We start from the raw sequence: 57,671 nt of genomic DNA, 5'->3' as shown, positions 1-57,671 counted from the left end.
TGCAGACTTGCGCCGAAGCCGATTACCGTGATATTTCCTTCGCCGTGGAACAGACCGCGCCAGTAGATCCTGCGGGGATTGACAACTGATATGAGTACTGCAACCAGTCGCTACGCCCCCTGGCAATTACAGGAAACCCTGTTGCCCTGGTCAGCCTCCAATGAGGAGGATCAACGTTTTATTAAATTTCTGCGCGCCGGACTAATCGCCTTTGCCATCGGCGGATCTGCCATCACTCTGGCACCAGTGCCAGAATTGACCCGTGAACAGGCGGAACGTGTGCCGCCGCAGCTGGCAAAGGTAATCCTGGAAAAAAAGGAGCTACCTAAGCCAAAATCCAAGCCCAAAGCAAAACCCGAGCAAAAAAAAACTAAGACTGAAAAACCCGAGGAAAAGCCTGAGCCAAAAAAGGCTGAGAAAGAAAAACCCAAACCTGAGCCAAAACCAAAACCCAGCAGGGTGGAAACACCTCCAGTAGCCACCATACAAAAAGCAAGGGAAAAAGCGGCGAGCAGTGGTATCAATGCCCTGGCCGACGACCTGCTGGATATGCGTGAGAGCTTTGATACCGAGGAAGTCACACGCGGACAACTCAGTACCGGTAACGCCACTGCCGCACAAACACAGCGCAATATGATCAGCGATAAATCCAAAACTTCGAGTGGTGGTGTCCGGGCAGAAAGTATCAGTACTGACACCGGTGGTGTTTCACTGGCCGGCCGACAAACAACTCAGGTTAAGCAGGCCCAAGCGACAGGTTCCGCCAAACAGACAGCCAGGAGAGTCAGTGGAGAGAAGTTAGCAAGGACCGACAATGCCATTCGCGGCATAATGGAGGCTAACAAAGCGGCGATTAATGCGATCTACGACCGCGCGCTTCGTCGCGATCCCACCCTGCAGGGCAAGATCACTGTACAGTTGGTGATTGCACCGAGCGGCGCGGTATCTTCAATCAAGCTGATTGAGAGCGAACTGAACAACCCCGCCCTCGAGCGCAAGTTGCTGGCAAGAATTCGTATGATCAATTTTGGAGCAGCAGAGGTAAAATCCACCACCCGCAACTACTCGATCGACTTCCTGCCATCCTGATAAAAGTCACGGGGTAACAATTGGTATAGTGGAACAGCATCTTACAGAATTTTCCGCTATACCAGCCCGATGCCATTCAATTCAAATCGGCAGCGTACTTGCGCAACAATTGTAGGGGTATTATCTCCAAAGCTTTTACATGTGTGCGCTGCAGGAATACCCTCGGCGCACTGTCCTGTTTCTGAGCCTCCAACCAGCGTGAAGCGCACAGACACCAGCGGTCTCCAGGGGCCAGCCCCGGAAAACCATACTCCTCGACAGGGGTACTCAGGTCATTGCCACGACTTTGGGAAAACTCCAGAAACTCTGCATTTACCTCCACACAAACCGTATGTGACCCCCTATCTTCCTGGCAAGTGTTACAACAACCATCGCGAAAAAAACCCGTGATTGGCTCCAGGCTGCAGGGAACCAGTAAGTCCCCAAATACATTGACCGAATTATCGACGTCCACAGTTAACCCTCCCGATCCTGATGATCGAGTAATTCGATATCCACCAGCTGCCAATGCAGTCCATTGCGCTGCATAAGCAGGCGTAATTCCGCGTGGTTATGCTCGCCGTAGTCGGCTCTCATGTGGTTGATATCTGTAAAGCGCCAGCCGAGGCGCCGCCAGCCATTACTGGAACTATCTCCCTCTGAATGGACTTTTTCAGGAACGGGGCCGGGCTCCTCCTGCGAACCTTGAGCAAAAATTTCGCGCTCAAAAGATTGCAGATCCTTGCCACCTCGCAGTAACTCCGCGACTCCCTCCGGATTAATAAATTGCTGTAGCAACGGCCCCATAAAGAAATTTGCCCCTGCAGTCATCAACTCATCAAATTCCTGCGGGATCGAATTACCGATTGAAGAGCGCAACTGACTTTGCAGGCGAAGCTTTAAGTTGTCACGTAATACAGGAAAGTCCACATAGCGTTCCAGGGTATCAAGACTTTCTCGCCTTTTTTCGGGCTCTTCCGCCGCGGCCATCTGTGCGGCCCGCTGCAATTGCTCCAACGCATAGAAGGGCAACACCACATAACCTGCCAGCAGCAATGCCAGTACCATAGCGCCAGACCACAGTGTTTTCTTCATTATTACTTTCCTCTCTACCTATAAATGGATTTTATGCTGAGAAAGGTTCATCACCTAATCCATCACTGTACTGGCGTGGCATTGTTCCTAAATCGTGGCTGTGAGATATTCGCGCCCAAGACTCTGCATGCCTACAAACTAAACCTTTAATGAGGACAACAAACGGATGAGTGACATCTATAAGGCTCCCGAAGCGGAGCTGGCCAGCCGGGAAGAAAACACTGATTTTGGCTCTATTGAAAAAGGTATTGCTGGGGATTACACGTTTTCTATCGGAGATGCCATCAATGAAGGCTGGCAACTGAGTAAGGGGAAGAAGCGTACAGTATGGCTGGGCATTCTACTGTATGGGATTGCAATTATTGCCATAAGTGTAGCTGCGGGCCTCGTTACGGGTGCTCTCACGGCCGAAGGCGATACATCAATCACTCAAGAACTCATTTACAACCTGATAACAACGATTGTAGGGCTTCCTCTCGCTGCCGGTTTTACAATGATCGGAATCAAGATTGCTCGTGGGGAAGAGACATCCGGCACCGAAGTATTTGCCTATTTCGATAAGATTGTGTCCTTGATTGCTGTCAATCTTCTTATGTGGATCTTTATTCTCATCGGCTTTTTACTGCTTGTTATTCCAGGCATCTACTTAATGATTGCCTATATGTTTGCCATCCCTCTGGTTGTCGATCAAAACTTGGGCCCCTGGCAAGCTTTGGAAGCCTCTCGCAAAGCTGTTACAAAGAACTGGTTTAGTTTCTTTGGTTTTATGCTCTTAATCCTTTTGATAGTACTTGCTGGTTTCTTTGCAGTATTAATCGGTAGTATTTGGGCCCTGCCGCTTACTTGTATTGCTTTTGGCGTCGCCTACCGCAAAGTCTTTGGCGGCCCCCAAGGGGCATAATCCTCTCAACCTGACAGGAGCGGTGGCTTGCTGGATACCACCTACAATGTCGAAACCCCCGAGGGTATCGACTTGCGCGCGCGGGCCGCTGGGCCTGTTCCGCGTATTCTCGCCTTTGCGGTGGATTTATTTTATCGCACCTTGGTACTAACCGGGCTCGGTATAGTTTTGGCTTTTGCTGATACCGCCGGTATGGGTATCTGGTTGGTTTGCTCCTTCCTGTTGGAGTGGTTCTACCCGGTGTTCTTTGAAGTGCTGCGCGGCGGCCAGACACCGGGGAAAAAAGCCTTCGGCCTGATGGTGGTGAATGACAATCTCACCCCCATTTCCTGGGGTGCCTCCATAGTGCGCAACCTGTTACGCTTTGCTGACTTCCTACCCTTCGCCTACGCCACTGGCATTATCGCCATGACCCTGGGGCGGTATTTCCAGCGTTTGGGCGACCTGGCCGCAGGCACTCTGGTAGTCTACAGGGAGACTGACAAGGCCCCCATTGCACTGCCAGACAGTGCACCACTACCGCCGCCACGCAATCTTAAACAGCCGGACCAGCAAGCCCTGGTCAGCCTGTTGGAGCGTCACAATGACTTGAGTGAGGCGCGCCAGCAGGAACTCGCCAACCTGCTCGAGCCCATTACTCAAAAGAGAGATGGTGCTGCATTGGACTACCTGCGCTCAGTTGGCAGCTGGCTCTTGGGTGGCAGGGGCTAGAATTTATGCGACAGAGAGATTTCGAAAACCGCTATCGCGATAGCTGGACGCAATTAGAAACCTGGCTGAAAGGTGATGGCAAAGATGCGAAAGCGGCAGCACTGGACCTGCCCGCAGCATATCGTGACCTATGCCAACAGTTAGCGATGGCCAAGGAGCGGCAGTATACCGGCCGGCTGATCGACCACCTCAACCAATTGGTGATGGCCGCTCATCACCGGGTCTATCGTCAACAGACCCTGCGCCGCAAGGGCTGGCTACACTACCTGCTCGCCGGCTTTCCGCAGGCGGTGCGAGCCAATGGCCGCACCGTGGCACTGGCCAGCGCTCTGTTCTTACTGCCTGCTCTGGTGATGGGTATTGGTACCTACAACAATGACGCTCTGATTTATGCGGTAATGTCACCGGGAGATGTGCTTTCGCTGGAGTCCATGTATGACCCCGGCAACCGCGTACTGGGCCGTGAGCGCGGCTCGGATACCGATTTGCGTATGTTTGGCTTCTACATCAAGAACAATATCGGTATCGCCTTTCGCACTTTTGCCGGGGGTATACTGTTTGGCCTTGGTTCCATTTTTTTCCTGGTCTTCAACGGTGTCTATCTCGGAGCGGTTTTTGGCCATATTACACGGGTGGGTTTTGTCTCCACTTTTTATCCGTTTGTGATTGGCCACGGCGCATTTGAATTGACCGCTATAGTCCTGGCCGGTGCCGCCGGTCTGTTGCTTGGGCGCTCATTGGTAGACCCTGGGCAACACCGACGCTCGGTGGCCCTGCGCCTGGCCAGTGTCGAGGCAATGAAGATCATGTATGGCACTTTCCTGATGCTGGTGATCGCCGCCTTTCTCGAAGCCTTCTGGTCCTCCAGTGCCGCCACCCCCATCAGTATCAAACTCGGTGTCGGCGCGCTGCTTTGGGTACTGGTATTCGCTTACTTCGTCCTGGCTGGGCGCAGAGAGGTGAGCAGTGCAAGTTAAAAACCTGGCCGTCCAGGCACGCCTGCGCTCACAGTGGGAGTCTATTGATCTGGGGACGGTCCTGGCGAGAAAGTACTGGTTACCTTTATTCCTGGTATGGCTGCTACCAGCAGCGATTTTGCTCGGCACCCTGGCTTGGCTGTTTCCCGGCTCTCCCGGGTGGTCGATGTTTGCTGTCTGGTGGCTAAAACCGGTTTTCGATCGACTGCCCCTATATATAATCAGCCAAGCCCTGTTTGGCTCTCCAGTATCAGTCCTGGCCGCCCTAAAGCAGTTTTTCACACAAAACCGCCACGACTGGCTGGCATGGATTACGTTGCGTCGCCTGAGCCCAACCCGCTCTTTTGATATGCCGGTCACCGTGCTGGAACAATCCAGTGGCGCGGCTCGCAACTCGCGTATTGGCGTACTGCACCGCAAACATTCAAGCGCCTCCACCTGGCTGACTCTGACCGGTGTCCACCTGGAGGGGTTCCTGCTGATCGCCGCGTTTATCTTGATCTACCTGTTTATCCCCGAGCAGGTGGCCACCAACATCAATTGGCAGCCGATATTCAGGGGCGATACCCTGGAGCTGGAGTGGGTCTCCAATGTGCTTTACCTGTTCATCATGGCAGCAGTAGCTCCATTTTATATCGTCTCCGGTTTCTGCCTGTATATAGGTCGACGTATTGAGTTGGAGGGCTGGGATATCGAAATCCAATTCCGTAACCTGGCCGAACGCCATCAGCGTGAACAGCAGCCGCGCCAGCGCCGTAAAGCCGGGGGCTCAAGTGCTGCCTCGCTACTCCTGCTTTTCGCAATCGCCTTCGGCTCTCTCATCGCAGCGCCGGAAATCAAAGCAGACTCATTGGAAACACCCCAACAGGCCCAGCAAAATATCGATGAGATTCTCGCGGGTGAAGATTTTCACCAGGTAGAGCAGATCAATGGCTGGCGCTTGAAAGATACGAGAAGCGAAGAGCAGAAAATCCCCGAATGGCTTATCAAATTTATCGAGTGGCTGTTTAACCGCTCTCCTGACGACGGTGATTCCTCCGATTTCAGTTTGGGACCCATCATCGCCAGATTGATTGAGATCCTGTTATGGGTTGGCGTTATCACGGGACTGATCTACCTCGGCTGGCGCCACCACGATGCCATCCTCAAAAGCTTGCGCTGGCAGCGCAAACCCAAGCAAAAAGCCATTGCACCGGAAACTCTGTTCGGTCTTGATGTACGCCAGTCCAGCCTGCCCGATGATGTATGTGCGGAAGTACAGCGTTTGTGGCAAGCCGGCGAAAAACGAGCCAGCCTCGGTTTGCTGTACCGCGCCACCCTGTCCCACCTGATAGAGGACTTCCAGTTTCACTTCGGCGATCACCTGACCGAAAGTGAATGCGCGCAATTGGTATACCGGCGTCAGCGGGAACCCAGCGAGAACCTGCCTCCGGTGACAGCCCCCCTAAGCCAATTTGTACAGCACCTCACCACCGATTGGCAGCAACTCGCCTATGCCCATCGCAATCCAGTCAAAACGCGGATGGACGCATTGTGCCAGGAGTGGCGAGAGGTATTCAGCAATGACCACTAAGCGCCTTTTAATCGGTGTCTCACTGCTGTTCTGTGGCCTGTTGTTGTGGGGATTTCTTACCTTTTTCGAGCGTTACACAGAAGAAAAGGATCGAGGTTGGGACTCGGAAGCACGACGCAACCTGTTCCTGGCAGCGGAGAAGTACCTCGCCGCTATAGGGCTGGAATCCCAACAGGCAGAGAATATTTCCATATTAAACGGGCTATCCCCGAACGCCACCCTGTTTATCGCCAGTTCCTCGCAGGTCTACAACCCCCAGCGGGTGGCGGAGCTGCTGAATTGGGTAGATAGTGGCGGTCACGCCATTGTAGTGGCCCGCACGGAGGGTTTTGATTTTGATGAACAGCGCAGCGAGGAGCGCGACTGGCTACTGGAGGAGCTGGATGTCTCCATTATGGAGGGGCACTATGAGTACAGCTTCGAACACCCTCTACAGCAGTTGCTCGGTGAAGACGCAGAGCTGACTCCAGAACAGAGCCCGGGAGAAGCTCTGCGCGAATACAACCGCAGGATTGATGCAGGCGTCTCTACAGAAGAGGAGGCGGAAACTTCTCAGGAAAAACCTCGCAATCCGGATGTGGAACCAGAGGATCTGGTCAGCTTGCCCACAGATCATGGAACAAAGATCCAACTGCATTTCGATGCCAGCCACCTGCTCTATCACCCCGGACTCGACGACGATACTATCGACAACGCGCCGGTATTCTGGGCCAGGGTATGGCGTGACGACGAAGCAGTGCCCTTTATGCAGTTTGAACGCGGTAGCGGGGTGATTACCCTGCTGACTGATAGTGGGATCTGGCAGTCACACCGCATCGGACATTTCGACCATGCCTATTTCCTGCAGCTGCTGGCTGGCAGTGGCGATTTTGTCTTCCTCACCCGACCGCGCTTCGACTCACTAAGTTACCTGGCGCGCAAATATGCCACAGAGTTCTTCCTAGCCGGCGCCCTGGCTTTACTCGGCTGGTTGTTCTTGCGTGCTCGCCGCTTCGGCCCCTTGCAACCGTCACCGGAATCCGCACGTAGATCCCTGCTGGAACATATCTCCGCCTGTGGCCACTACTACTGGCGCGATGACCAATGCGAACAACTATTGCGCGGCCAGCGCACTGAGCTACTACGTAATCTCCGTGCCACTGATACAGACTCCATTGCCCGGCACAAGCTGGCGGAAAAGCTCAGTGCCGCAACCGGCCTCAGCAAACACGACATCATCGCCAGCCTGTGGGGTACCCCAGCGGCTAGTGAAGAAACCTTTACTGAACAAATGCGCAATCTGCAGCGAATCGAGGCAGTCCTATGAGCGATACCACCCTTCAACCAGAACAGCAAACCCACCTCGACAAGCCGGACTGGCAGGCCGCCTCTGCCAAGTTGCAATTGCTACGCAGCAAAATCAACCGCCTGTTGATTGGTCAGGAACTAGTTGTTGACCAGGTTCTGGTAGCCCTGCTGGCCTCCGGCCACGTACTGTTGGAGGGCGTGCCCGGCCTCGGTAAAACCCTGCTGGTACGCACCCTGGCCAATTGTTTTGGTGGCAAATTCCGCCGCATCCAGTTCACCCCGGACCTGATGCCAGCGGATGTCACCGGTCACGCCATGTACAACATGGGTGAAAGCCGCTTCGAAGTGCGCCGTGGCCCAGTTTTTACCAACCTCCTACTGGCGGACGAAATCAACCGCGCCCCGGCTAAAACCCAGGCGGCCCTGTTGGAAGTGATGCAGGAAAAGCAGGTCACTATCGACGGCAAGGCATTCTCGGTACCCAGCCCCTTTATGGTATTCGCCACCCAGAACCCCATTGAGCAGGAGGGCACCTACCCACTGCCGGAAGCGGAACTCGACCGCTTCCTGCTTAAGGTCCTGATTGATTACCCGAGCCTGGAAGCGGAGTTGCAACTGGCCGCAGCTGCCAGCAGTGGTCGCATCGAAAAGAGCCTGCAGGAAAAACCGGCCGGTGAAATAACAGTCGAGCAGCTGCAGTACCTGCAAGCTCTGGTGCCCCAGGTAGCCCTGGATCAACAGGTGTTGGACTATGCCGTAAGGCTGGTTCGAGCTACCCGAGAGGCCTCCCAACTGCGCAGCCCTGCAGGCCCACGCGCCAGTATCGGCCTACTGCAGGCGGCCCGTGCCAGTGCCCTCTTGCAAGGCCGCGAGTTCGTTCTACCCGACGATATCAAGGCCATGGCCATTCCAGTAATGCGCCACCGTGTAAGCCTGTCGCCTGATATGGAGATTGACGGTGAAACCGCAGATAGCGCGCTGGCACAGATTATCGACGGCGTCGAGGCTCCGCGACTGTGACCCTAAGCACCGCCGCAGAAGCACAAACCAGCCCAACCCAAATCGGTCGTCCGGGACCCAGCCGGCGGCTGGTGAAACTCCTCGGTTACTGGTGCCTGGCCGCCCTGGCGATTAGTGTTGCCCGCATCTGGCTGCCTGAAACTGCGGCGTTTATCGAAACAACCTGGTGGACCGGAAGTGCGCTGCTAATCGGTGCGGTACTACTGGATTTCCTTACCGGCCGCAGGATTACCGGTCTTGTAGGTGTGCGCCGGCTGCCGGGTAACCTTGCTCTTGGTGTACGCAACAGCGCCAGCCTGAAACTGCGCAATACTGGCCCGCGCATGCTGAGATTGTCCGTCTGCGACAGTGTGCCGCAACAACTGGCAACAACCGGATTACCGCGCACGGCACAATTACAGCCTGAGCAGGAAATCTCGATAGAATACAACCTGGTTCCGCACCGTCGCGGCAGCGCTGATTTCGCTCAAATCGAGGCCCTTGCCGAGTCCCCGTGGGGCCTGTGGCAAACCCGCGTGTGGCTGGGGCAGGAACAATCGGTAAAGGTATACCCCAACTTTCTCGGCATTTCTTCTCTGCAGGCGCTCTCCACCGAACAAACACTGCGTATGCTGGGCTTGCACCAGCAGCAGCGTCGCGGCGAGGGCATGGATTTTCGCCAACTGCGCGAGTATCGCCAGGGCGATAGCCAGCGTCAGGTGGACTGGCGCGCCAGCTCGCGCCTGCACAAATTAATCAGCCGTGAGTACCAGGATGAACGCGATCAGGAAATTATCTACATGCTCGACTGCGGTCGGCGCATGCGCGCCAAAGATGGGGAGCTGAGCCATTTCGACCACGCTCTCAATGGCCTGCTATTGTCAGCCTATGTAGCAATTAAACAGGGGGACGCTGTCGGCCTGCATGCCTTTGCCGCCGGCCAGGACAGTTCCGGTGGGCAGTTGCCACCGGTCAAGGGCGAGAGCGCCATCAACCTGCTACTGAATAATGTCTACGATCTCCACTCAGGCACCGGCAGTGCGGACTATAGCGGCGCCGCCCAGCAACTGCTGGCCAAGCACAAGCGCCGTTCTCTGGTAATTCTGATCACTAACCTGCGTGATGAAGACAGCGTTGAACTCCTCGCCGCAGTGCGGCTCCTTACTCGCAATCATTTGGTGATGGTAGCAAGCCTGAGGGAAACTGCCGTAGATCGCCTGGCACAGAAGCCCATTGAGGACTTCTCTGGGGCCGTAGAGGGAGCTGCAGCAAAAGACTTTTTACGCCGGCGCGCTCGTTTACTGCAACAGTTGCAGGCTTGTAATGTACAGGTAGTGGATTCTCGCCCGGAGCTTCTCCACCAAGCGCTGGTGGAGGCCTATTGGTGTCTTAAACGCAGTGGCAAGATCTAAGGTAGCTTCCTCATGTGTTGTTCGACTTGATCTGTGCAGTACTAAATAAGAGATAATATCGATCAATTAAAAACAACAGATCCAATACGCAGGGAGCGAAACCCAAGCATGTCCCAACTCGCTATCGATCAACTCAGTCAGGTTGAGGTAAAAACCTCTCCCTTCCCCCATTTTTACCTTGAGCAATCCCTGGTCTCTGATGAGGCCATAACTCTCATTGAGGAATTTCCTCCCCTACAGAAAGGCGGAAGTTTCAATATTAAAGATGTGAAGACCTCCGAGAGGCTGCACCACTTCATCCAGCAATTTGACAGTACCGAGGTCCGTCAAATTCTTGGGAAAAAGTTCGATTTGGACCTTTCCGACAAACCCATGATGGCAACCCTGCGCGGATATTCGCGGGCAAAGGACGGGCGAATTCATACGGATTCGAAGAGTAAATTGATTACGGTGCTTATCTACCTTAACGAGGAGTGGCCAGCTCCCACCGGGCGACTGCGTATCCTGCGCAGTGGAAACGATATGGAAGACTTTACTGATGAACTGATTCCCGGCCCGGGTTCACTAGTGGCCTTCAAGGTGACAGACAATTGCTGGCACGGCTACCCGAGCTATGAGGGCAAGCGACAGTCGATCCAAATCAATTTTCTTACCGGCGATAGAGCAAAAAACAAACACCAGTTTTTCCATGGAATCAGTGCAAAATTGAAATCCATATTTCGCTGATTTATTAAAAAATATTTCCGTAAACTGATAAACATCAAGAATTGAAGGTATCAACAGCGGTAAATTTATTGGCCCGGCAGTAGCACTTTCCCCTTTCGAAAGGTAACCTGTTGCTACATCTCGCCGGGAAAATAAGCGCTTCCCGGCAAACCAAAGACTCCCTATTTATGAGCCGCAAAAGCACCCTGAATAACTGTCCGCGCCTGTCACGATGGCAAGCGCTGCTGCTTTTATTGGTGTTTCTCAGCGCACGTGGCCTGGTACCCGCCGGGTTTATGCCGGCTGCGTTTACCGCAGGCACCCCTTATGGTCTGTGCCATGGAGACAGTCGCAGTGCCCTTTTATTAAATGCACTAGCCACTCCACCACAAGGGCATCATCACGATCACCATGCGAATCACGCAGATGGGCATAATCACGATGCGCTGACCGCCCATTCCTTTGCCGATAATCACTGTAATTTCTCTGCCGCTGCCAGTGTTGCCAGTGCTCCCGCAACGGAGTTGGATTTATTTATCGAAGGGGCAACTTTGCTTGCCCTGCCCCCCAGCTTCAACCTGGCCCTGTCCAGTTCCTACACTCTCCCCCTTATCCGTGCCCCTCCTGGCTAATTCATTTATTGCAGGTTTACCTGCAAATGATGCTGTAAGTTCTTGAGGCTTGGGATTTCGTCTCCCGATTCGTGTCAACTGTTTGTGATCAAGCAGGGCCGGTCTATGCACGCACTCACCGCCTCGGAAAAAACAAGAGTTCCAGCTGGACCCAATTGCCAGCAGGGAGAAACCGACGTTCACCCCGGAACCCTGGGGTGCACGTATGCCTGTGCCCATTGCGCAGCCCGATAACGGATAAGTCACTATGCAAGAAATGGTTAAAGCTAAATCCACCAGGGAAAATCACCTTGAAAAATTATCCGGTAGATTCCATCTGCCCTCACCGCTCAGCTTCGCAATTATTGCCAGCTGCGCCTATCCCGCCAGCCTGTTTGCCAGTACTGCTATAGATGGCCAAGACAGGGAGATGGAACAAATGGTGGTTACCGGGGTAAAAACCGAGCTACCTCTAAACCTGCTAACAGATCCCAAAAAACCACGCCAACCACTGCCAGCGAACGACGGTGCCGATTATCTGAAAACCATTCCCGGATTTACCGTAGTCCGTAAAGGCGGCACCAGTGGCGACCCCTTGCTACGCGGTATGGGGGGATCGCGACTGGGGATGTTATTGGATGGTGAATCCATTATGGGAGGCTGCCCCGGCCGTATGGACCCGCCTACCGCCTATATATTTCCTGAGAGTCTCGATGAAATCGAAGTGATCAAGGGCCCACAAACGGTCTTGCATGGTCCCGGCCACTCGGCCGGTATAGTGCTATTTAAACAGCTGCAGGAACGCCCAACAGAAAACGAGTGGGATATGCACGCGAGCTTGCTCGCTGGTAGTGCGGAGCGCACGGATGGACTATTCGATATATCTTACAAAACCCCACAGTTTTCACTGCGCAGTTCCACCACTTCAGCTTCTGCTGACGATTATGAAGATGGCGATGGCAACAAGGTACACTCCAATTATGAACGCTGGAGTGGCAAGGTAAACCTGGCATGGACGCCAGATGATGATACCCGCCTGGAATTCGATAGTACTTTCAGCGATGGTGAGGCAGCTTATGCAGATCGTGGTGTAGATGGCAGTAAATTCGCACGAGAGAGCTACAAAGCTAAATATGTTCGCAGCAACATTGGCGAGCTGTTGAACACCGTTGAAGTTCAGGGCTACTTTAATTACATCGATCACGTCATGGATAACTACAGCTTACGTGAGCCTTCTGGCATGTCTGCCAACCCCACCGCCATGAACCTCGACAGTGAGACTTTTGGAGCCAAGCTGAGCCTGCTGTTTACTCCCTTGGAAAATATCGAGTTGACCACCGGACTGGACGCTCGTGAGAATCGCCATACGAGTCGTATGAGTATGAATCAGACGATAGTCGACTACCGTCAGCTGGAAAGGAATGCGGATGCCGAGTTCTCCCAGCTGGGTATTTTTTCCGAAGCGAGTTGGCAGCTTGTTCCCAACCAGCGCTGGATAACCGGAGCCAGGCTGGACGAGTGGGAAGTGCGCGATCTGCGCGACAACATCGCCTTAACCATGATGTCTATAGTAATCAACCCGACCGCGGGAGAAAGGCGCACAGAAACCCTGCCTAGCGGCTTTCTGCGCTATGAGCGAGCCCTACAACACACTGTCGGTATATCGGCGACTATTTATGCCGGACTGGGTTACAGTGAGCGCTTCCCCGATTACTGGGAAGTGTTCGCTCGTGAAGGGGAGGACTCCTACAGTGCACTCGATATTGAGCCGGAAAAAACTACCCAGCTGGATATCGGATATATTTACCGCAGTGAGAAACTTTCCACCAGCATTTCTGCCTTTGCCAGCGATATCCGCAACTACCTATTAGTACAAAATGACTACCAGAAGGCGGCTGTCACGACGGGCATGAGCACCATGCTCTCTATGGACAGTGGTATGGATATGGGGACGGCCACAGATACTCGCACTACTGCAGTAGCGCGCAATGTGCAGGCACGCACCTGGGGAATGGAATTCGATGCCAGTTACCAGTTAAGTGAAAACTGGCGTACGCAATTCACCCTGACATCAGTACGTGGTGCGAATGACACCGACAATACTACCCTGGCCCAGCTTCCACCTCTGGAATCACGCCTGGGACTCCATTACGAGCAACTCCAGTGGTCTGCCGGGGTATTGTGGCGGGCAATTGCCAGCCAGGATCGCGTAGATATTGGCAAAGGCAATATTATCGGTCAGGATTTCGGCCCCACGAGTTCTGCCGATGTGCTCTCCATCAACGCAGGCTGGCGCCCCAGCCAAGCCCTGCTCGTCACTACCGGTATAGACAACCTGCTGGATGAAACTTACGCAGAGCATGTCAGCCGCGCGGGAGCGGAAATCCCCAACTTCCCCCAAATCACAAGGGTCAATGAGCCGGGGCGCACTTTTTGGCTGAAAGCAGTCTACCGCATCTAGTACTTGGGGCTCTCCAGAGCCCCATATTTTTCAAGGAAAAAATTACATGCGCGCGTCCTCGGTGAGGGCGCCCATTGATGTGATTTCATACTGATGAAGAGGGGAGGGTAACCAATTTCACCTATTGACTGGCTGGCAAAAAACTCCCTATTAAAATCGATAGGAAAAATTTAAGGTCAACGTTCTTAGGTGCCCCAGGTTCACCCTGTATATAGATCCAATGTCGTTATAGTTGTATTCGATTGAGGTATCGAAATCGGGGGTCCACATAAACCGATAGCCCACCCCCAGGTTCCAGAAGGTGTCACTGCCATTGGCGTCGATAACATGATAGTAATAGCCATCGTAGTACCAATTATCATACTGGTCTCCATAGTGCCACTTGTCCTTGTGGTGATACCAGTAACCATATTTACGCACATCATTCAGGTCAATATCCGCATAATTCCAACCTGCCATCCAGTAAAGACAGTGCACATAACAGTTAAGGGTGAAATCAACCTTGAAATTGAGACCGACCTGATTGATTTCTACACGGCTGTCATCAAAGCGTGAGCCTCGTAATTCCACTTGCCACACCCCCACCGCGGGGGTAATGCCAACACTGGCATATCCAAAGAAATCCCGTCTATTGTTGAGCTGCAGCTTTCCAGATCCCAGGCCCAAGGTGCCTATAACCCGGTATTCACCCGACTCTATTCCATCGAAGGGGTTGTTCCACTCCACCGCACTGGCTACCGGAGCTAGCAACAGGGCCAGTAAATACAGAACTATTCTCATTACAACCATCCTTGTAAAGCAACTCCCTGCACAAGCGAGCAACCTAAATACTCTCCACATCGATAATGGCCCATATACCACCAGCGAAGGCCGGATTTTCCTTCAGGCTGTCCACTTCCTGGGGGCTGGGCATAGGTTCCCCATCTCGACGCAGTTCCTCCAGCCGTTGGAATATGGTTTCTGCCATTTTCTGCAAAGCACCATCAAGGGTTTCGGCATAGCAATGACAATGCGGCAGGTCCGGTGCTATGGCACCAAAGCCGGCGTATTCAATATTGTGAAGCACAACCGGGTAGCGCATTGGAAAATACTCTTATGCTTTGACTTTCCAAAGCGTAGACGGATTTCAATTACGTGGAGTTTTTTTGGTAATGAAAATCAACAATTTCCAGATAAAAGAGAATTTCAGGAGATTTCTTTTGGTTCAAAAATTCAATCCGCCGAGCAATTAATTTCACCACATTAACCTGTCAAAAATGTCAGACAACATAGATAAAATAAATTACTGAAAATCTATCAGGTATTTTTTGATGACTGCCGGCAGAAGTTAGAACGGGAAGTAAATCGTGAAATATTGCCTAACGAAAAGTACGGATATTTAATTATCCGGGCTTTCTTAATTTATAAAGACTCGATATTCAACGCGGCATTCTCCCCAGTAACGCTCGGCGGGAAAAAATCATGCCGTTATAGGTGCGCTTTAATAGGGCCTCATTTTCTGAAGGTCCATCATCCAGTGTTTCTGTTCTGCGCTGCAACCAGTCAATTTCCTGCTCCAGTTGCCGGCGCAGGCAGCGTATTTCACTGATTCGGGTATCACCCGATTTTACCGGGCTGGACATGGTGCCGACCTGTTGTTATTGCGTGTATGCACATCGACATAAAGGTGAACTCCCCCGCCAATGAGCGGCGGGGGCAATGAAATCTTAGTTCACAGGAGATTCACTGACGAGCAATGCCTGCCAATCAAAAGATGTATCACCAATCACATAAAAATACGGATTCAACAGAGAATCCTTACTGTTGTAGCGCAACAGCTGCAACTGGTCGTCAATCACTGTGCCGCCTGCTGCCTCGACCACTGCTTGCGCCGCTGCGGTATCCCATTCACAAGTAGGTGCCAGACGCGGATAGAGATCGGCAGCGCCCTCCGCTACCAGGCACAACTTCAGTGAGCTACCCATATTTTTACAGACCACAGCACCCAGCTTGGTTTCGATACGTTCCACCAACTGGTCCACCGCCCCAGCACCGTGGCTGCGACTGGCAACCAACTCAACTGCTTCGCCTGCCTCCAAGCGTGGTTTCAGTGAACGTACATGGATTTTTGTTTCACCGGACGCTGTGCGTTTGAAAGCGCCATTGCCCTTGCAACCGGCATAGGTAATACCCAGCACCGGCACATGTACCACACCCAAAACCGGCTCGCTATTTTCAATCAGCGCTACATTTACCGTAAACTCCCCAGTGCGGCGGATAAACTCCTTGGTACCATCCAGGGGATCGACTATCCAGTAGCGCTGCCACTGGCTGCGCTCTGTAAACGAGGGAACCTCCTGCTCTTCGGACAATACCGGCACGCCTTCAATCAGCTGCGCTAAGGCCGGTGCCAGAATTTTGTGCGCGGCCAGGTCCGCCGCTGTCACTGGGGAATCATCCGCCTTGGTTTCCACTTCCAGCTCGGCACTGCTGTGGTAAACCTCGAGAATCGCCTCACCAGCGCGTTCGCAGACTTCTATTACCTGCTCCAATAAAGCCTTGTTCATTAAAACTTCCTATTTCTCAGGGGCCGCCTTTAGAGGGGTTCAGGCGGAAAAAAGATCTTTGACCGACAGGTAGCGTTCACCGCTGTCGTAACTGAACACCAGCACACGACTGCCTGGGGCAAACTCGCCCTCGCGCTTTTTCACTGCGGCCAAACTGGCACCGGAGGAGATCCCTACGAAAATCCCCTCTTTTAACGCGCACTGGCGTGCCATTTCAAAACTGTCCTCTTCGCTAACCAGAACGGTGCCGTCAAGCACCTCGGTATTAAGTACCTCGGGAATAAAGCCTGCGCCAATTCCCTGCAGGCGATGAAGCCCTTTCACGCCACCACTGATCACCGGTGACTTATCCGGTTCAACCGCGTAAACCTGTAACTTGGGGAAGGATTCTTTCAGAACTTCACCACAGCCCGTGATGTGACCACCGGTGCCGACACCAGTAATCAGGTAATCCAAACCATCAGGGAAATCCTCCAGGATTTCTTTTGCGGTGGTATTGCGGTGTACTTGAGCATTGGCGCGGTTACAGAATTGCTGTGGCATCCAGCTGTGCTGATGCTGTGACAGAAGCTCTTCAGCTTTTGCAATAGCCCCTCCCATACCCTGTTCCTTGGGCGTTAAGATCAGCTCAGCGCCCATAGCTTTCATCACCTGACGACGCTCCAGCGACATGGATTCCGGCATAGTCAGGATCAAGCGATAGCCTTTTACCGCCGCCACCATGGCGAGTCCAATGCCAGTATTGCCTGAGGTGGGTTCGATGATAACGCCGCCGGGCTGCAAGGTGCCGCGACGCTCTGCATCCTCAATCATCGCCAGGGCGATACGGTCCTTGATGCTGCTGCCCGGATTAAAACGCTCCACTTTCATCCACACCTCGATATCGGAGCGGAACATATGGTTAATTTTTACATGTGGGGTATTGCCGATGGTTTCCAGAATATTGGCTGCCTTCATCGATGAAGCTCTCCGTTAATGACGCCCGCGGCACTCAAATCGGGCTACTTGGGCAATAAATTCCTGTCCGCGAATAGTAACCCAGATGACATGCACCTCGGGTTTCTGCCGACAAAAATCCAAGACTCGTGAAAAAACTGTTAGATTCCCTCAGACGGTTACAACCCATAACGATAAACAGATAATAATAAGAGTACCGCTATGACCACCAACACCGCAGCCTTGCCACAATCCGCATATCTGCCACCAGCCACATTCATACTCGGCGCTGCCCTTTTTATCCTGCTCGAGGGAGCAGGAATTCAAGGCCTGTGGATGGCTTCGCTGAAAGCTCTGCCCATTGCAATACTCGGCGTTATGGCACTGCGCCATTTGGAGGGGCTCACCCGTCACCTGACCCTGGTAGCTCTGGCCTTTTCCGCACTTGGCGATGTATTACTGGAAATGGATTTCCCCAACCAGTTTGTCTTTGGCCTCGGGGCTTTTCTACTGGCACAGTTGGTCTACGCAGCAAACTTCCTGCGCTTCGCCAATTTACGCAACCGGCGCAGCCTGTTGCGTATTGCGCCGGTTATCCTCTCCGCGGTGCTGCTGGCACGCCTGATTCTCCCTGCCACCGGGGAGCTGGCCCCGGCAGTGCTGGTATATCTGCTGGCGATCGTCGCCATGGCCCTGGCGGCCGCTGCGCACAGCGGGCAATCCGGGCTGCTGTTCAGCGGAGCGCTCATTTTCATGTTGTCCGACACGCTGATCGCCCTGAACAAGTTCATCGCACCATTACCTTTTGCCGATACGGCGATCATGCTCACTTACTACGGCGCACAGTTCACGATCCTGTACGGCATCCGTCGGGCCCAGGCATAATAGAGCCCGTCACCGGGGGGACACGTTGGCCAGCTACACTTTGGCTTCCCCCACTATTAAGAGGTAAACAGGCTCCATGCTCGACTGGCGAAGTATCGATACCGTATTGCTGGATATGGATGGCACCCTGCTGGATTTGCATTACGACAATCACTTTTGGCTCGACCACCTGCCCAGGCGTTATGCACAGGTGCATGGCCTGGACCCCAAGCAAGCACAGCAAAAGCTAGAGCGGGAGATCGACGCGCGTCGCGGCACTCTGGAATGGTACTGCCTGGATTTTTGGGCGGAAACACTGGAGCTGGATATCCTCACAATACTGCGGGAAATTGAGGAGCGTATCGCCCTGCGCCCCCATACAGAGGCTTTTCTGCAAGGCCTTCAGCAGCTGCAAAAGCCCACCTTCCTGGTCACCAACGCACATCGTCACGGGCTCAGCCACAAGCTGGAACTCACCGGCATCGACCGCTGGTTCAAGGGCATCATTTCCTCCCACGATTATGGGCACGCAAAAGAAAGCCAGCGCTTTTGGCATACCTTGCGAGAAAAGGTGGAGTTCGACCCGCAACGCACCCTTTTTGTAGATGACAACCAGAGTGTACTGGCCGCCGCACAGGACTATGGCATCACCCACCTGCTGTGTATTCGCCAGCCGGATAGCCGCGGTCCACGGCGAGATATCACCAACTTCCCGGCAATCCATCATTTCGACGAGATTATGGCCCTGGGTCAGGTGCCGCACAGCTAGACCACAGGTGATACTGCGCTCTGATAACGCATTCAGTAGAAGTTTCGAATTCAATGGAAAAAGTACGTATCGACAAGTGGCTCTGGGCCGCACGTTTTTTCAAGACCCGCAGTATCGCCAAACAGGCCATTGAGGGCGGAAAGGTGCATGCCGATGGTCAGCGGATCAAGGCCAGCAAGGAGATTACCATCGGTGCCACCCTGAGTATCCGCCAGGGCTGGGGCCTGGTTGAGATCGAGGTTTTGGCCCTGTCCGATCAACGCCGCGGCGCCGATATCGCCCGCAACCTGTATCGCGAGACCGAGCAGAGCGTCGATAGGCGCGCGCGCGAACGCAGCGAGCGCCAAGCCGCCAACGCCGGTATGCAACGTGAACGCCCCAATAAAAAGCAACGCCGCCAGATTCACCGCTTCCTGCGTGAACAAGAGTAAGCTCAATGGACAAAAATGGTGGAAAATCCGCCATCTTTTCCCATTGCTGCTACACTGGCCCCACTTAACCCGATAGAAAACAGCCATGATGAAACGACTGATCGCCATCTCCCTGCTGCTTCTGCTCGGTATGCAGACCGCAGCCGCAGATAGCCGCGAGCACGAGCAACTCAAGCGCTCAATCATCAAGATCTACACCACAGCCGCCGCCCCAGACTACTTCAACCCCTGGGCCCTGCTGAACCCCAAACAGCTGTCCGGCTCCGGTGCGGTTATCCGCGGTCAACAGATCCTCACCAATGCCCATGTGATCGCCAACGGCAGCTTTATTCAGGTACAGCGCCACGGAGATGCAAAGAAGTTTCGCGCCCGGGTGGATTTTGTCTCCCACGACGCCGACCTGGCACTACTCACAGTCGACGATAAAAGCTTCTTTGATGACACCCGCCCCCTGGCACTGGGCAAACTGCCAGATCTGCAGGAAGAGGTGACTGTTTACGGCTACCCTATCGGCGGTAAATCCCTGTCCATTACCCGTGGTGTGCTGTCCCGGGTTGAGCATCAGTATTACGCCCATGCAGAAAGCTATCTGATGGCTGGCCAGATCGACGCCGCCATCAACCCGGGCAACAGCGGTGGACCGGTCATTTCCAGTGGCCGAATTGTCGGTGTGGCCATGCAGACCAACCAGAGCGCGGAGAACCTGGGTTACTTTGTGCCCCCGAGCGTCATTGCACATGTCCTCGAAGACGCCAAAGACGGTGTGCACCAGGGCTTTCCCGAATTGGGTGTGGTCACCCAGAGCCTGGAAAGTCCCTCCATGAAAAAAGCCGCCGGGCTAAGTGAAGACCAGGACGGCGCCATGGTGGTCAAGGTGTTCAGCGATGCCCCCGCAGCCGAAGTATTAAAGCCCGGTGATGTACTGCTGGAAGTGGATGGCTTGAAGGTAGCCTCTGACCGCACTGTGGAATGGCGTGAGAACCAGCGCACCAACTATCACTATGCCGTGGACCGCCACCACGTAGGCGATAAACTGCCGGTGCGCTATTCTCGCAACGGTGAGGAACAGACCACACAGGTAACCCTGGCCGCCGCACCACCTTCTCGTGCGCTGGTATTGGGTGAACAATTTGATCAGCAGCCCCGCTACTATATCTACGGCGGTGTGGTATTCGTGCCGCTGAATATGAACTTGATCAAGCGCTGGGGTAACAGCTGGCACTCCAAAGCCCCAATAGACTACTTGTATGCACGCAACCAGTGGGGCGAAGAAACCCGTCGCGAGCTGGTAGTTGCCCTCAAGGTACTGCCAGCCAATGTCAATTTGGGTTACCACGATTGGAAAAACTGGATTATTAACTCAGTGAATGGTCACAGCGTCGCCGACTTCGACGAATTCGCTCAATTGATGGAAACCAACAAGTCTGATTTTGTGGAGCTACGCGATCGCTCCGGTTATCGCATGGTATTGGATTCTGCGGAAGCACAGGAGCAGGAACCATTGATCTTGCAGACTTACCATATTCCCCAGCGCCACTCACAAGGACTATTCAACCAGTTAGCCAACAAAGAAGAGTAATACCCGCAGCAGAATCAGGGAGGAGTCGTGAAAATAGTCAAGGAAACCCCGCTTTTTACAACCCTGCTCGGCAGCCTGTTACTGGCTGCCGCTACCAATGCCAATGAGCTCTACCGCTGGGTTGACGAGGATGGCCGCGTGCACTTCAGTGACCGTCCACCAGCAGAGGCAAAAGCGCAGGATATTTCCGGGCAACTGGGTCCGATCAACTCTGTTGATGCCACCAAAGCACCATTGAGCACAGCCGCTGTTAGCCGCAAACCTCGCGAGATTGAGCGTGAATACGAACAGCGCGAGCAGAGGGAGCAACAGGAGCGCCAGCAGGATCTGCAGCGAACCTGTAGAGAGGCTCGTAGACGGCTCAATATCCTTAACGGGCGTGTAGCGTTTTTCGATAAAGACGGCCAGGAAGTTCATTACACTGATCGTGAACGAGAGCAGATGGCTGAGAAATTCAAACGCGAGATTGCTAGGCGTTGCGGTTAAGTCCGCCACAAACACTACCCCAACCGACAGATTCACCGTCGGCGTCAGAATTTCCCCACCGAGCTACCATTTAGGCATGCACACCTCTAAAATTCCGCGGTTTTAACACCGAGGCACTCGCTCTATGTCCGATCAGCTGGAACGCTTTATCTTCTCCCAACACGATATTCGCGGGCAGATGGTGACCCTTACTGAGTCCTACCGCGAAGTGCTGGAACACAACCCGCTGCCGGCACCGGTAGCGCGCTTGCTTGGCGAGTTCCTGGCAGCAGCCTGTCTGCTCTCCACCACCCTCAAGTTCGAGGGCGTTCTCAGCATACAGGCTCGCGGCGAAGGGGACCTGCCCCTAATCATGGCGGAGTGCACCCATCACAGCGACCTGCGCGGTATTGCACGAGTAGCCGAAGGTGCACAGATCGACGATAACGCCACCTTGAGCCAGATGATTGGCAGTCGTGGCGCCCTCGCCATCACATTGGAACCAAAGCGCGGCGAGCGCTACCAGGGTGTGGTGCCAATGGAAAAAGAGAGCCTCGCAGGGTGCCTGGAAGATTACTTCACCCAGTCCGAGCAACTGGATACGCGCTTCTGGCTGGAATGCGATGGGAATAATGCAGGCGGCATCATGCTGCAGGTGTTGCCAGGCAATAATGCCGCCAGCGCCGAAGATAATCATGACGCCTGGGAAACCGCTCTGCATTTGGCGGACACCGTAACTGCGGAAGAATTATTTACTGTCTCTCATGAAGAGTTGATTCACCGCCTGTTCCACCAGCTAGAGCCGGCCACACTGGGAACAGACAGTATCCGCTTCAAGTGCAGCTGCTCACGGGAGCGCAGCGCGCAGGCACTGATATCTCTGGGCGCTGAGGATGTATTCAGGCTACTAGAGGAACAGAGCGGGGAGATTGTTACAGATTGTCAGTTCTGCAACGCCCAATATCGCTTTGACCGGGAGCAGGTCGAATCCCTGCTGAACGCCCCACCCCACACCCTGCACTAGGAAGCTCCAGCGGTGGGGGAGCACCTCTCCCCACCGGCTAGCTCGGAGGTGTTCACCCAACAAAAATTCATTAAGGGAATACAGATATTAACAGCCATAAATTTAAGAAATGACAATTCATTAAATTTCATATGACAGCGCTATCAAAGTGCAAAAAGTGACCGTATTTGCTACCCGCTTATTTTGAATTTTGCCATAATGCGCCCCCCAAATTTTGCCTGGTTGTCTAATACTTGGACGGCCCATTATTTTTTACTATCCAACATTCACGGGTAATCGACGAATGGCACAGATCGACGACACCGCGCTGGTTTTCAAGAACCTACCGCCAGCACAATTGGTAGAGCAGGCTCTTACGCGCGGCGAGGGCAAATTATCTGACACAGGCGCACTGGTCACTGAAACCGGCGCCCGCACCGGCCGCTCACCGGCGGACCGCTTTGTTGTGGAAGAGCCCTCCACCGCCGACAGTATCGCCTGGGGCAATGTGAACCGCCCCTTCTCCCAGGACAAATTCGATGCCCTGTGGGATCGCGTTGAAGCATTTGTCGCCGGCGGTGACAGCTTCGTACAGCAGCTGCATGTGGGCCAGGATGAAGATCACTACCTGCCGGTTGTCGTAACCACCCAGACCGCATGGCACAACCTGTTCGGCCGCAACATGTTTATCCGCGCCGAAAAGTACAATCCCAAAGGCAAGGAAGAGTGGCGCATCATCCACGCACCGAACTTCGTATGTGAGCCAGAGCGCGATGGCACCAACTCTGAAGGCTGTGTGATCATCAACTTCGGTCAACGCAAAGTACTGCTCGCCGGTATGCGCTACGCCGGAGAAATGAAGAAAGCAATGTTCTCTGTGCAGAACTTCCTGTTGCCAGAAAAAGACGTGATGCCAATGCATTGTGCTGCCAACGTTGGCGAAGATGGCGACACCTGTCTGTTCTTCGGCTTGTCCGGCACCGGCAAAACCACCCTTTCCGCCGACCCCGAGCGCTACCTGATTGGCGACGACGAACACGGTTGGAGTAAGGGCGCCGTGTTCAATATGGAAGGCGGCTGCTACGCCAAAACCATCGACCTGAGCCAAAAGAATGAGCCGGTTATCTGGGATGCTATCCGCTTCGGTGCCATCGTCGAGAACGTAGTTACCAACGACCATGGTACCGCAGATTACTGTGACACCAGCCTCACCGAAAATGGTCGCTGCTCTTACCCACTGGAGCACGTTGAGATGCGCCAGCTGGAAAACCGCGCCGGCGAACCGAAGAATGTGATCTTCCTGACCTGCGACGTATCCGGCGTGTTACCCCCGGTATCCATCCTTTCCAAAGAGGCCGCGGCTTACCACTTCCTGTCCGGATATACTGCCCGTGTCGGCTCCACCGAGCTGGGTGCAGAGGCCGGTATCCACCCGACGTTCTCTACCTGTTTCGGAGCGCCCTTTATGCCGCGCGCTCCCCGTGAATACGCCGACCTGCTGATGAAGCGTATTGAAGACTTCGGCTCCAAGGTATACCTGGTTAATACCGGCTGGACCGGCGGTTCGGGTGATAATGGCAAGCGCTTCCCGATCCCGGTGACCCGCGCCGTGGTTGCCGCCATTCAGAGCGGAGCATTGGAAGGTGCCGCTACAGAGCACCTGGAAGCCCTGAACCTGGATATTCCTCTGCAAGTCCCTGGGGTAGACAAGGCCTATCTGAACCCTCGCGAAGCCTGGGATGATAAGGCTGCATACGACGACCAGGCAGGCAAGTTGGCTAAATTGTTCGCTGAGAACATTGAGAAATTCAGCGTTAGTGAAGAGGTTAAGAGCGCCGGCCCCAAGGCCTGAGTTCTCCCTTCCAACGTTGACCCTTTGGCGGTGCCACATCGCCAAAGGCAATAAAAAAGCCCTGACGCCGAAAGGCCTCGGGGCTTTTTTACGTCCGCTGACTATTCCTGCCCTGTCGAATTTTGCGGCTATAGTGTTTAAACGAGCGCCGACGAATTAGACGTCTGCAGAGCGTCCCTCGCTTTGCAGCCCAGCCCCAGGAGCAGTAGTCGCAGCCCATGTCCGCAGGCAATTTTTATATCCGCTTCAGGACACTATATCCACACCAGCCACCCGGTCGCAGGGTAAACCGTTGGGTGATCGGCTGCCTGGCCCTGTTACTGGCCTCACTACTGCTGGCATTGTGGCTGTTTCTCTACCTGAAATCCCAGGAAAGGCCCTACGTGGAAATCAAGGGCCAGCGTATTGCCAGCGGAGAGAGTTTTGAGAGCTTCTTGCGCAATGGCAACAATCGCGAACGAGTGCAAGCCCTCAGCCATTACCTGTCGAGCCAGGGCCTTGGCAAAGTTGTCCCGGTGAGTAACTTACTGCGCCAGGGCGGTGAATGGCTCGAACTAAAGGAGCCCCCTTTTGCAATCCCCCCTCAGGATCAATGGCAAAACATCACCAACACCCTGGCACTGCTGAGGGATCAAATCATCCCCCTGATTGGCCCAGTGGATGTCGTATCGGCATTTCGCAGCGATAGCTACAACCGTAAGTTGGAGCACAGTGACAGGGCTCGGCACCGGGACTTTTGCGCCTTGGATCTGATTCCAAAATCCAACATCAGTCACCGGGAGTTGGTAGAGGAATTGCGCACACTTCACGCACGTCTCGGCCCCGAGAGTAATTTGGGCCTCGGTCTCAGCGATGGGGTGCGCTTTCATATCGACACCTGTGGCTATCGCATCTGGTAATTGCGGAGATCACCGTGGATACTCAAGACAACAGAGAATGCGAACTCGAAAGCCCGCAAACTCAGCGCCGTCGCTTGCTGCTATTCGGTGCCATTCTACTTATAGCCATTTTGGTCATACTGCTTTTCACCTCGGAAAAAACAAGGGAGCTGGGAGAGCGCTTAATCAGCCCCATAGACCTACTTCCATTGCCGGAAATCCCCGATGTATACGATATCCAGGGGTATCCGGCAGCCTCTGAAAGAGTTTTCAGCCGCTTCCTAAAGCAGAAGGGCAACCATGCACTGTATTCCAAGTTAAAAGATTTCCTGCGTATAAACCGGGTGGATCAGGTGGTGCCTCCTTTTGAACTGTTGCGCCAGGGCAGCGACTGGCAGGACCTGGAAGAACCGCCGTTTGCCATTCCCCCGGTAGAAAACTGGGGGGCCATGGTGTACACCCTGCGGGCGGTGCAGCGGGAAATCGTGCCGATTATCGGTCCCGTCACCGTGGTCTCCGGCTGGCGCACCACCAGTTACAACAGTAAGGCCGGCGGCTCCAGGGGCAGTAAACATTTGCATTTTTGTGGTTTGGATATTGTCCCGCAGAAAAAATTCTCCCGCGAACAACTGGTGCCTGTGCTGAAAAATATCCATAAACACAATGGCCGGCAATGGAATATGGGCCTGGGTATTTATAAAGGTATTCGCTTTCACGTAGACACCTGCGGTTACAGGCGCTGGTAAATCCTCCATTCTTCTGCTTAGATAGAGCGCAAATAAGGCGCCCGATACCACAGGGCTTTCGCAGAAGCAGAGGAAGTTTCCGTGCAGGAAAAATTAGAAAGGCGCTCATTTATCCTTTCATTATTGCTGGTATCAGTGGCCTTCCTGCTGCTGGTAAAACCTTTTTTTACACCGATATTCTGGGCCTGTGCAACCGCCCTGATTTTTTATCCGGTGTACCGCCGGCTGATGCAGCGCTTTCCCAACTCACCCAACTCCATGGCACTACTGACACTATTCATGTGTATTGTGCTACTGGTAATACCCGTGCTTGTGGTAGCCACCTCATTTATTAACGAGGCAGTATCGCTGTATCACAAAGTACAAAATGGCGAGATTGATATTTCCAAATCCCTGGAACAGGTGCGCAGCACTTTTCCGCGAGTCAACGATGTGCTCGAAGGTATTGGTGTCGATATCGACGAGGCGAAGCAACGCTTACTCGGCGGAGTGATGAACGCGGGCAGCTTTATCGCCAAAAATGCTATTGAGGTAGGCCAGAACACTGTTAACTTTTTTGTCATGCTGGGCTTGATGCTCTATCTCACCTTCTTTTTAATCCGCGACGGTGAGCGACTGGTAAACCTGATTATTCACGCCCTGCCCCTCGGTGACGAACGCGAACACCTGCTGCTGGCCAAGTTTGCCGAGGTTACCCGCGCAACCATCAAGGGCAACCTGGTGGTCGCCATTACCCAGGGTACCCTGGGCGGTATTATTTTCTGGGTCCTCGACCTGCCCGCTCCACTACTGTGGGGTGTGCTAATGACCCTGCTATCGCTGTTGCCAGCTGTAGGTGCCGCATTGATCTGGTTCCCCGCATCCATTTATCTGTACGGGATTGGCGAGCCGATAAAGGCCTCCATACTGCTCGCCTACGGATTTACCGTCATTAGCCTGGTGGATAACCTGCTGCGCCCGATATTGGTTGGGCGAGATACCAAGCTGCCAGACTATCTTGTACTGTTTTCTACAGTGGGCGGCCTCTTTATGTTCGGTATCAGCGGCTTCGCCATAGGCCCGCTACTCGCAGCACTATTCCTCGCGTTTTGGGAGATATTTATGAGGGAGTTTGTTCATCCAGAAGATATGCTGATGCCACCTAAGCCTGACGGTGACTAAATTGTTTTAATCCGCTTCGGGGGCTGGGGACTCCCGTTCGCGCAGCGCTTTAAAACGCTGGTTGAGATTACTCATCGGCACCTGATCAACCAGCAGCACACCTTCATTGGCCCGGTCTAAATCGGCAATCAATAAAATCACCGTAGCGAATGTAAGTGCCAGGGCCAACACTACCTGCGCCGAACCACCGCGACTAGACCCCAGTTGGTAACCGATAGCAAACATGGCGAGTATGGTCATAAAATACAGCGCCAGCCATAGGGGCGCTGGAATACGATATTGTAAGCCCACCACCACCCTGGCACGATGCAAGTCCATCATCCTGTTAACCGGGTCGGCGAACTGGCGCAGATAATCTGCGTTGTAGTCCCAGGCGATATGGCCCTGTACCAACTGCCATAATTCCCGCTGAATTTCCTCGCTGCGAGCAATATCTGCAGGGCTCACCGGAGTGGAAGGATCAAAGTCGCGCAAATCCACATATTCCGCAAGTAGTCCACGGGCGCGATCGCGCTCCATCTCCTCGAGAAAACCCGCATTCAGGTAGGCCGCCTGGATGGTATTGACCTCCTGTAATAACAAGGCCTTGCGCTCATTAAAGCGGTCCGCCGTCATATTAAAGGTAAAGGCCAATACAAATGCCACCAAGCCCAGGGTCGCCGCCACAGCACTACCGATCGACGACTCTCCATTGATGGTTTCTTTTTTGAGTCGCCTACGCCCCCAGAATACCCCTAGCGCCAAAGCGCAGAGAACCAGCGCTACAGTAATCAGATAGATCAGCGGCAGTGGCAGCGTGTAAAATATATTGCCCGAATGCATAGGGGACCTCACAGACTCAGGAAAGTCTGGTCCAAGGAAATGGCACTGACCAGTTTTCCTAAACTCTCTACAGGGCAGGAGGTTCCATGGGCAACCACCTCCAACCTACTAGTGTGTACCACTTTGTAGCGGTAGCATAGGCGCAATTTGTTCAAGAGCGATTTGACCTATGAAATACTGGATTACCCTGATTGTGACTGCATTTTTCAGCCTGCCAGTGATGGCACTTGAAGTTGGCGACAAGGCGCCGGACTTCTCCCTCAAGGGATCTGATGGCAACACACACAGGCTGGCTGAGCACAAAGGTAAAAATGCTGTGGTCATTGCCTGGTATCCACGGGCCTTTACCAAAGGCTGCACCATCGAGTGCAAGTCACTGGCAAAAAATGGGCACAGAATTCGTCAATTTAATACGGCCTATTTTATGGCGAGCACCGATGATATCGATGAAAACATACGCTTCGCCAAACAAAACGGCGCCGACTTCCCCCTCCTGAGCGATCCAACGGGAGAGGTCGCCAAATCCTATGGCGTATTAATTCCAATGATAAATATCGCACGGCGCATTACCGTCTATATCGGTAAGGATGGAAAAATTCTAAAAATTGATAAAGATATCAACCCTGCCACCAGCGCAGAGGATATCGCCAGGAATCTGGCCAAACTCGGTGTGGAAAGAAGTGAACTTTAAATAAATATCAAGCAAAGTGGCTCTAGTTTCTTTACTAAGGGCCACTTTTATTCAGGCCGGTTTAGTTGTCATACTTCGTCACTGTATTACGAAAGAGATACCAAAACAGCATTTCTCCCCCTCGAAATCTCCAAGCCATTTACAAACACTCAAGGTCTCCTCTCCCTGACTGGATTTAACTACATGCTCAAGTAAATAATCCGGTTCGCCGCTAGCAAAGACGCGCATATCCGCCTTCCTTAACGCCTCGGCATTCTCCGCCCAGACCAACTGGTTATCAGTCTTCCCTACCACATCCTCACCTGCCAACTCACAGATCTTGCGATTAGCCCAAATATATTTTTCGCCTTTATCTTTCACCCAAAACAGGAATGGCACGTTATCGACAACACTGAGCTCTCCGGCGTTCATAGAAATCCCCTCTGACAGCTACTCACACATTTAAAATCAATTAATAAATAAAAGTGTAAAAGCCAAAGAGAAATTTGCCCGCTTCATTCATTGAAATTTTAAAGTGAAAATCTAATTCATCCGTTTCAATAGGGTTTACAGTACAAAATTAATCCCTAATACCCGCTAATTTCCAATTCTTTAAGTTTTCTCGTCAGTGTATTCCGCCCCCAACCCAGCAAGTCCGCTGCATCGCGCTTGCGCCCAGCCGTGTGCTTCAAGGCAATTTCTATTAAAGCGCGTTCAAAAGCGGGAACAGCCTCACTGAGTATTTCACGCCGTCCGGAAGAAAGGGCTTGATCCGCCCAGATACGCAGGGACTTTTGCCAGTCCAGCGGAGACTCAGCCTCTTGCCCCTGTTGATGCAGCTCCTGGGGCAGGTCTTCAATATGCACTTCGCGACCAGAGGCCATTACAGTAATCCAACGACAGGTATTTTCCAGCTGGCGTACATTGCCAGGCCAGTCGAGCCCCGACAGGTATTCCTCGCTTTCCTTGGTCAGGATTTTTGGCTCCACCCCCAGGTCTTTGGCGGCGGCATTGAAAAAATGGCGCACCAATCTGGGGATATCCTCGCGGCGATCAGCAAGCCTGGGAATATGAATACGAATTACATTCAGGCGGTGGAACAGATCCTCACGAAACTTGTGCTGAAGCACCAGTTCCTCAAGATTTTGATGGGTAGCAGCGATAATACGCACATCCACTTTTACCGGTGTATGGCCACCTACCCGGTAAAACTCCCCATCCGCCAGGACGCGTAATAAGCGGGTCTGGGTTTCCGCAGGCATATCGCCAATTTCATCCAGGAAGAGAGTACCGCCATTGGACTGCTCAAAACGACCGGCGCGTTGCGAGCTAGCACCCGTAAAAGCACCTTTTTCATGGCCAAACAATTCAGACTCCATCAGATCCTTGGGGATGGCGGCCATATTCAGGGCGATAAATGGCTTATCTCTGCGCGGACTGTGATTGTGTAGTGCCTGTGCCACCAACTCTTTACCAGTGCCGGACTCACCATTGATCAATACCGTAATATTGGAGTGTGACAGTCGGCCTATTGCACGGAAGACTTCCTGCATGGCAGGTGCTTCGCCAATAATTTCTTTATTTTCAGTGCCATTCTCCGGCTCAAAACGTTCCTCCTGCGCCTGCTCACTCGCGTGTACCAATGCACGGCGCGTGACGGCTACTGCTTCATCGATATCAAAAGGCTTGGGCAGGTATTCGAAAGCGCCACCCTGGTAGGCGGCAACAGCGCTATCCAGGTCCGAGTGGGCAGTCATAATAATAATTGGCAGGCTCGGGCGCTCCGCCTGGAAACGCTGCAGTAATTTGAACCCATCGGAGCCCGGCATACGAATATCACTGATCACCACATCCGGTGAGTCACTATAAAAATCATCCAGGGCACGGTCGCCGCTCTCGTAACATTGTGTCTCTATTCCCTCACGAGAAAGCGCCCTTTCCAGCACCCAGCGGATAGATCGGTCGTCGTCAATAATCCAAACGCGATTACTCATTCTCTAGGTTCCTGTATTGGCTGATTCGGTAGCAAGTGGCAAATAAATCTGGAATACAGTGCGGCCGGGACGGCTATCGCACTTAATTAGGCCGCGATGCTGATTGATAATGTTCTGCGATATGGAAAGGCCCAACCCCGAACCCTCGGCACGCCCGGAAATCATCGGGAAAAAGATACGCTCACGAATCTCCTCGGGAATACCCGAGCCGTTATCTTCAATTTCAATGCGGCATACCAGCGGGCAGTTGCGCCGGCCGATAGTGAATTGACGCTGTACTCTGGTGCGTAACACCATTTCGCCGCTGGTGAGGCCAATGCTCTCGCTAATTGACTGCATGGCATTGCGGGCAATATTCAGCAATGCCTGAATCAGCTGTTCACGATCTGCCGGCACATCGGGAATAGAGGGGTCATAATCCCGGCGGATGCCCAGCTCACCACCACACTCCGCCTCCAGCAACTGCGCCACCCGCTCCAAAATTTCATGGATATTGGTATCCACCAACTGTACCGGTTGACGCGGCCCCAGCAGGCGGTCCACCAAATTACGCAGGCGATCCACCTCCTCAATGATGATCTGGGTGTACTCCTCGAGGGAGGCATCTGGCAACTCCCGTTGCAAAAGTTGTGCGGCGCCGCGAATACCACCGAGAGGATTTTTCACTTCGTGGGCCATACCCCGCACCAGATTGCGCGCGGTTTCCTGAGTGCTGAGCAGTGCATCTTCGCGGGCAATGCGCAGAAGGCGGTCCATCGCTTGCACCTCAACCAATAGGACACCCAGCTCCGGCAACGGGCTTACCGAGTAATCTACGGTGCGCGCCTCCAGATTGTGCAGGCGCCAACGAGCACGTCGCACAGTGTATTTTTCACCGCTAGATAAAGCGCTCTGCAGGGCCTTTTGCGCATCTACTGACTCTCGTACCACCTCTTCCAGTGGCAGGCCAATGACCCGAGTGCTGGATGCCGCCAACAGGTCCTCGGCAGCGTTGTTCAGATAGCAGAGAGATAACTTGTCATCCAGCACCAGGACAGCTGAAGTGAGGTTGTCTAGAAGCTGGCGCAACTGGCGATCTTTGAGCATTCAGTGGTTTCCGGTTCTCTGCGGCGGCCAGGGTAAAGTTCTCCACCCGGCGCGGTAAGCCCTTGTATCTAGCCAGTGCAAAAAGCAAACCAAAATGGCGCACAGGGTCATCTACAGCCGCAACACCCAATTTAGAAGGGTAATTGCAGTGCGCAAATCGACACGAGTCGTTTATACAACCCTTAAGGATCAAGCCCGCGCAGCTAGAAGAAGAGAATGCACCACAGTGGTGCAAAGGTCAAAATTTAACCTTTCTGGAGGGGCATAGTGAATACAATGTGCGAGACAGAGAAGACAGGCAAAAAATAATGAGGCCCTGCTACCACCTAGAACGGCAGCAGGTAACCGAGGTACTCAGGGCTGAGATTGTGACTGGGCCAGGCTGGATCCAAGTAGTGAAGCTTTGGGCACCCGGGGTGCCTGAGGGTTAGTGTTGTCCAGTTGGGCCACACTGGGGCGCTTCACATAAACGGTAATTACCTGGGAGCGGGCCAGTACTTGCCCACTGGCATTGACAAGCACCGCCTGCACGCTGTGACTGCCGCGCTCCAGAGCTGATATATCTAAGTTTGAGCCCGCAGAGCTACCACTCCACGGTTGACCATCTACCACCGCAAAAAAACTGGCGCCTTCTGGATAGGCCGGCTGCACATCCACTTGCAGGGGAATAAAGCGCTGTCCCGGAGGAATAGTGGCGCCGTCAATCGGACTCACAATCTGGATGGAAACTGGACCGGAGCTGCCCTCTTTGCTGCCTTCATCTCTCCCCTCATTTTTTGGAGAGAGCTTGCGGGTTGGCTGCGTACGCGGCAGAGCAATCGGCTGAACATTAATTGGGGCCAGTTCGACCTTTTGTGCATCGCCATTGGCAGGCGGTGTATCGCTGAAAGTGACCTGGCCATCGGGACCGATAACCTTGTAGATGGCGCCAGAACCACTGCCACCGTCAGTACCAGCCAGGGCAACCATGGGGATGACAAGGAAAAGTGCCTGAAGCAGTCTCATATATCCCATAAAACGTGTTCGGCCGCTTTGCGGACGCTCCTTTTCACCTACCCCTGTCGGGGATTCAATCGGATTGGGCAGTACTCACATAAACCGCCAGAACCACAAGCGGCAAAAACAACCTTCCCAACTGACAGTTTACCCGCAATAAAAAAGCCCGCACCAGGGCGGTGCGGGCTTTTCGAGAACAGCTAGGCGGCAACTTTGTGATGCCGGTCGCTATTACACGGAGTAGTACATGTCGAACTCGACCGGGTGAGTGGTCATATTCAAGCGCTCTACTTCTTCGCGTTTCAGCTCGATGTAAGCATCGATCGCGTCGTTGGTGAATACCCCACCTTCAATAAGGAACTCGCGATCCTTATCCAATGCATCCAGGGCACCTTCCAGGCTGGCAGCAACGGTCGGGTACTCGGCCAACTCTTCCGGCGGCAGATCGTACAGGTCCTTGTCGGCGGCATCTCCGGGGTGAATCTTGTTCTTAATGCCGTCGAGGCCCGCCATCAGCAGCGCGGCAAACGCCAGATAAGGGTTGGCGGTCGGATCTGGGAAGCGGGTCTCGATACGCTTGCCCTTCGGCGAAGTCACATACGGGATACGGATAGAGGCGGAGCGGTTGCGCGCGGAGTAGGCCAGAATAACCGGCGCTTCAAAGCCCGGTACCAGACGCTTGTAGGAGTTAGTGGACGCGTTACAAATCGCGTTCAGCGCGCGTGCGTGCTTCACGATACCGCCGATGTAATAGAGGGCTGCCTCAGACAGGCCCGCGTATGCGTCGCCAGCAAACTGGTTTACACCATCCTTGGTGAAGGACTGGTGTACATGCATGCCGGAACCATTGTCACCTACCAGAGGCTTGGGCATGAAGGTCGCAGTCTTACCGTAGGCGTGCGCTACATTGTGCACTGCATATTTTAGAATCTGTACCTCGTCCGCTTTCTTGGTCAGGGTATTGGCGGCTACGCCAATCTCACACTGGCCAGCGGTGCCAACTTCGTGGTGGTGCACTTCTACCTGCAGGCCCATTTGCTCCATAGCGGAACACATAGCAGCACGCACATCGTGCAGGGAGTCAACCGGGGGAACTGGGAAGTAGCCACCCTTAACGCCGGGACGGTGGCCGATATTACCTTCACTGAAATTGTGACCAGAAGACCAAGCCGCTTCTTCAGAGTTGATCTTGTAAAAGGCACCGCCCATTTCGGCGCCCCAGGTGATATCGTCAAAGACAAAGAACTCGGGCTCGGGGCCAAACAGTGCGGTATCACCCAGGCCTGTAGACTTCAGGTATTCCTCTGCGCGCATGGCGATGGAGCGGGGGTCGCGCTCGTAACCCTGACCGGTGATCGGGTCTACGATGTTACAGCGAATAATTACAGTACTCTCATCGGTGAAGGGGTCGAGGAAAGCAGTTTCATCATCCGGCATCAGGATCATGTCGGACTCGTTAATGCCCTTCCAGCCGGCGATGGAGGAACCATCAAACATCTTTCCTTCTTCGAAGAACTCGCCGTCAATTTCCGATACTGGGATGGAAACGTGCTGCTCTTTACCCTTGGTATCGGTGAAGCGCAGGTCTACCCATTTTGCTTCACTTTCATTAATCAAACCGAGCGTTTTCGCTGACATTGCTGTCCTCCAGGTCTTGAAAAGTATTTGGTCGCTATGCCTATGCTGCCGGCATTCACTCTTTACCTGGCGTGAAATAAAGCAAGGAGTGTGCCAAATTAGGGCAACTGTGTCGCAGTGGCGGTTGTCGCCGGTGCTAACCTCAGTGCAGGACCGACTGGGGCAGGATAGATGCATTGTGGCTGGGCGGCCACACGTACACGCACCAATATGGCGCACATTAATCCAAGCTCCGCCCGATAACGGTGCGCAACCAAGTTGCCTCTGGCTAGTTTATAATGCCGCACCTTCTATCAACATGCGGTACCCGACGGATTCCCATGCACTTTGTCGTCAAGTTTTTCCCCGAGATCACCATCAAGAGTAACCCTGTGCGCAAGCGTATGTCGCGGCAGCTCAAGGACAACCTGCAGCGCCTGCTGCGCCAGCTGGACGATCGTATCCAGGTGCGCAAAGACTGGGAAAAGATCGATGTGATCGCCCCGGATGCCGTAGCCCACCTCGGTGGGCGTATCGAAGAGGTTCTCTCCCACACACCCGGCATCGCCAACTTCTCCCGTGTACGCCAGTTCCCCCTGGGCGACCTGCACGATATGTATGAGAAGACCCTGGCGGTTTGGGGCCCGGCGCTGAAGGGCAAAACTTTTTGTGTACGGGTAAAGCGCACCGGCAAGCACGACTTCCAGTCCCTGGATGTGGAACAGTATGTGGGTGGTGGCCTCAACAAGAATACGGAGGCGGCCGGGGTAAAACTGAAGAACCCGGATATCACCGTGAAGCTGGAAGTCCGCCACGACAAACTCAACGTGATCGAAGTTCAGCACCCCGGTCTCGGTGGCTTTCCGTTGGGCACACAGGACCCGGTGCTATCACTGGTATCCGGCGGTTTTGACTCTACCGTTGCCAGCTACCTGATGATGAAGCGCGGTCTGCGTACCCATTTCCTGTTTTTCAACCTTGGTGGGCGCCAGCATGAGCTGGGCGTGAAGGAAGTGGCCTACTACCTATGGAATAAATACGGTGCTTCCCATCGGGTGCGTTTCGTGACAGTGCCATTTGATGAGGTAGTGGCGGAAATTCTCGAGCGCGTCGACGACTCCCATATGGGCGTAATTTTAAAGCGCATGATGTTGCGTGCCGCCGATGTCATTTCCAAGGAGCTGGAAGTGGACGCTGTAGTAACCGGCGAAGCCATTGCCCAGGTATCCAGCCAGACCCTGAAGAACCTGGCAGTGATCGATAGTGTCACTAATACCCTGGTTCTGCGCCCGCTGATTACCACCGATAAAACTGACATTATCCGTACCTCCAGGGCAATCGGCACAGAAGAATTCGCGGCAAATATGCCCGAATATTGTGGCGTAATCTCGGTCAAACCCACCACTCGCGCGAAGATTGAGAAGGTGGAATCCGAGGAAAACCGCTTCGATTTCACCGTCCTCGATCGCGCTATCAGCAATCGTTCGATCCAGAATATCGACGAAGTCATCGAGGAGGTTGACGGCCAGGCGCCGGAAGTGGAAATTCGCGAAGAGCCCGGCAGTGCCGTGGTACTCGATATCCGCCACCCCGATGAGGAGGAAATGGACCCGCTGGAGCTGGAGGGCTGCGAAGTTCAGACCATCCCCTTCTACCGCCTCAACAACAGCTTCGCCCAATTGGATCAGGAGCGTGAATACCTACTCTATTGTGCCCGCGGTGTTATGAGCCGGCTGCATGCCTCTCACCTGATGGATGAGGGCTTCCGCAATGTCGGTGTGCTGCGCCCGCAGCTCCCGCACAGGCCGGAAGGTATCAAGAAGTAATCAGGGCGCGGACAGTCCTCTGCCTGCGCCTGTTCCCGCTCCCAGAGCCCGCCCCTCTGAGAGCGGGCGGTGATTTTTTACTCAAAATTACTCCCAATTGTCATTCGCCCCCCCTATAATCGCCGCCTTTGGCCGGAATGCTGCTGTTGATACCCCGCAGGCCCCCGCCCCGATTTACCAAGATTTAACGCCCAGAGGCCCCCAGTGATAGACAATCTGCGCAATATTGCGATTATCGCCCACGTAGACCACGGCAAAACCACCCTGGTGGACAAGCTGCTGTCCCAGTCCGGCACCCTCGACCGCCGCGACGAAGGCGCCGAGCGGGTCATGGACTCCAACGATCAAGAGCGTGAGCGCGGCATCACCATCCTGGCGAAGAACACCGCTATTCGCTGGAACGACTACCGCATCAATATCGTCGACACTCCCGGGCACGCCGACTTCGGCGGTGAGGTAGAGCGCGTGCTGTCCATGGTCGACTCAGTATTACTGCTCGTCGATGCTGTGGACGGCCCTATGCCGCAGACCCGCTTCGTTACCCAGAAAGCCTTTGAGCAGGGCCTCAACCCTATCGTGGTCATCAATAAAATCGACCGCCCTGGCGCCCGCCCGGATTGGGTAATGGACCAGGTTTTCGACCTGTTCGACAGCCTCGGTGCCACCGATGAACAACTCGATTTCCCGGTAGTCTACGCCTCTGCCCTGAACGGCATTGCCGGCCTCGACGATACCGACATGGCGGACGATATGACGCCTCTGTTCCAGATGATTGTGGACAAGGTTGAGCCGCCCAAAGTCGACCCTACCGGCGCCTTCCAGATGCAGATTTCCGCCCTGGATTATTCCAGCTATGTCGGCGTGATCGGCGTTGGTCGTATCACTCGCGGTACCCTGAAGCCCAATCAACAGGTTGTAGTACTGGACCGCGAAGGCAATTCGCGCAAGGCCAAGGTACTTCAGGTTATGGGCTACCTGGGTCTGGAGCGTGTCGAGGTTGAGCAGGCTAGTGCCGGCGACATCGTCTGCATCACCGGTGTGGGCGAGTTGAATATCTCCGACACCTTGTGTGATGTCGACACCCCGGAAGCCCTGCCCGCCCTGAGCGTGGACGAGCCCACCGTGAGCATGACTTTCCAGGTCAACGACTCTCCCTTTGCCGGTCAGGACGGCAAGTACGTCACCTCCCGCAATATCAAAGAGCGCCTGGACCAGGAGCTGATCCACAACGTGGCTCTGCGCGTAGAGCAAGGCGACTCCCCGGATAAATTCAAGGTTTCCGGCCGTGGCGAGCTGCACTTGTCTGTTCTGATCGAATCCATGCGCCGCGAAGGTTTTGAATTGGGTGTATCCCGCCCCGAAGTGGTGCAGAGAGAAGTTGACGGAGAAATCCACGAACCCTATGAGCAGGTGGTTATCGACGTTGAGGAACCACACCAGGGTCCGATTATGGAAGAGCTGGGTCTGCGTAAGGCCGACCTCACCAATATGGAACCGGACGGCAAAGGCCGCGTGCGCCTGACCTTTATCGTGCCCTCCCGCGGCATGATCGGCTTCCGCTCGCAGTTCCTCACCATCACCAGTGGTTCCGGCATCATGACCAGCATCTTCGACCACTACGGTCCGGTGAAGCAGGGCGAAGTGGCCAAACGTATCAACGGTGTTCTGGTTTCCATGGTCAAAGGCAAGACCCTCGCCTACGGCCTGTTCGCTCTGCAAGACCGCGGTCGCTTGTTCCTGGGCCATGGTGAAGAAGTCTATGAAGGTCAGATCGTCGGTATTCACTCCCGCGGCAACGATCTCGTGGTTAACCCCACCAAAGCCAAGCAGCTAACCAACGTGCGCGCTTCCGGTACCGATGACGCACTCACCCTGTCGCCGCCTATTCGCCACACCCTTGAGCAGGCGCTGGAATTTATCGAAGATGATGAACTGGTAGAGGTAACACCAAACTTTATCCGTTTGCGCAAGAAAATCCTGCAGGAAAATATGCGCAAGCGCGCGAAGAAATGATTTTCTTCTGAGAAATAAAAAGGGCCCAATTGGGCCCTTTTTATTAATAGCTTGCAGCTGTTTTTCTGCTTGAGCCTCTATTTACGCCAAAAATTTACACTCATTACATCTAGTATCCTCACAGGTTCTCCGTACCTAATGGGATTATTTATTCGCTTGCAAACGCAATTCCGGGCACCAAGAAAATACGGAGTCAATATCCACCCCAGGATCAAATTTCATTCGATTTTCAGCAGCCGGAATGAAATTCATTGCCGCAATCAAAATCCATGAAGGTAGACCTACTGACAACAAGTTTTATGACTGGCAATTTTCCCAATCAGGATATCCTCAGGGGTTGAGTACTAATAAACCTTGCCGTTTATTCTTCAAATCTGGTTTCAGACAGCAGTCTATTCCTTGATTAGAAGGGCAGGATAATTATTTATAACCTCCAAATATCATTCCTTTTTACCTCAGAAATCGCCTCAATCCGGTTCCAGGATGGCACCCTCTGTACATGGCCTTTCCCTTACCCCGGGGAACCACAGCAACCTCATGACTTAACAGCAGGTGCATCTCAGGGGCAAAACGTACTGCATGTTGTTGAGCCGCTGTGTAGATAGCTTTGTGCGTGTGGTGATTATGTACCCAGTTTTCCAAGTCTTTCAGTGAGACAAACCAGGCTATTGTCTCTGTATCGGGCCTTCCCCGTGCCGGCTTCTCATCTTGTAAAAGACGCGCACTGAGACAGCGAGATTTAATTGGATTTTCAGCAAGATACCTTACTCCCTGCTCATATTTTGGGAATAACTTCTCTACGTAGGTTTCCCGCTCGACAGAACTTACCGTTGAATAACCCTGCACAGTTCGGATCATGCAGGCATTTTCAGGCAGCATGATCTCTTCACCTGATTGTTCTGCTAGCAATACTGGCTCCAGTTTTTTTAAATGGCCTGGAAGTCCATCATTCTCGGCTGCAGCAATACGATCACGCATAGCTCCCCAATAAGCATGATCTCTTTGCTCACAAACTTCAAAATGTCGAAAAAGGCCCCAGTCCGCTATTGGCATAGATGCCGAGACTTCGAAATGGCTGCGTGGAACAGCCAGTGCTTCATACCAGAACCCACACCCCTCCCTGATATTTACCGCCAACTCACTAATTCCCTTGGGCAGCCACTCATTCATGGAGTCTTCACAGGTCCAGTATGTAATGGCGATATCATTATAAGCACCCTGAGAGTCAATATGACCTGCGCGCTCAAAATGTAGTAAGCCCTCAGCAAGAGACAAAGAATTTGCCAGGCGACTAAATAGCAAATCATTTAGCTTGCCATCCATCAACTGTAAAGCAACCTGGCACTGTACATACCATGCCTCAGGAGGAAGAGCCAACTCCCAAGAAGGGTATGGAGGTTCAAAATTACCTGGACGGTTTTTCATGATTCCTTTCTTGCTTTCAAATTAAATAAATTGCAATGAACTTCATTACATAACTGGTTCTTCAAAAACCCATAAAATCAACAGGAAGTATCAAGAGCTAGATAATTTTCCCTCTATTGAATATTTTTTATTCTCAACTTTAAAATTATCGTAAAGTCGCTGTACAGAATTTATCTGGCAAGACAAGACTCTATTTTGACATTGTTGAATCTAGCCATACGGCTTAATAGTACGGACGTACTCAGGAAAGCATCAAACTCTAAAGAATCTTCGTTCAACACTTTGCCACTCGCTCAAAGCAGTTGGAGAATGCAGGCAAACCGTAATTTGCTCGAACTTATCAGTATACTCATGCAGTACTTCCAAAGCCTGGTGTGCGGCAATCACATGGGGAAATCGATTAGTACCTGCTCCAAGTGCAGGAAAAAGAATATGCTTAAGGGCTTTTTTTTCTGCCAGGTCAAGCACACTTTCGTAGCAATATCGTAGCTGTTTTATCGCCTGAGCACCCCATTGATCACCACTACTCCACTGTGGTGTAACCGTATGCAACAGATAATCCACTGGCAGGTGGAAAGCTTTGGTGATACGCGCCTCCCCCACCGCACATTCCGGTTGTTTTTTACACTGTTGCTCAAGCTCTCTACCACCCAGGGCAAAAATTTGAGCGGAAAGCCCACGTCCACAAATAAGGTGTTTATGTGCAGGGCATGCGAGTGCATCACCACGCAAGGTCAGAATATCGCCCCAAGTCAGATCAATTTGTGTCACGGTTTCTCAGTTCTTAAGTTTGGTTTACAGATACTTTAGCTTGCTACTTTGGTCGGTGAGCGAATCCCCCTATACTCAGCGCAGCTTCATAGCGCCGATGAATGCAGTGACGCTACCCGACGCTTGATCATTAGCGGAAAGTTGTAGCCGGTAGAGCAGCAGAGAAAACCATGAACACAGGGTATAACAAACAGAATCCCTCGATGGCCACACCGATGAAGGAGCTGGAGCGTATAGATCTGCGCCGCCGTATCATGGCGTCATCCTATATGTTGATATTCGCGATGGCGGTAACTGGTGCCATGGCAGTAATTGCCCTGACTGCTGCCGATATCCTGCAAGCCATTACTCTCTCTGCCGCAGCGGTAGTTATTTTGGGCGCTTATGTCGCAATCAATGTAATGGGTCCCAGCGAAAAGACGCCACTTTTGGTCGGAATCCTGTTACTGGTACTCTATTTCTATTTGTTGTTATCTGGTGGAGTAAATAATACTGGTTTGATGTGGGCAGTCATGCTGGTACCAGGCTTTATCAACCTCTACGGTTATAAGACCGGCACCGTCGCACTCATCGCTATTGGCACAGTTACCGCCACCGCACTTTTCTACCCTAATTTTCCCGGCCTGACCGCAGAATATGATACCGCTTATCGCGCGCGCTTTATTGCAGTGTTTGGCGCCCTTACCGCACTGACAGCTCTGCTCGACAGCAGTCGCCACCACACTCAACAACTGCTGCAAAGGCTGACAGGGGAGCTGGAGAAAAACGCTTCCACGGACACCCTAACCGGCCTCGCCAATCGCCGTGAAGCCTATCGCGCAATTCATGATATGGAGCGCCGCAACAAGGAGCTGCGCGACCGATATGTGATCCTGATTGGTGACCTGGATAATTTTAAAACGATAAACGATACCCACGGTCACGCTTTTGGTGATCGCATATTACAGGATGTTGCCAAGATCCTTCGGAGCAATACACGTACGGAGGATATTGTAGCGCGCTGGGGTGGTGAAGAATTCCTACTGCTATTGCCCAATACCGACGTACGCGGAGGCAGTGTTTTGGCGGAAAAATTGCGCCGCAAGGTGGAGGCATTAAGCCGCCGCTATGTACAGTCAGTCAAAGTTTCCATCAGCTTCGGATTAGTTGAGGGCAGCAGTAACGGCAACCCTCATAACCAGCTGTTGGCAGAGGCAGACAAACGTATGTACCGTGCCAAGAACAGCGGCCGCAACCAGGTGGTGGCGGCCTGAAAAGGCGCATACCTCAGCCGATAAAACCGCGCAGGAAGAAACCCACCCCCAGGGCAAGCAGGGCCGCACCCCCACCAAAAATCAGGGTTTTGATGCCCGCAGCCAGCACGTGTTGGGAGAACACCAGCCCCTTACATAAACCAATGGCAAAGAAGGTACTGGCCGCCAGGGCAGCGCTGCCGTAGAACTGTTCAGAAGTACTGAGAGGGGAAACTAGATAGGGCAGGAGTGGCGCAGTACCAACCCCGATAAACGCCACAAAAGTCACCAATGCAGAACCTAGGGGCCTACGCGCTGAGCGACTGATCCCATATTCCTCCGTCAGCATGGTATCTACCCATAGCTGGCGATTAGCGGTAATAGTCGCAACAATCTCATCCAGGACCTGCCCGCGAAACCCCTTGCGCTGAAAAATCTGGCGAATCTCCTCGCGCTCCCCCTCCGGCACCAGGTCGATATGCTGGCGTTCAGTGCGGGCAGCTGCCGCTGCCTGATCCCGCTCTACGCTCACAGCCTCGTAGTTACTAACCGCCATGCTAAAACCATCGGCGATCAAGTTAGCGAAGCCCATTACCAATACTACCGATTCTGAGAATCCCGCACCAAAAGCACCGGCAACTATGGCAAAGGTAGTGACACAGCCATCGATAGCCCCGAGAACAAAATCTGAAACCCGCTGTGATCTCGGTTCCCTGCCCAAACGGGCGCGGATGCGCTCGGGGCGGTGCTCCTTGAGCAGTGCCTGCCTGGAAAGTTTGTCGGAACCCCTTTCCCTATCTGTCATGCTGAAGCCTCTTGGCTCTTACTGGCTCAATATAAAAACTCCGCACCATATAGACATACACCATTTCCTCTTCAGCATATAGTTTCATGACATGCGAGTTGCGGCCAGGCATCTGGCTGTGCAACATTTCGCAAAATCTGCCCGCCAGGAAAGCGTGACACGATAGCGAGTCAGACTCTGCGCCAAATTTATTTCACAATAAAACTACCCTGGTCGACACCGGTGTTACCGGTCTTTGGATCGTAGGCATAAACCAGCATTTCGTATACGCCAGGTACACGGGTTGTGAAAGGTGCACTGAAGGTATTCATAGTCTCCTGAATTTCCAACGGCACTACAGCGAAGTCCTCCCCATCTTTTTTCACCAGGGCTGCAACCTCGATTTTACTGCCATCCCAGAGACCGCCATCTGTAAGGGAGCATCCGCACATCATCACCACATTGGCGCGTATCTCAAACGGGCTTTTATCCAAACCGGTATACAGGTGCGTCTGCGGACTAAGCAGGTCCACTACCATACCGGGAACCTCCACGATCAAACCCTCACCATTAATGGGCTTTCCGGGTACCAACCAGGTTTGGGTTTGCGCCACCACACGGGCTTGCTTCTTGATATAGGGAGCCTGAACCTCCACGGTCAGGAATACTGGTTCACTGATATCCAGTGTTGTGGTGAAGCCCGCAGCTCCCTCGCTAATAGGCACATATCGCTCCCTTGGCATCTTCATGATCTTACCGGTATCACCAGTACTACCCTGGGTTAACCCCTTTGCCAGGATTTCACCGGTATCCGCCCTGCGGATAATCACCATGGCTCCTCCAATTGAAGAGCCAATAAATTTAGCGTCCTTGGCCTTGGCTCGCACAGTAATTTCAGTGGGAGTCACTTTGGATTCAGTTTCAGCCCAGGCTCCAGGAGTAAGGATTTGCAGCAGTACTACTAAAAATATAAAAATAATGTTATTCACTATAATTTCCCTAATTACTGGAGTATTGAAGGGGCAACATAACCAATAATTACAAATACCCATAGAACGGCACCAATAGCCAACCACAGAATATTAACTGCTGTTAAGTTGGTATTGGAAGCTCCATCGACATCATTACAGGCTAAATTTGCGGCTTTTTGTGCTTGGAAAACTGGCCAGGCAGACAGGGGAAGCAGCAGTAAACTTAAATAGTAAAATGGCGTACCTACAGGAGCAAACATTGAAATCCAACCAAGCAGGTCAGAAATAATGTAAATAATCGCCATTAGAATAAAATGCCACTTATATCCACCCCCATCAATCTCAATACTCTGCTGTATTTTTTTGAAAAGCGAATATACAAAAATAAAAGAAAATATGGCGCGTAGCACTGGCAACATTTTTTTGCCATGTGCACGCTTGTACCCTCGCCACTGTCGGTAGAACCAATAAAGTGCGTACATCCCTAAAGTGCCAAAATACAATATCAGGAACTTTGTTTTAGAAACGACGTAAAACTCTGTTTCACACGCAGAGTCCCGATTTAGATTAGCCTCCGGCGCACTATACATATTCCTGCCCATCTTTTCCCTCTAGATAAAAAATACCAACAACTAACTTTCTAATTACTCAAATAACAGACGAAGTCCGAATTGGTCATCCAATAAAAAAGCCGGGCGATGCCCGGCTTTCTTTAGGAGTCAATTCGCAAATTATGCGCGTTTAACTGACTCCACCCAAGAGGCTACACGGCTTTCCAGTACCGGTACCGGCAGTGCTCCACCGCCCAGTACGGTATCGTGGAAGCCCCGGATATCGAACCTATCACCCAGTTGCTCTTCGGCTTGCTTACGCAGTTCCTGGATTTTCAACATACCGATTTTGTAAGCGGTAGCCTGTCCCGGCCATACCAGATAACGGCGCACTTCGGAGCGCACAGCAGTTTCGGGAATCGCAGAGTTCTCCAAGAAGTACTCTACAGCCTGCTCCTCAGTCCAGCCCTTGGCGTGCATACCGGTATCCACTACCAAGCGAATAGCGCGCCACATTTCTGCTGTCAGATGACCAAACAGGTTGTAGGGGTCCTCAAAGGCGCCCATTTCCATGGCCAGTTTTTCAGAGTACAGCGCCCAGCCCTCGGCATATACGGTGAAATGCGCCTGGGTGCGGAACTGAGGAATGCCCTCAAGCTCCTGCGCGATGGAGATCTGCATATGGTGGCCGGGATTGCCCTCGTGATAGGCCACAGTTTCCATATCAGTGGTGGAATAAGCACTCATGTCGGACAGGTGCGCGTAGTAGATACCCGGGCGGGAACCGTCCGGAGTACCGGGATAATAGTGCTGAGCACCACCGTCCTGCTCGCGGAAGGACTCCACACGCTTCACGATTAACTCAGCCTTGGGTAGCAGGCCAAAGTATTCGGGCAGTTTTTTGGAGATATTGTCGAGGAAGGCAGTAGAGTCATCCAGGTAACCCTGGCGGCCCTCATCGGTATTCGGGTAATAGAACTGGCCATCTTCACGGATAAATTTGAAGAAATCCTGCAGATTGCCTTCATAGCCCACCTGCTTCTTGATCGTTTCCATTTCGGCACGAATGCGCGCTACTTCCTTAAGGCCGATATTGTGAATCTCATCGGCAGTCAGGCTGGTGGTGGTAGTGCTGGCTAGGCGCTGGTTGTAGTAGGCCATGCCGTTTGGCAGAGTGCTGGCACCCTGGGGTTCCGCAGAGGCCTTTTGCATGTCTTCTTTCAACCAAGCAATCAGGGTCTCATAAGCTGGCAGGAATTCGCTTTCAAGTGCCTTGCGGGCATCGGCCGTCAGCTTGTCAGCCTGCTTTTGATCAATCTTTCCGGCTTCCAGAAGCTCAGCAATTTTGCCTTTAGCACCGGCCCATAAGGGCGCGTCGTCCCCATCGCCAAAGGGAGCACCGGCAACCAGCTTGCTGGACTGCTCAATAGCCCCCTCGTAGGCAAAACGTGGCGGACGGACACCCTCTTTAGAGGACTGCACGGCGCGCTCACGTAACTGGTTGATAGCACGGGAAATACCACCAATACGGGCGATATAGGCCTGCATATCTTCGATATTGTCCACTTTGTGGAAATTCAGCAGGAAGTTTGGCAGCTGAGACTGCACCCCGCCCATCTGTTCAAAGATATAGCCGTGACGCTTAAAAGGCTCGGCAGCCTTGGCCTGCTCATACTGGTAGATCCAGATATCGTAGGATGTTTTACCTTCCTGGCTCAGCTTGTCGTAGTCAAAATTCTTTTTCAGCTCGGCGACAGCCTTTCCCTTCCAGGCCAACTGGCGTGCTGCAGCAGCTTCGCTCATATCGTCTATCTGGTCGTACTGCTCTTTGCGGCCAAGATAGGAGAGCTGCATGGGACTGAACCGCAGCTGCTCTTCGTAGCGCGCATCCAGCCACTCGGTCAGGCGCTTGGTCTCAGCCACTGCATCAACGGTTACAGGGGCTTCGGCAACGGCACTCTGCACTTTGTCGGCATTCGCTCCTGCCTGAGCGTTCTTATCGCCCTGACAGCCCGCGAGGATAGCGACAGCCAGCAGGCTGGGAATCAAAGGGTTGTTCAGCTTAATCGGCATTTTCCTATCTCGGTCAAAAGTTGTACAAAAAAACGCCGCTAACTTTGACACGAAATCAACCAGGTGTCGATTGAAGCACCTTCAAATGCCATATCTGTGCGTTGAGCCGTGTTAGAGAGGAGAATCTGGTCTCAATTAGCCGGGCTGTCTGGGTCCTGTGTCACCCCACCCCTTGCACTACCGGAACTAATGGCGCTCTTATCCACGTCTTTTTCCAGTATATGCAGTTCGCGCTGAGGAAAGGGGATAGTTAGCCCAGCCTCTTCCAGAGCCGGTTTCAGGCGCTCCATCAGGTTCCAGTAAACTTCCCAGTACTGGTCGGTCTCGCTCCAGGCACGCAGCTGCAGATTCACTGCACTATCGGTCAGTGCTCGAACCGTATAACTGGGCTCCGGTTCAGACAGGATACGTGGCTCCTCCGCCACCAGCCTGCGCAACACGCCCAGGCCCGCCTCTATATCATCTCCGTAAGCAATGCTCGCCACTATTTCAATGCGCCGGGTTTTATTGTGACTGAAGTTAGTGAGCGCCTGCCCCCAAATCACACTATTGGGCACACTGATACGTAGACCATCGGGAGTATCCAGTTCGGTGGTGAAGAGCCCCACCTCCCGCACAGTCCCCAGCGTCTGGCCAAATTGAATTGCATCGCCCAGGTGAAATGGGCGCAGTCCCAGCAGGATAAAACCCGCGGCAATATTCTGCAGGGTATCCTTGAGTGCTAGCCCCACTGCCAGACCGGTTGCACCGAGCAGGGCAATCAGGCTGGTGGTATTGATGCCAAAGACATCCAGTACCACCAATGCCCCAACAATATAAATGGCCCAGGTGGCGATATTGCGCAGTACTGGGACCAGGGTAGCATCGAGCCGGCTAGGCAGACGCTCTACAACCCGGCGCGCCAAATGTGCCGCACCAAGGGTCAAAGCTGTCACCAATAACGCAGCCCCGAACCGCAGGAGACCGGTAATCAACAAAGGCCAGTAGTCTGTAGCCAGGTTATCCAGGTTCACAGATGCCTTCCCAGTGCGACAATGTCCGTCCTCCCAATTTACTCATCTACAACAACCCTGCGACTTCAGCCTCATTCACGCAGCGTTGATATGCCGGGCAGGAGTGCAGGTGATCGTTCACCATCCCCGTTGCCTGCATGTGGGCATACATAATGGTAGAGCCTACGAAGCTGAAGCCGGCTTTTTTTAGCGCCTTGCTCATTGCATCAGACTCCGGTGTACTTGCGGGCACCTGCTTGAGAGAAGCGGGGCGATTGACGATGACACGCCCATCGGTAAACCGCCAGAGAAACTCCGATAGGGATTGCCCCTTTTCCCGCAATGTCAGGGTGGCGCGGGCATTTTTAACTGCAGATTCCACTTTCAAACGATTGCGTATAATCCCGGGGTCTTGCAGTAATTTTTCCACTCTTTTAGGGGTATAGCGCGCAATTTTTTCTACATCAAAATTATCGAAAAGGCGGCGATAATTTTTCCGTTTATTCAGTACCGTTATCCAGGAAAGGCCTGCCTGGGCACCCTCCAATAACAGGAATTCAAATAAAATTTTATCGTCTGTAACCGGGCGTCCCCATTCCTCATCGTGGTATTGCTGGTACAACGGCGTTGACAGGCACCAGCTGCAGCGCTGCTCCTCCATTATTGACTCCTAAAAAAAATTTCAGCAAATATAACTCCCTCCCAAAACTCTGGACCGTCTTGAGCCTACATACTTGTGTGTAGTTGCCGACGGGGCGCTATTGCGCCCCAGAAAAGAAATAGTGCTGGATTAACTGTAGAACCAGTAACAAGGCGACCAGAATAAAAATGATATTACTGCGATTCACTTTGACTCCAATAAATTTTGCTGTACTAACCAGTCGCGACACTCGCACAACATGGTATCCAGTGCCACCTGTGATTGATAACCTAATTCACGCTCCGCCTTGGCACTACTGGCTACGACACGACGAGTAACCAGAGTAGCTTTTTCTGGCGTAATTATCGGCTCATTTCCGCTTACCCGAGACCAAAGATCGGAGAACCAGGCGATAGATTGAATTACGAAGGCAGGAGTGGTGCGCTTGGGTACAGGCTTGTGTAGTAGCTCGGAGATTTTTCCAAAAAATTCCAGGAAGCTGGCATCGGTGCCGGCGAGAATATAATTCTCACCACAGCGACCCTTTTCAACCGCAGTAATATGCGCTCGCGCCACTGCGCCGGCGTGACAGAAAGAACCCCACCCCGGAGGTATCCCAGGTAGCTGGTTTTTATCGATCAGAAAAAAGGTCTGTGCCCAGCTGGACGTATCATATTTGCCCACAATCGCGCAGGGATTGAGAAACACCGCATTAAGCCCCTGCTCAATCTCATTGCGCACCGCGATTTCCTCGCGCTTTTTGGTATATAGGTAATGGTGGCGCGGGTCGTCAGCCAGCTTTTCGCTCTCTTCGGTAATCCTGTCCTGGTGATAGCCGTAAGCTGAAATTGAGCTGGTAACCACCATCCGGCCAACGTGTTTCTCCCTGGCCACACGCGCTATATTCGCTGCACCCTCGACATTATCCTTCCACTGTTGGGCATTGCCACCACGCCACATATTAGTATTGGCGGCCATATGGAAAACAGCATCAACATTTTGCGGGATGGCCGCATGTAGGGAATCGGGATCGTCCAGAGAAGCCTCAACCAGTTCGGCACCCATAGAACGCAGCATTTCAGTTTTTGACGTTTGCCGATGCATCGCGGTAACCCGCCAGCCATCCTTTATCAGTTGCTCCACCAGATTAGCACCGAGGAAACCGCTTCCCCCGGTTACAAATGCATGTTTCATAATTCCACCGGATGATTATTTATCGTTATTTGTCCCCAGTGATACTCTTCGCCGGAACCACTACCCACCGGAAGGGCAAACCAGCAGATAGAACCGCTGTCCCGGCAGAGCGGGCTGTACACCAAAATCCATTAATGACACAGCCCCCAAATTTAAACCCGCCAGTCAGTAAATTACCGAGAGTCACGATAAAAAGTGACCCCGATACTTACTTTGGGTTACTTAGACAGGCTACTCGATTTTCATACCCAGCTGATAGGCCAGGAAGCTCCATTGATTGGCGAAGTCTTCCACCTGCATCCACACCGGCTTGCCCGCACCATGCCCGGCCCGAGTCTCCACAGCGAGCCATACGGGCTTATCGCAGCCCTGATCTCTTTGAAGTGCAGCGGCAAACTTGTAGCTGTGCCACGGCACCACCCGGTCATCGCGGTCGGCGGTAGTGATCAGGGTTGCAGGGTAACAAGTTCCCTCACGAGTATTGTGCACCGGTGAATAGGCGTGCAGCGCCGCAAACTCCTCACGATTTTCACTCAAGCCGTAATCACTCGACCACTGGCGCGCATTGGCGGAAGCAGTGTGATATCGCAACATATCCAATACGCCCACCACAGGTAAAGCCGCAGCAAACAGGTCCGGGCGCTGCACCAGGGTAGCTCCCGCGAGCAGGCCGCCATTCGAGCGCCCACTGATACCCAGTTTTTCTGGAGAGGTTATCTTCTCCTCAATCAGCCACTCTGCCGCAGCGATAAAATCATCGAAAACATTCTGCTTTTCGGTTTTAGTGCCCGCGCGGTGCCAAGCATTGCCGTACTCGCTGCCACCACGTAAGTTGGCCAGAGCCAGGGTGCCACCCATGTCCAACCATCCCACGAAGCGGTTATAGAAGCGCGGTAGCTGGGCAGAATTAAAACCACCGTAGCCATATAGCAGTGTGGGGTTAGAGCCATCGCGCTTCATGTCTTTCTTGTGCACCAGGAACAGGGGCACGCGAGTGCCGTCCTTGCTCTTATAGAAGTGCTGGCTCACTGTCAGTTCGGAAAAGTCTGCGGCATATTTCGGCTGCTTGAACAACTTGGTTTCGCCGGTCTTCACGTTCAGGTGATAGACACTTGGTGGAGTAATGAAATTGGAAAACGAGTAGAAAGTTTCCACTCCATCCGGTTCGCCATAAAAACCTTTCACCGAGCCCACACCCGGCAGCTTCAACTCATACTGCTTCTTTCCATTGGTATCGGTCACCAATACCCGCGATTTGGCATCCTCCAGATAGTGCAGCACGAAGCGGTTGCCAATATAACTGGCGCTCTGCAGGGCGCTACCGGTCTCCGGCACCAGATCGCGCCAGTATTTCCGATTGGGCTTCTCCAGGTCGATAGCAATAACCCGGCCCAGTGGCGCCCCGGCACTGGTTTTGAAGAAGAAGGTACTCCCCTTATTACCGAGATACTGGTAGAGACCATCCCAGTCATCCAACAGCTTGACCACTTTACCGCTGTCATCGCGCAGATCGCGATAGTAGAAGCCGTTGGAATCATAGCCATCGAAAATACCAAACAGGAGGTAGTTACCATCATTACTCACCTCAGCCCCAGGGTTGCGAGTCGGGTGGTCGGTAATGCGATATACCAGTTGGTCGCTCTCCTGGGCATCACCCAGTCGATGGAAATAGATCGCTACCTGCTTGCTGTCGTCCGCACTGCCATCTTTGTTGAACGGATAGCGGCTGTAGTAGAAACCGGACTCATCGGGCGCCCAGCTGGCTCCACTGAACTTGATACCAGTCAGCTGCTCTTTCAGGTCCGCACCCGTTTTCAGGTCACGAATGCGATAGTCGGTCCAATCAGTTCCACCATCAGATATGCCATAGGCCAGATAGCGGCCCTTCGGGCTGACCTGGAGGCGCTTGGCGGCGATGGTTCCATCCTCGCTCAGGCTGCGCGGATCCAGCATTGGCTTGCCCTCCTGGGCAAGATTCCCGGTGCGATAGAAAATATTTTGGTCCCAGTCACCGTTGTTGTAGTCGTAGTAATAGCTATCGCCCTTCTTATAGGGCACACCGTAGCGCTCATAGCGCCACAACTCTGTGAGGCGGTCATTAATTTTCTGCCAGCCCGGTAGTGCTTTCAGGCGTGGCAGGGCAAACCCGTTCTGGGCCTCAACCCACTCTTTAACCTCTTTGCTCGATGTATCCTCCAACCAACGGTAGGGGTCTGCCACCTCAATACCGAAGTATTCATCCACATGTTCGACGACTTTATTTTTTGGATAACTGTCGGCCGCCTGCACACTGGCTGTAGCAAGGGTTCCGGCCAGCAGAGCCATAAGCTGTTTCTTCATACCGCTATTCCCGGTTTCTCTGCGTGAATCAGTCCGCTAATCTAGGCGATTTATTCACAAGGTTCCAGAGAGACAGAGAGGTCTGAGATGAAAGGATTGATCCAGCGGGTCAGCCACGCCCGTGTAGATGTGGCCGGACAGTCGGTTGGGGCCATTGATAATGGACTGCTACTACTGCTGGGTGTGGAGGCCAAAGACGACCGCGAGAGTGCAGACAAACTATTGTATAAGGTATTGAATTACCGGGTTTTTTCCGATGACAAAGGACGTATGAACCTGAATGTACAACAGGCCGGAGGTGGGTTGCTGATAGTCAGCCAGTTTACCCTGGTAGCCGAGACCGGCCGCGGCCTGCGCCCCAGCTTCAGTCGCGGTGCTAACCCCCAACAGGCTGAGGCGCTATACGATTACTTTATCGAACAAGCACAATCCCAGTTCGCTCCTGTAGCCTGTGGTATTTTTGCAGCAGACATGCAGGTTTCCCTTACAAATGATGGCCCGGTTACTTTTATGCTGGAAACATAATGTGCAGTGTCGCCACTGGATTTTTGGCGATTAACAGCCTGTAAATTATCGAGTACTCAATTGATTCCAGGGCCGCAACGGAAATTGTTTTAACTCGCACTTAGTGGATATAGTACACGTTCCCTTTGCCACCACGGCTGGCCGTAGGGCCTGGGTGAGGTTACCTATCCGCCTGTAGAATAGGTAAATTCAACTTAGTTTATATGGTTGATATATATGCAAATATCTGTAACAGAAAATATTCTCCTCCAACCCCTCGCAATTGCGGATGCACAGGAAATTCATTTACTTATTGAACAGAATCGTTGCCTATTGGCGAAATATCTCTATTGGGTAGAGTCCATCAAGGATCTCACCTGCACCAGGGAATATCTTTACCAGCGCATTTACAGTAAAAATACTGGAGCCGCCTGGTACAAGATTATTGTTGAAGAAAAGGTTTCAGGTATTTTTGGTATCAAAGCAGTAAACCCTCGTGAGCGATGCGCCGAAATTGGCTACTGGCTCTCCACCCACTGCCAGGGCCGAGGAGTTATGACGAAAGTAGTAGAAAAAATATGTGCACATCTAAAAAAGAGTCAGGGTATTCAGCAGCTGAGTATTCAGTGCCTGTCTGAAAATAAAGCTAGCATCGCCATAGCTAAACGGGTTGGCGGGGTTCATACTGATACAGTTGCAAACTATTATACTATTGATGGCAAAGTCCAAGATCTCAAACTCTATACTGTAGCCCTTTAGGAAACACTTTCTGCAATCAGTTATTTATTTTCAAGAGATAACACTTTAGGAGAGAGCTCAAAGACAACAGTTACAAAACAAACCACGCAACTTCGTCAGTGACCTTATTCCAGCTTGGTCTTTACCGGGCTCCACTCCAAACCATCCGCTCCCTGACCAGCCCTGAATACTCGCCCAACAGACCAATTCTCAGTATCTATCTCTACTACCTTTCCATCCCTTTGAGACCCCGCAAATAAGAATTTACCATCAGGGGAAAATAGTAGGGAGGCGGGCTCACGGGCACCTACAGCACCTACGTCAATTTCCTTGATCTCTTTACGTGTTGCTGCATCATAGATCAGTATTCTATGCCCCTGAAGGTCAGCTACAGCGACTAACTTCCCATCCGGGTTAAAGCGTATCCGAATAGGTAAATAACCCACGTCCAAGGTCTCCTTCTTCTTGAGAGTATCTGTGTCGTAAATAAAAATATTTTCCGACTGATTATTTCCTATCCATAACTCTTTACCATCAGGGCTGACCCAAACCGCCTCTGGTCCCTCACCCGCGGGTAGTGTGGTTTTCAGGTTCATTGACTCTGTATCAATAACGCTAAAAGTATCAGAGCCGCGACTGGTCACATAAGCGGTTTTACTATCTGGAGACAGTGCCAACAAGTGGCTACCTATCTGATCCGTTGAAACGGACCCAATTACTTTTCCCGATGAAACATCAACTTTAATAACATCATTGGTTTCTTCGGTTGTGACAATCACATTGTTACTATCGCTTAGCCAGGCAATGCCATGGGGACCCATGTGCGGGCTAATTTTTATGACGCTAACACGTCTGCCCGTTGCAACATCAAATACATTTAATTCCTCACCGACATAGCCATCCTCTAAATAGGAAACCACCACCGCCTTGCTTTTGTCGGGGGAAAGAATCATCTCATGGGGAGCTCCCCCTGTTTCTGACCGTTTGATTTCTTGGCCATTCTCTAGATCTATAAAACTGACTGTTCCTTCATATTTATTTCCCACGACCAGTGTGCTGGCATTAGGCGCCCCAATAGTTGTAAATAGGGTTGCCAACAAGCAGGCGAGCACTACTTTCATGCAGGGCCTCAAAATTACGCAATTATGGAGCACTAAGAATAGGCGTTAATTCAACTACTAAAAGAAAACAAACTCTAGAACCTTTTTTCATTAAAAAGGTTACTAACAGAATCCATGGATAGACCTGTGCATAATCCACTGCCAGGCCCCATTTCCCGTGGGGACCGTTTTACCGTGTAAAAAAACACCACCGATTCTGGGGGATTTCCACAAGTCTGCCGTTATTAACAGAATGCTTGGATAGACTTGTGCATAACTCTGGTATATCCGCTCCCGGCCTTACAGTTGTGTGACATCGGCCAAGCGCACAAAAAATCACCGATGCCTTATCGGTATTTTTTCAGTATTTTTTTCAGTGGAATTTCTTTTTTTTGCGGTAGAGGTTTTCTTGTTATTCGAAGTATTTATTTTGAGAATCCTACGAGTAGTGCGGTAAAACTATTCAGATAAACTCAGTGGTGGGAGGACAGATATTAATAAATAGCAGCTGTTATTTATTTTCGTGGTAAAGGTGTGTGGGAAAAAGCCTTTATTAAAAGCGCCAGAGGTTTTCTTGGATTTTTCTGAGCGTGTATTTTTCTTATTGGATTTTCCAGCCAGATTTTTGGCTATTTTTTCTGGCGATAAATTCCAACCCAGGATCCAATTCTAATCTCTCTAGCTTTTCTGTTTTTATTATTAATTTATTTAACCGATATTTTTTATTTTTTATTTTATTAAATATTTTTTCACGCATAAAAAAAGGGCCACCCAACTGGGTGGCCCTTTCGGATTAGAAGCCTGACGATGACCTACTCTCACATGGGGAAACCCCACACTACCATCGGCGATGTTGCGTTTCACTTCTGAGTTCGGCAAGGGATCAGGTGGTTCCACAACTCTATGGTCGTCAGGCAAACTGGCTTGGGTTGGCGTTGGTCTTATAAGCAATTTTGCTTGGCCTGCCGTGTTATCGCTGTTTGCCTCGGTCATATGACCGGCGATAACCCCAAATAAGTCGGTAAAACAATCTGTAGTAATACACCGCAAGTCGATCAATTGTGTGTCTCTAACTCACAATCCGCTAGCTTGCGCTAGTCGTTAGTAACCATCTCTGTTGTATGGTCAAGCCGCACGGGCAATTAGTACTGGTTAGCTCAACGCCTCACAACGCTTCCACACCCAGCCTATCAACGTGGTAGTCTTCCACGGCCCTTTAGGGGAATCAAGTTCCCAGGGAGATCTTATCTTGAAGGAGGCTTCCCGCTTAGATGCTTTCAGCGGTTATCCCGTCCGAACATAGCTACCCGGCAATGCCACTGGCGTGACAACCGGAACACCAGAGGTTCGTTCACTCCGGTCCTCTCGTACTAGGAGCAACTCTTCTCAAATCTCCAACGCCCACGGCAGATAGGGACCGAACTGTCTCACGACGTTCTAAACCCAGCTCGCGTACCACTTTAAATGGCGAACAGCCATACCCTTGGGACCGGCTTCAGCCCCAGGATGTGATGAGCCGACATCGAGGTGCCAAACACCGCCGTCGATGTGAACTCTTGGGCGGTATCAGCCTGTTATCCCCGGAGTACCTTTTATCCGTTGAGCGATGGCCCTTCCATACAGAACCACCGGATCACTATGACCTACTTTCGTACCTGCTCGACATGTCTGTCTCGCAGTCAAGCGCACTTATACCATTATGCTCATTGCATGATTTCCGACCATGCTGAGTGCACCTTCGTACTCCTCCGTTACTCTTTGGGAGGAGACCGCCCCAGTCAAACTACCCACCATACACTGTCCTCGATCCGGGTAACGGACCAGAGTTAGAACCTCAAACATACCAGGGTGGTATTTCAAGGACGGCTCCACAATAACTAGCGTTAATGCTTCAAAGCCTCCCACCTATCCTACACAAATAGGCTCAAAGTTCAGTGCAAAGCTGTAGTAAAGGTTCACGGGGTCTTTCCGTCTAGCCGCGGGTACACTGCATCTTAACAGCGATTTCAATTTCACTGAGTCTCTGGTGGAGACAGCGTGGCCATCGTTACGCCATTCGTGCAGGTCGGAACTTACCCGACAAGGAATTTCGCTACCTTAGGACCGTTATAGTTACGGCCGCCGTTTACCGGGGCTTCGATCAAGAGCTTCGCCGAAGCTAACCCCATCAATTAACCTTCCGGCACCGGGCAGGCGTCACACCGTATACGTCCTCTTACGAGTTTGCACAGTGCTATGTTTTTAATAAACAGTCGCAGCCACCTGGTCACTTCGACCGGCCTCAGCTTAGGGAGCAAGTCCCATCACCAAAACCGGCGTACCTTCTCCCGAAGTTACGGTACCATTTTGCCTAGTTCCTTCACCAGAGTTCTCTCAAGCGCCTTGGTATTCTCTACCTGACCACCTGTGTCGGTTTAGAGTACGGTTCACTATTGCCTGAAGCTTAGAAGTTTTTCCTGGAAGCATGGCATCAACCACTTCACTCACCGAGGTGAGCTTCGTCATCAATTCTCAGCCTTAGGGACCCGGATTTGCCTAAGTCCCCAGCCTACAACCTTAAACATGGACAACCAATCGCCATGCTGGCCTAGCCTTCTCCGTCACTCCGTCGCAGCAATAGCGAGTACAGGAATATTAACCTGTTTTCCATCGACTACGGCTTTCGCCCTCGCCTTAGGGGCCGACTAACCCTGTCCCGATTAGCGTTGGACAGGAACCCTTGGTCTTCCGGCGGGGAGGTTTTTCACCTCCCTTATCGTTACTCATGTCAGCATTCGCACTTGTGATACCTCCAGCAGACCTCCCGATCCACCTTCAACGGCTTACACAACGCTCCTCTACCATGCTAATAAATTAGCATCCGCAGCTTCGGTTACCAGTTTAGCCCCGGTATATCTTCCGCGCAGGCCGACTCGACTAGTGAGCTATTACGCTTTCTTTAAAGGATGGCTGCTTCTAAGCCAACCTCCTAGCTGTCTGGGCCTTCCCACATCGTTTCCCACTTAACTGGTATTTGGGACCTTAGCTGGCGGTCTGGGTTGTTTCCCTTTCCACGACGGACGTTAGCACCCGCCGTGTGTCTCCCGCGATTGCACTCCTCGGTATTCGGAGTTTGCATGGGGTTGGTAAGTCGGGATGACCCCCTAGCCCAAACAGTGCTCTACCCCCGAGGGTGAGACGCGAGGCGCTACCTAAATAGCTTTCGAGGAGAACCAGCTATCTCCCGGCTTGATTAGCCTTTCACTCCGATCCACAGGTCATCCCCTAATTTTTCAACATTAGTGGGTTCGGTCCTCCAGTTGATGTTACTCAACCTTCAACCTGCCCATGGATAGATCGCCGGGTTTCGGGTCTATTGCCTGCAACTAAACGCCCTATTAAGACTCGATTTCTCTACGGCTCCCCTAAGCGGTTAACCTTGCTACAGACAATAAGTCGCTGACCCATTATACAAAAGGTACGCAGTCACCCCGAAGGGCTCCTACTGCTTGTACGTATACGGTTTCAGGATCTATTTCACTCCCCTCTCCGGGGTTCTTTTCGCCTTTCCCTCACGGTACTGGTTCACTATCGGTCAGCTGGGAGTATTTAGCCTTGGAGGATGGTCCCCCCATGTTCAGTCAAGATAACACGTGTCCCGACCTACTCGATTTCACTCTAAATGCCTTTTCGTGTACGGGGCTATCACCCTGTATCGCGGTACTTTCCAGAACCTTCCACTAAAACATAAAGAGCTTAAGGGCTAATCCCCGTTCGCTCGCCGCTACTAAGGGAATCTCTATTGATTTCTTTTCCTCCGGGTACTTAGATGTTTCAGTTCCCCGGGTTCGCCTCCATAACCTATGTATTCAGTTATGGATACTCCTAAAAGGAGTGGGTTTCCCCATTCGGACATTCTAGGATCAAAGCTTGTGTGCCAGCTCCCCTAGACTTTTCGCAGGCTCCTACGTCCTTCATCGCCTCCAGCTGCCAAGGCATCCACCGTATACGCTTAGTCGCTTGACCATACAACACAAACGACTACTAACGACTTTGCATTTGAATGCGACCAAGCATTCAAACACCGGATTGTGTGCTTGAGAGACACACATATAATATTGATGTTGAGTATCGTTACTACTCAACCTCGCCTTGCAGTGTATTACTACAAATTGTTTCTACCTTGTTAAAGAGCATCTGATGTAAAAATCAGGAAGCTGAACTCTTGTTCTCAAACCGCGAGAAACTACCAAGAACTCAGTTTTCTGACTTCTAATGTTGGGATCCAGGAAATGGTGGAGCTAAGCGGGATCGAACCGCTGA

53 protein-coding genes, 1 tRNA gene and 2 rRNA genes (2 of these 56 running past the window's edge) are annotated in these 57,671 nt (G+C 52.5%); 28 read left to right on the top strand and 28 right to left on the bottom strand.

The genetic code is table 11. The features are described 5' to 3' along the window. Nucleotides 1–89, top strand: the final stretch of a protein-coding gene (locus GL2_RS08095; RefSeq protein ID WP_143730177.1) for a biopolymer transporter ExbD. It extends 433 nt beyond the left edge of the window; only the last 89 of its 522 coding nucleotides appear in the window; its start codon lies beyond the left edge, outside the window; it ends in the stop codon at nt 87–89. Nucleotide 90: 1 nt separating this feature from the next. Then, nucleotides 91–1,089, top strand: coding sequence for an AgmX/PglI C-terminal domain-containing protein (locus tag GL2_RS08090; protein WP_143730176.1), 999 nt, complete (start codon nt 91–93; stop codon nt 1,087–1,089). Between the two features lie 76 nt (nt 1,090–1,165). Here GL2_RS08090 and GL2_RS08085 read toward each other — a convergent pair whose 3' ends face one another. Both GL2_RS08085 and GL2_RS08080 read right to left on the bottom strand, forming a co-directional pair. Beyond that, the gene (locus tag GL2_RS08085; protein WP_143730175.1) at nt 1,166–1,543 is read right to left on the bottom strand and encodes a DUF2237 family protein; all 378 of its coding nucleotides are present in this window, start codon (nt 1,541–1,543) and stop codon (nt 1,166–1,168) included. A gap of 2 nt (nt 1,544–1,545) precedes the next feature. Beyond that, nucleotides 1,546–2,163 (bottom strand): DUF2939 domain-containing protein, encoded by a 618-nt coding sequence (locus GL2_RS08080; RefSeq protein WP_143730174.1) that lies wholly within the window; start codon nt 2,161–2,163, stop codon nt 1,546–1,548. A gap of 166 nt (nt 2,164–2,329) precedes the next feature. Here GL2_RS08080 and GL2_RS08075 point away from each other — a divergent pair, with 166 nt between their 5' ends. From GL2_RS08075 to GL2_RS08025, 10 genes are all read left to right on the top strand, one after another. Beyond that, nucleotides 2,330–3,064, top strand: coding sequence for a hypothetical protein (locus tag GL2_RS08075; RefSeq protein ID WP_143730173.1), 735 nt, complete (start codon nt 2,330–2,332; stop codon nt 3,062–3,064). Between the two features lie 27 nt (nt 3,065–3,091). Next, a complete protein-coding gene (locus tag GL2_RS08070; RefSeq protein WP_143730172.1) occupies nt 3,092–3,775 on the top strand; it encodes an RDD family protein in 684 nt (227 codons plus the stop codon). Between the two features lie 5 nt (nt 3,776–3,780). Next, nucleotides 3,781–4,752, top strand: coding sequence for a stage II sporulation protein M (locus tag GL2_RS08065; RefSeq protein WP_143730171.1), 972 nt, complete (start codon nt 3,781–3,783; stop codon nt 4,750–4,752). After that, the gene (locus GL2_RS08060) at nt 4,742–6,325 is read left to right on the top strand and encodes a DUF4129 domain-containing protein (protein WP_143730170.1); all 1,584 of its coding nucleotides are present in this window, start codon (nt 4,742–4,744) and stop codon (nt 6,323–6,325) included. Before GL2_RS08065 ends, GL2_RS08060 begins: the two co-directional genes overlap by 11 nt. Then, nucleotides 6,315–7,631 (top strand): DUF4350 domain-containing protein, encoded by a 1,317-nt coding sequence (locus GL2_RS08055; RefSeq protein ID WP_143730169.1) that lies wholly within the window; start codon nt 6,315–6,317, stop codon nt 7,629–7,631. The genes GL2_RS08060 and GL2_RS08055 overlap by 11 nt, the downstream gene beginning before the upstream one ends. After that, nucleotides 7,628–8,632 carry a MoxR family ATPase gene (locus GL2_RS08050; protein WP_143730168.1) on the top strand — a complete coding sequence of 335 codons (1,005 nt, stop codon included), beginning with the start codon at nt 7,628–7,630 and terminating at the stop codon, nt 8,630–8,632. The genes GL2_RS08055 and GL2_RS08050 overlap by 4 nt, the downstream gene beginning before the upstream one ends. Next, the gene (locus GL2_RS08045; protein ID WP_143730167.1) at nt 8,629–10,023 is read left to right on the top strand and encodes a DUF58 domain-containing protein; all 1,395 of its coding nucleotides are present in this window, start codon (nt 8,629–8,631) and stop codon (nt 10,021–10,023) included. The genes GL2_RS08050 and GL2_RS08045 overlap by 4 nt, the downstream gene beginning before the upstream one ends. Nucleotides 10,024–10,131: 108 nt before the next feature. Further along, nucleotides 10,132–10,749 carry a 2OG-Fe(II) oxygenase gene (locus GL2_RS08035; protein WP_143730165.1) on the top strand — a complete coding sequence of 206 codons (618 nt, stop codon included), beginning with the start codon at nt 10,132–10,134 and terminating at the stop codon, nt 10,747–10,749. Between the two features lie 167 nt (nt 10,750–10,916). Next, nucleotides 10,917–11,360, top strand: a complete 444-nt coding sequence (locus tag GL2_RS08030; protein ID WP_143730164.1) for a hypothetical protein — start codon at nt 10,917–10,919, stop codon at nt 11,358–11,360. Between the two features lie 247 nt (nt 11,361–11,607). Continuing rightward, the gene (locus tag GL2_RS08025; protein ID WP_143730163.1) at nt 11,608–13,800 is read left to right on the top strand and encodes a TonB-dependent copper receptor; all 2,193 of its coding nucleotides are present in this window, start codon (nt 11,608–11,610) and stop codon (nt 13,798–13,800) included. A gap of 150 nt (nt 13,801–13,950) precedes the next feature. Here GL2_RS08025 and GL2_RS08020 read toward each other — a convergent pair whose 3' ends face one another. The 5 genes from GL2_RS08020 to cysK form a co-directional block, all read right to left on the bottom strand. After that, the gene (locus GL2_RS08020; protein ID WP_232053791.1) at nt 13,951–14,580 is read right to left on the bottom strand and encodes an outer membrane beta-barrel protein; all 630 of its coding nucleotides are present in this window, start codon (nt 14,578–14,580) and stop codon (nt 13,951–13,953) included. A 43-nt stretch (nt 14,581–14,623) separates the two neighbouring features. Beyond that, nucleotides 14,624–14,881 (bottom strand): type II toxin-antitoxin system HicB family antitoxin, encoded by a 258-nt coding sequence (locus GL2_RS08015; RefSeq protein ID WP_143730161.1) that lies wholly within the window; start codon nt 14,879–14,881, stop codon nt 14,624–14,626. 337 nt (nt 14,882–15,218) lie between these two features. Next, nucleotides 15,219–15,422 (bottom strand): hypothetical protein, encoded by a 204-nt coding sequence (locus GL2_RS08010; protein WP_143730160.1) that lies wholly within the window; start codon nt 15,420–15,422, stop codon nt 15,219–15,221. 84 nt (nt 15,423–15,506) lie between these two features. Next, nucleotides 15,507–16,346, bottom strand: coding sequence for a 3'(2'),5'-bisphosphate nucleotidase CysQ (gene cysQ, locus GL2_RS08005; RefSeq protein ID WP_143730159.1), 840 nt, complete (start codon nt 16,344–16,346; stop codon nt 15,507–15,509). Between the two features lie 39 nt (nt 16,347–16,385). Next, complete coding sequence (cysK, locus tag GL2_RS08000) at nt 16,386–17,303, bottom strand: cysteine synthase A (protein ID WP_143730158.1); 918 nt, start codon at nt 17,301–17,303, stop codon at nt 16,386–16,388. Nucleotides 17,304–17,504: 201 nt separating this feature from the next. On the opposite strand from cysK, the gene GL2_RS07995 reads away from it, so the two are divergent. The 10 genes from GL2_RS07995 to GL2_RS07950 all read left to right on the top strand — a co-directional run bounded on the left by GL2_RS07995 (nt 17,505) and on the right by GL2_RS07950 (nt 27,030). Then, nucleotides 17,505–18,167, top strand: a complete 663-nt coding sequence (locus GL2_RS07995) for a lysoplasmalogenase (protein ID WP_143730157.1) — start codon at nt 17,505–17,507, stop codon at nt 18,165–18,167. A gap of 76 nt (nt 18,168–18,243) precedes the next feature. Beyond that, nucleotides 18,244–18,915: a GMP/IMP nucleotidase gene (gene yrfG / locus GL2_RS07990; RefSeq protein ID WP_143730156.1), complete on the top strand. Its 672-nt coding sequence runs from the start codon at nt 18,244–18,246 to the stop codon at nt 18,913–18,915. Nucleotides 18,916–18,968: 53 nt separating this feature from the next. Beyond that, nucleotides 18,969–19,346, top strand: a complete 378-nt coding sequence (locus GL2_RS07985; RefSeq protein ID WP_143730155.1) for an RNA-binding S4 domain-containing protein — start codon at nt 18,969–18,971, stop codon at nt 19,344–19,346. A gap of 85 nt (nt 19,347–19,431) precedes the next feature. Beyond that, the gene (locus GL2_RS07980) at nt 19,432–20,925 is read left to right on the top strand and encodes a serine protease (protein ID WP_143730154.1); all 1,494 of its coding nucleotides are present in this window, start codon (nt 19,432–19,434) and stop codon (nt 20,923–20,925) included. Between the two features lie 27 nt (nt 20,926–20,952). Then, entirely contained in the window at nt 20,953–21,411 is a 459-nt protein-coding gene (locus GL2_RS07975) for a DUF4124 domain-containing protein (protein WP_143730153.1), read from the top strand. Between the two features lie 124 nt (nt 21,412–21,535). Continuing rightward, complete coding sequence (gene hslO / locus GL2_RS07970; RefSeq protein ID WP_143730152.1) at nt 21,536–22,414, top strand: Hsp33 family molecular chaperone HslO; 879 nt, start codon at nt 21,536–21,538, stop codon at nt 22,412–22,414. A gap of 283 nt (nt 22,415–22,697) precedes the next feature. Then, nucleotides 22,698–24,245 (top strand): phosphoenolpyruvate carboxykinase, encoded by a 1,548-nt coding sequence (locus GL2_RS07965; protein ID WP_143730151.1) that lies wholly within the window; start codon nt 22,698–22,700, stop codon nt 24,243–24,245. Between the two features lie 218 nt (nt 24,246–24,463). After that, nucleotides 24,464–25,144, top strand: a complete 681-nt coding sequence (locus tag GL2_RS07960) for a hypothetical protein (protein WP_143730150.1) — start codon at nt 24,464–24,466, stop codon at nt 25,142–25,144. Nucleotides 25,145–25,158: 14 nt separating this feature from the next. Next, entirely contained in the window at nt 25,159–25,869 is a 711-nt protein-coding gene (locus GL2_RS07955; protein WP_143730149.1) for a D-Ala-D-Ala carboxypeptidase family metallohydrolase, read from the top strand. Nucleotides 25,870–25,950: 81 nt separating this feature from the next. Then, nucleotides 25,951–27,030 (top strand): AI-2E family transporter, encoded by a 1,080-nt coding sequence (locus GL2_RS07950; RefSeq protein WP_143730148.1) that lies wholly within the window; start codon nt 25,951–25,953, stop codon nt 27,028–27,030. Nucleotides 27,031–27,036: 6 nt separating this feature from the next. Here GL2_RS07950 and GL2_RS07945 read toward each other — a convergent pair whose 3' ends face one another. Next, nucleotides 27,037–27,852: a hypothetical protein gene (locus GL2_RS07945; RefSeq protein WP_143730147.1), complete on the bottom strand. Its 816-nt coding sequence runs from the start codon at nt 27,850–27,852 to the stop codon at nt 27,037–27,039. A 169-nt stretch (nt 27,853–28,021) separates the two neighbouring features. On the opposite strand from GL2_RS07945, the gene GL2_RS07940 reads away from it, so the two are divergent. Next, the gene (locus tag GL2_RS07940) at nt 28,022–28,543 is read left to right on the top strand and encodes a peroxiredoxin (protein WP_143730146.1); all 522 of its coding nucleotides are present in this window, start codon (nt 28,022–28,024) and stop codon (nt 28,541–28,543) included. Nucleotides 28,544–28,621: 78 nt separating this feature from the next. On the opposite strand, the gene GL2_RS07935 is transcribed toward GL2_RS07940, so the two are convergent. From GL2_RS07935 to glnA, 5 genes are all read right to left on the bottom strand, one after another. Beyond that, nucleotides 28,622–28,954, bottom strand: coding sequence for a PAS domain-containing protein (locus tag GL2_RS07935; RefSeq protein WP_143730145.1), 333 nt, complete (start codon nt 28,952–28,954; stop codon nt 28,622–28,624). 155 nt (nt 28,955–29,109) lie between these two features. Beyond that, nucleotides 29,110–30,516: a nitrogen regulation protein NR(I) gene (gene ntrC / locus GL2_RS07930; protein WP_143730144.1), complete on the bottom strand. Its 1,407-nt coding sequence runs from the start codon at nt 30,514–30,516 to the stop codon at nt 29,110–29,112. Between the two features lie 3 nt (nt 30,517–30,519). Continuing rightward, nucleotides 30,520–31,602, bottom strand: coding sequence for a nitrogen regulation protein NR(II) (glnL, locus tag GL2_RS07925; protein WP_143730143.1), 1,083 nt, complete (start codon nt 31,600–31,602; stop codon nt 30,520–30,522). 354 nt (nt 31,603–31,956) lie between these two features. Beyond that, complete coding sequence (locus tag GL2_RS07920) at nt 31,957–32,607, bottom strand: DUF4124 domain-containing protein (protein ID WP_232053790.1); 651 nt, start codon at nt 32,605–32,607, stop codon at nt 31,957–31,959. 222 nt (nt 32,608–32,829) lie between these two features. Beyond that, the gene (glnA, locus tag GL2_RS07915; RefSeq protein WP_143730141.1) at nt 32,830–34,236 is read right to left on the bottom strand and encodes a glutamate--ammonia ligase; all 1,407 of its coding nucleotides are present in this window, start codon (nt 34,234–34,236) and stop codon (nt 32,830–32,832) included. Nucleotides 34,237–34,556: 320 nt separating this feature from the next. On the opposite strand from glnA, the gene thiI reads away from it, so the two are divergent. Continuing rightward, nucleotides 34,557–36,041 carry a tRNA uracil 4-sulfurtransferase ThiI gene (gene thiI / locus GL2_RS07910; protein WP_143730140.1) on the top strand — a complete coding sequence of 495 codons (1,485 nt, stop codon included), beginning with the start codon at nt 34,557–34,559 and terminating at the stop codon, nt 36,039–36,041. Nucleotides 36,042–36,245: 204 nt separating this feature from the next. Beyond that, entirely contained in the window at nt 36,246–38,054 is a 1,809-nt protein-coding gene (typA, locus tag GL2_RS07905) for a translational GTPase TypA (RefSeq protein ID WP_143730139.1), read from the top strand. Between the two features lie 450 nt (nt 38,055–38,504). On the opposite strand, the gene GL2_RS07900 is transcribed toward typA, so the two are convergent. Together GL2_RS07900 and GL2_RS07895 are read right to left on the bottom strand one after the other, a co-directional pair. Further along, nucleotides 38,505–39,479 (bottom strand): phenylacetaldoxime dehydratase family protein, encoded by a 975-nt coding sequence (locus GL2_RS07900; protein WP_143730138.1) that lies wholly within the window; start codon nt 39,477–39,479, stop codon nt 38,505–38,507. Nucleotides 39,480–39,731: 252 nt separating this feature from the next. Continuing rightward, a complete protein-coding gene (locus tag GL2_RS07895; protein ID WP_143730137.1) occupies nt 39,732–40,250 on the bottom strand; it encodes a macro domain-containing protein in 519 nt (172 codons plus the stop codon). A 170-nt stretch (nt 40,251–40,420) separates the two neighbouring features. Here GL2_RS07895 and GL2_RS07890 point away from each other — a divergent pair, with 170 nt between their 5' ends. Further along, on the top strand, nt 40,421–41,503 hold the full coding sequence (locus tag GL2_RS07890; protein WP_143730136.1) for a diguanylate cyclase: 1,083 nt from the start codon (nt 40,421–40,423) through the stop codon (nt 41,501–41,503). Nucleotides 41,504–41,516: 13 nt separating this feature from the next. Here GL2_RS07890 and GL2_RS07885 read toward each other — a convergent pair whose 3' ends face one another. The 8 genes from GL2_RS07885 to GL2_RS07850 form a co-directional block, all read right to left on the bottom strand. Further along, complete coding sequence (locus GL2_RS07885; RefSeq protein ID WP_143730135.1) at nt 41,517–42,287, bottom strand: VIT1/CCC1 transporter family protein; 771 nt, start codon at nt 42,285–42,287, stop codon at nt 41,517–41,519. Nucleotides 42,288–42,475: 188 nt separating this feature from the next. Next, nucleotides 42,476–43,255, bottom strand: a complete 780-nt coding sequence (locus GL2_RS07880) for a hypothetical protein (protein ID WP_232053789.1) — start codon at nt 43,253–43,255, stop codon at nt 42,476–42,478. Nucleotides 43,256–43,269: 14 nt separating this feature from the next. Continuing rightward, nucleotides 43,270–43,839: a hypothetical protein gene (locus GL2_RS07875; RefSeq protein ID WP_143730134.1), complete on the bottom strand. Its 570-nt coding sequence runs from the start codon at nt 43,837–43,839 to the stop codon at nt 43,270–43,272. A 129-nt stretch (nt 43,840–43,968) separates the two neighbouring features. Continuing rightward, nucleotides 43,969–45,861, bottom strand: a complete 1,893-nt coding sequence (locus GL2_RS07870) for a DUF885 family protein (protein WP_143730133.1) — start codon at nt 45,859–45,861, stop codon at nt 43,969–43,971. 131 nt (nt 45,862–45,992) lie between these two features. Further along, entirely contained in the window at nt 45,993–46,874 is an 882-nt protein-coding gene (locus GL2_RS07865) for a mechanosensitive ion channel family protein (RefSeq protein ID WP_143730132.1), read from the bottom strand. A 46-nt stretch (nt 46,875–46,920) separates the two neighbouring features. Continuing rightward, nucleotides 46,921–47,514: a DNA-3-methyladenine glycosylase I gene (locus GL2_RS07860; protein ID WP_143730131.1), complete on the bottom strand. Its 594-nt coding sequence runs from the start codon at nt 47,512–47,514 to the stop codon at nt 46,921–46,923. A gap of 183 nt (nt 47,515–47,697) precedes the next feature. After that, nucleotides 47,698–48,687 carry an SDR family oxidoreductase gene (locus tag GL2_RS07855; RefSeq protein ID WP_143730130.1) on the bottom strand — a complete coding sequence of 330 codons (990 nt, stop codon included), beginning with the start codon at nt 48,685–48,687 and terminating at the stop codon, nt 47,698–47,700. A gap of 231 nt (nt 48,688–48,918) precedes the next feature. After that, nucleotides 48,919–51,027, bottom strand: a complete 2,109-nt coding sequence (locus GL2_RS07850; RefSeq protein ID WP_143730129.1) for a prolyl oligopeptidase family protein — start codon at nt 51,025–51,027, stop codon at nt 48,919–48,921. Nucleotides 51,028–51,114: 87 nt separating this feature from the next. On the opposite strand from GL2_RS07850, the gene dtd reads away from it, so the two are divergent. Both dtd and GL2_RS07840 read left to right on the top strand, forming a co-directional pair. Next, the gene (gene dtd, locus GL2_RS07845) at nt 51,115–51,552 is read left to right on the top strand and encodes a D-aminoacyl-tRNA deacylase (RefSeq protein WP_143730128.1); all 438 of its coding nucleotides are present in this window, start codon (nt 51,115–51,117) and stop codon (nt 51,550–51,552) included. Between the two features lie 216 nt (nt 51,553–51,768). Further along, complete coding sequence (locus GL2_RS07840) at nt 51,769–52,290, top strand: GNAT family N-acetyltransferase (RefSeq protein ID WP_143730127.1); 522 nt, start codon at nt 51,769–51,771, stop codon at nt 52,288–52,290. Nucleotides 52,291–52,394: 104 nt separating this feature from the next. Here the strand turns inward: GL2_RS07840 and GL2_RS07835 are convergent, their stop codons facing one another. The 5 genes from GL2_RS07835 to GL2_RS07820 form a co-directional block, all read right to left on the bottom strand. Continuing rightward, nucleotides 52,395–53,390, bottom strand: coding sequence for a YncE family protein (locus GL2_RS07835; protein WP_143730126.1), 996 nt, complete (start codon nt 53,388–53,390; stop codon nt 52,395–52,397). Nucleotides 53,391–53,970: 580 nt separating this feature from the next. Beyond that, the gene (locus GL2_RS21455) at nt 53,971–54,126 is read right to left on the bottom strand and encodes a hypothetical protein (protein WP_172621045.1); all 156 of its coding nucleotides are present in this window, start codon (nt 54,124–54,126) and stop codon (nt 53,971–53,973) included. Between the two features lie 42 nt (nt 54,127–54,168). Further along, a 5S ribosomal RNA gene (rrf, locus tag GL2_RS07830) occupies nt 54,169–54,284 on the bottom strand. A gap of 206 nt (nt 54,285–54,490) precedes the next feature. Then, nucleotides 54,491–57,374 (bottom strand): 23S ribosomal RNA (locus tag GL2_RS07825). 267 nt (nt 57,375–57,641) lie between these two features. Continuing rightward, nucleotides 57,642–57,671 (bottom strand) — tRNA-Ala (locus tag GL2_RS07820) (it continues 46 nt past the right edge of the window).

This window comes from Microbulbifer sp. GL-2 (genome assembly GCF_007183175.1).
Lineage (GTDB): Bacteria > Pseudomonadota > Gammaproteobacteria > Pseudomonadales > Cellvibrionaceae > Microbulbifer.
The sequence above is the reverse complement of the archived record's forward strand: the minus strand, read 5'-3'. Positions and strand labels throughout refer to the sequence as shown.

Bases quoted from the DNA above. Each gene is read 5' to 3' on its own strand.
- dtd (WP_143730128.1), top strand. From the start codon at position 51,115: ATGAAAGGATTGATCCAGCGGGTCAGCCACGCCCGTGTAGATGTGGCC.
- GL2_RS08050 (WP_143730168.1), top strand. From the start codon at position 7,628: ATGAGCGATACCACCCTTCAACCAGAACAGCAAACCCACCTCGACAAG.
- GL2_RS07960 (WP_143730150.1), top strand. From the start codon at position 24,464: ATGTCCGCAGGCAATTTTTATATCCGCTTCAGGACACTATATCCACAC.
- GL2_RS07840 (WP_143730127.1), top strand. From the start codon at position 51,769: ATGCAAATATCTGTAACAGAAAATATTCTCCTCCAACCCCTCGCAATT.
- GL2_RS08080 (WP_143730174.1), bottom strand. From the start codon at position 2,163: ATGAAGAAAACACTGTGGTCTGGCGCTATGGTACTGGCATTGCTGCTG.
- GL2_RS07965 (WP_143730151.1), top strand. From the start codon at position 22,698: ATGGCACAGATCGACGACACCGCGCTGGTTTTCAAGAACCTACCGCCA.
- GL2_RS07885 (WP_143730135.1), bottom strand. From the start codon at position 42,287: ATGACAGATAGGGAAAGGGGTTCCGACAAACTTTCCAGGCAGGCACTG.
- thiI (WP_143730140.1), top strand. From the start codon at position 34,557: ATGCACTTTGTCGTCAAGTTTTTCCCCGAGATCACCATCAAGAGTAAC.
- GL2_RS07980 (WP_143730154.1), top strand. From the start codon at position 19,432: ATGATGAAACGACTGATCGCCATCTCCCTGCTGCTTCTGCTCGGTATG.
- GL2_RS07835 (WP_143730126.1), bottom strand. From the start codon at position 53,390: ATGAAAGTAGTGCTCGCCTGCTTGTTGGCAACCCTATTTACAACTATT.
- GL2_RS08020 (WP_232053791.1), bottom strand. From the start codon at position 14,580: ATGAGAATAGTTCTGTATTTACTGGCCCTGTTGCTAGCTCCGGTAGCC.
- GL2_RS08065 (WP_143730171.1), top strand. From the start codon at position 3,781: ATGCGACAGAGAGATTTCGAAAACCGCTATCGCGATAGCTGGACGCAA.
- GL2_RS07935 (WP_143730145.1), bottom strand. From the start codon at position 28,954: ATGAACGCCGGAGAGCTCAGTGTTGTCGATAACGTGCCATTCCTGTTT.
- GL2_RS07900 (WP_143730138.1), bottom strand. From the start codon at position 39,479: ATGAAAAACCGTCCAGGTAATTTTGAACCTCCATACCCTTCTTGGGAG.
- GL2_RS07855 (WP_143730130.1), bottom strand. From the start codon at position 48,687: ATGAAACATGCATTTGTAACCGGGGGAAGCGGTTTCCTCGGTGCTAAT.
- cysK (WP_143730158.1), bottom strand. From the start codon at position 17,303: ATGAAGGCAGCCAATATTCTGGAAACCATCGGCAATACCCCACATGTA.
- ntrC (WP_143730144.1), bottom strand. From the start codon at position 30,516: ATGAGTAATCGCGTTTGGATTATTGACGACGACCGATCTATCCGCTGG.
- glnL (WP_143730143.1), bottom strand. From the start codon at position 31,602: ATGCTCAAAGATCGCCAGTTGCGCCAGCTTCTAGACAACCTCACTTCA.
- GL2_RS07985 (WP_143730155.1), top strand. From the start codon at position 18,969: ATGGAAAAAGTACGTATCGACAAGTGGCTCTGGGCCGCACGTTTTTTC.
- GL2_RS07860 (WP_143730131.1), bottom strand. From the start codon at position 47,514: ATGGAGGAGCAGCGCTGCAGCTGGTGCCTGTCAACGCCGTTGTACCAG.
- GL2_RS07890 (WP_143730136.1), top strand. From the start codon at position 40,421: ATGAACACAGGGTATAACAAACAGAATCCCTCGATGGCCACACCGATG.
- GL2_RS07875 (WP_143730134.1), bottom strand. From the start codon at position 43,839: ATGGGCAGGAATATGTATAGTGCGCCGGAGGCTAATCTAAATCGGGAC.
- GL2_RS07940 (WP_143730146.1), top strand. From the start codon at position 28,022: ATGAAATACTGGATTACCCTGATTGTGACTGCATTTTTCAGCCTGCCA.
- GL2_RS08030 (WP_143730164.1), top strand. From the start codon at position 10,917: ATGAGCCGCAAAAGCACCCTGAATAACTGTCCGCGCCTGTCACGATGG.
- GL2_RS08035 (WP_143730165.1), top strand. From the start codon at position 10,132: ATGTCCCAACTCGCTATCGATCAACTCAGTCAGGTTGAGGTAAAAACC.
- GL2_RS07850 (WP_143730129.1), bottom strand. From the start codon at position 51,027: ATGAAGAAACAGCTTATGGCTCTGCTGGCCGGAACCCTTGCTACAGCC.
- GL2_RS07870 (WP_143730133.1), bottom strand. From the start codon at position 45,861: ATGCCGATTAAGCTGAACAACCCTTTGATTCCCAGCCTGCTGGCTGTC.
- GL2_RS08010 (WP_143730160.1), bottom strand. From the start codon at position 15,422: ATGTCCAGCCCGGTAAAATCGGGTGATACCCGAATCAGTGAAATACGC.
- GL2_RS07920 (WP_232053790.1), bottom strand. From the start codon at position 32,607: ATGAGACTGCTTCAGGCACTTTTCCTTGTCATCCCCATGGTTGCCCTG.
- GL2_RS07995 (WP_143730157.1), top strand. From the start codon at position 17,505: ATGACCACCAACACCGCAGCCTTGCCACAATCCGCATATCTGCCACCA.
- glnA (WP_143730141.1), bottom strand. From the start codon at position 34,236: ATGTCAGCGAAAACGCTCGGTTTGATTAATGAAAGTGAAGCAAAATGG.
- GL2_RS21455 (WP_172621045.1), bottom strand. From the start codon at position 54,126: ATGCGTGAAAAAATATTTAATAAAATAAAAAATAAAAAATATCGGTTA.
- cysQ (WP_143730159.1), bottom strand. From the start codon at position 16,346: ATGAACAAGGCTTTATTGGAGCAGGTAATAGAAGTCTGCGAACGCGCT.
- GL2_RS08090 (WP_143730176.1), top strand. From the start codon at position 91: ATGAGTACTGCAACCAGTCGCTACGCCCCCTGGCAATTACAGGAAACC.
- yrfG (WP_143730156.1), top strand. From the start codon at position 18,244: ATGCTCGACTGGCGAAGTATCGATACCGTATTGCTGGATATGGATGGC.
- GL2_RS08015 (WP_143730161.1), bottom strand. From the start codon at position 14,881: ATGCGCTACCCGGTTGTGCTTCACAATATTGAATACGCCGGCTTTGGT.
- GL2_RS07945 (WP_143730147.1), bottom strand. From the start codon at position 27,852: ATGCATTCGGGCAATATATTTTACACGCTGCCACTGCCGCTGATCTAT.
- hslO (WP_143730152.1), top strand. From the start codon at position 21,536: ATGTCCGATCAGCTGGAACGCTTTATCTTCTCCCAACACGATATTCGC.
- GL2_RS08025 (WP_143730163.1), top strand. From the start codon at position 11,608: ATGCAAGAAATGGTTAAAGCTAAATCCACCAGGGAAAATCACCTTGAA.
- GL2_RS08075 (WP_143730173.1), top strand. From the start codon at position 2,330: ATGAGTGACATCTATAAGGCTCCCGAAGCGGAGCTGGCCAGCCGGGAA.
- GL2_RS08055 (WP_143730169.1), top strand. From the start codon at position 6,315: ATGACCACTAAGCGCCTTTTAATCGGTGTCTCACTGCTGTTCTGTGGC.